Annotated in this window: 60 protein-coding genes and 1 other RNA gene (2 of these 61 only partly in view); 37 read left to right on the forward strand and 24 right to left on the reverse strand. The window is 75.4% G+C overall.

Going from position 1 to position 54,737, the window contains the following annotated elements:
• Positions 1-501, reverse strand: the beginning of a protein-coding gene (locus ACI8AD_RS06410) for an ArnT family glycosyltransferase (RefSeq protein ID WP_456869692.1). 1,500 nt of this gene lie to the left of the window's left edge; the window shows 501 of its 2,001 coding nt (coding positions 1-501); the start codon lies at positions 499-501; its stop codon lies off the left edge, out of view.
• Positions 498-1,778, reverse strand: coding sequence for a glycosyltransferase (locus ACI8AD_RS06415; protein WP_456869693.1), 1,281 nt, complete (start codon positions 1,776-1,778; stop codon positions 498-500). Before ACI8AD_RS06415 ends, ACI8AD_RS06410 begins: the two co-directional genes overlap by 4 nt.
• Before the next feature lie 151 nt (positions 1,779-1,929).
• On the opposite strand from ACI8AD_RS06415, the gene ACI8AD_RS06420 reads away from it, so the two are divergent.
• The 6 genes from ACI8AD_RS06420 (at position 1,930) to ACI8AD_RS06445 (ending at position 8,712) form a co-directional block, all read left to right on the forward strand.
• Positions 1,930-2,865 (forward strand): NADP-dependent oxidoreductase, encoded by a 936-nt coding sequence (locus ACI8AD_RS06420; protein WP_456869694.1) that lies wholly within the window; start codon positions 1,930-1,932, stop codon positions 2,863-2,865.
• A gap of 80 nt (positions 2,866-2,945) precedes the next feature.
• On the forward strand, positions 2,946-3,266 hold the full coding sequence (locus ACI8AD_RS06425) for an EthD family reductase (protein WP_456869695.1): 321 nt from the start codon (positions 2,946-2,948) through the stop codon (positions 3,264-3,266).
• Complete coding sequence (locus ACI8AD_RS06430) at positions 3,263-4,813, forward strand: acetolactate synthase large subunit (protein WP_456869696.1); 1,551 nt, start codon at positions 3,263-3,265, stop codon at positions 4,811-4,813. The genes ACI8AD_RS06425 and ACI8AD_RS06430 overlap by 4 nt, the downstream gene beginning before the upstream one ends.
• Positions 4,814-4,888: 75 nt before the next feature.
• Positions 4,889-7,603, forward strand: a complete 2,715-nt coding sequence (locus ACI8AD_RS06435) for a putative bifunctional diguanylate cyclase/phosphodiesterase (protein WP_456869697.1) — start codon at positions 4,889-4,891, stop codon at positions 7,601-7,603.
• A gap of 74 nt (positions 7,604-7,677) precedes the next feature.
• On the forward strand, positions 7,678-8,124 hold the full coding sequence (locus ACI8AD_RS06440) for a GtrA family protein (RefSeq protein ID WP_456869698.1): 447 nt from the start codon (positions 7,678-7,680) through the stop codon (positions 8,122-8,124).
• An 84-nt stretch (positions 8,125-8,208) separates the two neighbouring features.
• Entirely contained in the window at positions 8,209-8,712 is a 504-nt protein-coding gene (locus tag ACI8AD_RS06445) for an OsmC family protein (RefSeq protein WP_456869699.1), read from the forward strand.
• Between the two features lie 245 nt (positions 8,713-8,957).
• On the opposite strand, the gene ACI8AD_RS06450 is transcribed toward ACI8AD_RS06445, so the two are convergent.
• Together ACI8AD_RS06450 and ACI8AD_RS06455 are read right to left on the reverse strand one after the other, a co-directional pair.
• Positions 8,958-10,022 (reverse strand): carbon-nitrogen hydrolase family protein, encoded by a 1,065-nt coding sequence (locus ACI8AD_RS06450; protein ID WP_456869700.1) that lies wholly within the window; start codon positions 10,020-10,022, stop codon positions 8,958-8,960.
• A 119-nt stretch (positions 10,023-10,141) separates the two neighbouring features.
• Entirely contained in the window at positions 10,142-11,116 is a 975-nt protein-coding gene (locus ACI8AD_RS06455) for an AraC-like ligand-binding domain-containing protein (RefSeq protein WP_456869701.1), read from the reverse strand.
• A gap of 310 nt (positions 11,117-11,426) precedes the next feature.
• Here ACI8AD_RS06455 and ACI8AD_RS06460 point away from each other — a divergent pair, with 310 nt between their 5' ends.
• The 6 genes from ACI8AD_RS06460 to ACI8AD_RS06485 all read left to right on the forward strand — a co-directional run bounded on the left by ACI8AD_RS06460 (position 11,427) and on the right by ACI8AD_RS06485 (position 15,610).
• On the forward strand, positions 11,427-12,665 hold the full coding sequence (locus ACI8AD_RS06460) for a CpaF family protein (RefSeq protein ID WP_456869702.1): 1,239 nt from the start codon (positions 11,427-11,429) through the stop codon (positions 12,663-12,665).
• Entirely contained in the window at positions 12,662-13,519 is an 858-nt protein-coding gene (locus ACI8AD_RS06465; RefSeq protein WP_456869703.1) for a type II secretion system F family protein, read from the forward strand. The genes ACI8AD_RS06460 and ACI8AD_RS06465 overlap by 4 nt, the downstream gene beginning before the upstream one ends.
• Positions 13,516-14,457 carry a type II secretion system F family protein gene (locus ACI8AD_RS06470; RefSeq protein WP_456869704.1) on the forward strand — a complete coding sequence of 314 codons (942 nt, stop codon included), beginning with the start codon at positions 13,516-13,518 and terminating at the stop codon, positions 14,455-14,457. The genes ACI8AD_RS06465 and ACI8AD_RS06470 overlap by 4 nt, the downstream gene beginning before the upstream one ends.
• Positions 14,458-14,485: 28 nt before the next feature.
• On the forward strand, positions 14,486-14,692 hold the full coding sequence (locus tag ACI8AD_RS06475) for a hypothetical protein (protein WP_456869705.1): 207 nt from the start codon (positions 14,486-14,488) through the stop codon (positions 14,690-14,692).
• Between the two features lie 67 nt (positions 14,693-14,759).
• Positions 14,760-15,146, forward strand: a complete 387-nt coding sequence (locus tag ACI8AD_RS06480) for a TadE/TadG family type IV pilus assembly protein (protein ID WP_456869841.1) — start codon at positions 14,760-14,762, stop codon at positions 15,144-15,146.
• The gene (locus ACI8AD_RS06485; protein ID WP_456869706.1) at positions 15,143-15,610 is read left to right on the forward strand and encodes a hypothetical protein; all 468 of its coding nucleotides are present in this window, start codon (positions 15,143-15,145) and stop codon (positions 15,608-15,610) included. Before ACI8AD_RS06480 ends, ACI8AD_RS06485 begins: the two co-directional genes overlap by 4 nt.
• 9 nt (positions 15,611-15,619) lie before the next feature.
• On the opposite strand, the gene ACI8AD_RS06490 is transcribed toward ACI8AD_RS06485, so the two are convergent.
• From ACI8AD_RS06490 to ACI8AD_RS06505, 4 genes are all read right to left on the reverse strand, one after another.
• Positions 15,620-16,030: a type II toxin-antitoxin system VapC family toxin gene (locus ACI8AD_RS06490; protein ID WP_456869707.1), complete on the reverse strand. Its 411-nt coding sequence runs from the start codon at positions 16,028-16,030 to the stop codon at positions 15,620-15,622.
• Positions 16,027-16,269, reverse strand: coding sequence for a FitA-like ribbon-helix-helix domain-containing protein (locus tag ACI8AD_RS06495; protein ID WP_456869708.1), 243 nt, complete (start codon positions 16,267-16,269; stop codon positions 16,027-16,029). Before ACI8AD_RS06495 ends, ACI8AD_RS06490 begins: the two co-directional genes overlap by 4 nt.
• Positions 16,270-16,338: 69 nt before the next feature.
• Positions 16,339-16,860, reverse strand: coding sequence for a hypothetical protein (locus tag ACI8AD_RS06500; protein WP_456869709.1), 522 nt, complete (start codon positions 16,858-16,860; stop codon positions 16,339-16,341).
• Between the two features lie 303 nt (positions 16,861-17,163).
• Positions 17,164-17,676 carry a DinB family protein gene (locus ACI8AD_RS06505; protein ID WP_456869710.1) on the reverse strand — a complete coding sequence of 171 codons (513 nt, stop codon included), beginning with the start codon at positions 17,674-17,676 and terminating at the stop codon, positions 17,164-17,166.
• Between the two features lie 161 nt (positions 17,677-17,837).
• On the opposite strand from ACI8AD_RS06505, the gene ACI8AD_RS06510 reads away from it, so the two are divergent.
• The 4 genes from ACI8AD_RS06510 (at position 17,838) to ACI8AD_RS06525 (ending at position 23,402) form a co-directional block, all read left to right on the forward strand.
• Complete coding sequence (locus tag ACI8AD_RS06510; protein WP_456869711.1) at positions 17,838-18,020, forward strand: hypothetical protein; 183 nt, start codon at positions 17,838-17,840, stop codon at positions 18,018-18,020.
• Between the two features lie 533 nt (positions 18,021-18,553).
• Positions 18,554-20,338 (forward strand): glycosyltransferase family 2 protein, encoded by a 1,785-nt coding sequence (locus ACI8AD_RS06515; RefSeq protein WP_456869712.1) that lies wholly within the window; start codon positions 18,554-18,556, stop codon positions 20,336-20,338.
• Entirely contained in the window at positions 20,335-22,320 is a 1,986-nt protein-coding gene (locus ACI8AD_RS06520) for a galactose oxidase-like domain-containing protein (RefSeq protein WP_456869713.1), read from the forward strand. The genes ACI8AD_RS06515 and ACI8AD_RS06520 overlap by 4 nt, the downstream gene beginning before the upstream one ends.
• A complete protein-coding gene (locus ACI8AD_RS06525; RefSeq protein ID WP_456869714.1) occupies positions 22,317-23,402 on the forward strand; it encodes a glycoside hydrolase family 6 protein in 1,086 nt (361 codons plus the stop codon). The genes ACI8AD_RS06520 and ACI8AD_RS06525 overlap by 4 nt, the downstream gene beginning before the upstream one ends.
• A 16-nt stretch (positions 23,403-23,418) precedes the next feature.
• Here the strand turns inward: ACI8AD_RS06525 and ACI8AD_RS06530 are convergent, their stop codons facing one another.
• The 4 genes from ACI8AD_RS06530 to ACI8AD_RS06545 form a co-directional block, all read right to left on the reverse strand.
• Positions 23,419-23,646 (reverse strand): hypothetical protein, encoded by a 228-nt coding sequence (locus ACI8AD_RS06530; RefSeq protein WP_456869715.1) that lies wholly within the window; start codon positions 23,644-23,646, stop codon positions 23,419-23,421.
• A gap of 131 nt (positions 23,647-23,777) precedes the next feature.
• Entirely contained in the window at positions 23,778-24,374 is a 597-nt protein-coding gene (locus ACI8AD_RS06535) for a YdeI/OmpD-associated family protein (protein WP_456869716.1), read from the reverse strand.
• 2 nt (positions 24,375-24,376) lie between these two features.
• Positions 24,377-25,498, reverse strand: a complete 1,122-nt coding sequence (locus ACI8AD_RS06540) for an epoxide hydrolase family protein (protein WP_456869717.1) — start codon at positions 25,496-25,498, stop codon at positions 24,377-24,379.
• Between the two features lie 139 nt (positions 25,499-25,637).
• On the reverse strand, positions 25,638-25,874 hold the full coding sequence (locus ACI8AD_RS06545; protein ID WP_456869718.1) for a hypothetical protein: 237 nt from the start codon (positions 25,872-25,874) through the stop codon (positions 25,638-25,640).
• Positions 25,875-25,924: 50 nt separating this feature from the next.
• Between ACI8AD_RS06545 and cutA the strand changes: the two genes are divergently transcribed.
• Positions 25,925-26,251: a divalent-cation tolerance protein CutA gene (gene cutA, locus ACI8AD_RS06550; RefSeq protein WP_456869719.1), complete on the forward strand. Its 327-nt coding sequence runs from the start codon at positions 25,925-25,927 to the stop codon at positions 26,249-26,251.
• A gap of 25 nt (positions 26,252-26,276) precedes the next feature.
• Here cutA and ACI8AD_RS06555 read toward each other — a convergent pair whose 3' ends face one another.
• Positions 26,277-27,176, reverse strand: coding sequence for an NADP-dependent oxidoreductase (locus ACI8AD_RS06555; RefSeq protein WP_456869720.1), 900 nt, complete (start codon positions 27,174-27,176; stop codon positions 26,277-26,279).
• A 67-nt stretch (positions 27,177-27,243) separates the two neighbouring features.
• The gene (locus ACI8AD_RS06560) at positions 27,244-27,531 is read right to left on the reverse strand and encodes a DUF6343 family protein (RefSeq protein WP_456869721.1); all 288 of its coding nucleotides are present in this window, start codon (positions 27,529-27,531) and stop codon (positions 27,244-27,246) included.
• A 61-nt stretch (positions 27,532-27,592) separates the two neighbouring features.
• On the opposite strand from ACI8AD_RS06560, the gene ACI8AD_RS06565 reads away from it, so the two are divergent.
• From ACI8AD_RS06565 to ACI8AD_RS06605, 9 genes are all read left to right on the forward strand, one after another.
• Positions 27,593-28,012 (forward strand): hypothetical protein, encoded by a 420-nt coding sequence (locus ACI8AD_RS06565; protein WP_456869722.1) that lies wholly within the window; start codon positions 27,593-27,595, stop codon positions 28,010-28,012.
• A 50-nt stretch (positions 28,013-28,062) separates the two neighbouring features.
• The gene (prfB, locus tag ACI8AD_RS06570) at positions 28,063-29,175 is read left to right on the forward strand and encodes a peptide chain release factor 2 (RefSeq protein WP_456869723.1); all 1,113 of its coding nucleotides are present in this window, start codon (positions 28,063-28,065) and stop codon (positions 29,173-29,175) included.
• A gap of 136 nt (positions 29,176-29,311) precedes the next feature.
• Entirely contained in the window at positions 29,312-30,001 is a 690-nt protein-coding gene (gene ftsE, locus ACI8AD_RS06575) for a cell division ATP-binding protein FtsE (protein ID WP_089404684.1), read from the forward strand.
• Positions 30,002-30,047: 46 nt separating this feature from the next.
• Complete coding sequence (ftsX, locus tag ACI8AD_RS06580; RefSeq protein WP_456869724.1) at positions 30,048-30,932, forward strand: permease-like cell division protein FtsX; 885 nt, start codon at positions 30,048-30,050, stop codon at positions 30,930-30,932.
• Positions 30,933-30,999: 67 nt separating this feature from the next.
• Complete coding sequence (locus ACI8AD_RS06585) at positions 31,000-32,061, forward strand: hypothetical protein (RefSeq protein WP_456869725.1); 1,062 nt, start codon at positions 31,000-31,002, stop codon at positions 32,059-32,061.
• 9 nt (positions 32,062-32,070) lie between these two features.
• Positions 32,071-32,547 (forward strand): SsrA-binding protein SmpB, encoded by a 477-nt coding sequence (smpB, locus tag ACI8AD_RS06590; RefSeq protein WP_089404687.1) that lies wholly within the window; start codon positions 32,071-32,073, stop codon positions 32,545-32,547.
• A complete protein-coding gene (locus tag ACI8AD_RS06595; protein ID WP_456869726.1) occupies positions 32,547-33,470 on the forward strand; it encodes an NADP-dependent oxidoreductase in 924 nt (307 codons plus the stop codon). Before smpB ends, ACI8AD_RS06595 begins: the two co-directional genes overlap by 1 nt.
• Positions 33,467-34,360, forward strand: a complete 894-nt coding sequence (locus tag ACI8AD_RS06600; protein ID WP_456869727.1) for an amidohydrolase family protein — start codon at positions 33,467-33,469, stop codon at positions 34,358-34,360. The genes ACI8AD_RS06595 and ACI8AD_RS06600 overlap by 4 nt, the downstream gene beginning before the upstream one ends.
• Entirely contained in the window at positions 34,361-34,741 is a 381-nt protein-coding gene (locus tag ACI8AD_RS06605) for a VOC family protein (protein ID WP_456869728.1), read from the forward strand.
• Positions 34,742-34,748: 7 nt separating this feature from the next.
• On the opposite strand, the gene ACI8AD_RS06610 is transcribed toward ACI8AD_RS06605, so the two are convergent.
• A complete protein-coding gene (locus tag ACI8AD_RS06610; RefSeq protein ID WP_456869729.1) occupies positions 34,749-35,069 on the reverse strand; it encodes a GYD domain-containing protein in 321 nt (106 codons plus the stop codon).
• 166 nt (positions 35,070-35,235) lie between these two features.
• Here ACI8AD_RS06610 and ACI8AD_RS06615 point away from each other — a divergent pair, with 166 nt between their 5' ends.
• The 6 genes from ACI8AD_RS06615 to ssrA all read left to right on the forward strand — a co-directional run bounded on the left by ACI8AD_RS06615 (position 35,236) and on the right by ssrA (position 41,232).
• A complete protein-coding gene (locus tag ACI8AD_RS06615) occupies positions 35,236-36,243 on the forward strand; it encodes a GNAT family N-acetyltransferase (RefSeq protein ID WP_456869730.1) in 1,008 nt (335 codons plus the stop codon).
• Between the two features lie 10 nt (positions 36,244-36,253).
• Positions 36,254-37,138, forward strand: a complete 885-nt coding sequence (locus tag ACI8AD_RS06620; protein WP_456869731.1) for an SCO6745 family protein — start codon at positions 36,254-36,256, stop codon at positions 37,136-37,138.
• Positions 37,135-37,668 carry a carboxymuconolactone decarboxylase family protein gene (locus ACI8AD_RS06625; protein ID WP_456869732.1) on the forward strand — a complete coding sequence of 178 codons (534 nt, stop codon included), beginning with the start codon at positions 37,135-37,137 and terminating at the stop codon, positions 37,666-37,668. The genes ACI8AD_RS06620 and ACI8AD_RS06625 overlap by 4 nt, the downstream gene beginning before the upstream one ends.
• 45 nt (positions 37,669-37,713) lie before the next feature.
• A complete protein-coding gene (locus ACI8AD_RS06630) occupies positions 37,714-39,327 on the forward strand; it encodes an SLC13 family permease (protein ID WP_456869733.1) in 1,614 nt (537 codons plus the stop codon).
• A gap of 298 nt (positions 39,328-39,625) precedes the next feature.
• Positions 39,626-40,765: a magnesium and cobalt transport protein CorA gene (locus ACI8AD_RS06635; protein ID WP_456869734.1), complete on the forward strand. Its 1,140-nt coding sequence runs from the start codon at positions 39,626-39,628 to the stop codon at positions 40,763-40,765.
• A 91-nt stretch (positions 40,766-40,856) separates the two neighbouring features.
• Positions 40,857-41,232: a transfer-messenger RNA gene (gene ssrA / locus ACI8AD_RS06640) on the forward strand.
• 48 nt (positions 41,233-41,280) lie between these two features.
• Here ssrA and ACI8AD_RS06645 read toward each other — a convergent pair.
• Positions 41,281-41,892 (reverse strand): GNAT family N-acetyltransferase, encoded by a 612-nt coding sequence (locus ACI8AD_RS06645; protein WP_456869735.1) that lies wholly within the window; start codon positions 41,890-41,892, stop codon positions 41,281-41,283.
• A 152-nt stretch (positions 41,893-42,044) separates the two neighbouring features.
• Between ACI8AD_RS06645 and ACI8AD_RS06650 the strand changes: the two genes are divergently transcribed.
• The gene (locus tag ACI8AD_RS06650; protein ID WP_456869736.1) at positions 42,045-43,112 is read left to right on the forward strand and encodes an alpha/beta fold hydrolase; all 1,068 of its coding nucleotides are present in this window, start codon (positions 42,045-42,047) and stop codon (positions 43,110-43,112) included.
• A 39-nt stretch (positions 43,113-43,151) separates the two neighbouring features.
• Here ACI8AD_RS06650 and ACI8AD_RS06655 read toward each other — a convergent pair whose 3' ends face one another.
• Both ACI8AD_RS06655 and ACI8AD_RS06660 read right to left on the reverse strand, forming a co-directional pair.
• Positions 43,152-44,285: a hypothetical protein gene (locus tag ACI8AD_RS06655; RefSeq protein WP_456869737.1), complete on the reverse strand. Its 1,134-nt coding sequence runs from the start codon at positions 44,283-44,285 to the stop codon at positions 43,152-43,154.
• 169 nt (positions 44,286-44,454) lie between these two features.
• The gene (locus ACI8AD_RS06660) at positions 44,455-44,838 is read right to left on the reverse strand and encodes a YybH family protein (RefSeq protein WP_456869738.1); all 384 of its coding nucleotides are present in this window, start codon (positions 44,836-44,838) and stop codon (positions 44,455-44,457) included.
• A 147-nt stretch (positions 44,839-44,985) separates the two neighbouring features.
• Between ACI8AD_RS06660 and ACI8AD_RS06665 the strand changes: the two genes are divergently transcribed.
• Complete coding sequence (locus tag ACI8AD_RS06665; RefSeq protein ID WP_456869739.1) at positions 44,986-45,162, forward strand: hypothetical protein; 177 nt, start codon at positions 44,986-44,988, stop codon at positions 45,160-45,162.
• A 19-nt stretch (positions 45,163-45,181) separates the two neighbouring features.
• On the opposite strand, the gene ACI8AD_RS06670 is transcribed toward ACI8AD_RS06665, so the two are convergent.
• From ACI8AD_RS06670 to ACI8AD_RS06690, 5 genes are all read right to left on the reverse strand, one after another.
• Complete coding sequence (locus ACI8AD_RS06670) at positions 45,182-46,225, reverse strand: potassium channel family protein (RefSeq protein ID WP_456869740.1); 1,044 nt, start codon at positions 46,223-46,225, stop codon at positions 45,182-45,184.
• A gap of 83 nt (positions 46,226-46,308) precedes the next feature.
• Positions 46,309-48,051 carry a class I adenylate-forming enzyme family protein gene (locus ACI8AD_RS06675; protein WP_456869741.1) on the reverse strand — a complete coding sequence of 581 codons (1,743 nt, stop codon included), beginning with the start codon at positions 48,049-48,051 and terminating at the stop codon, positions 46,309-46,311.
• A 160-nt stretch (positions 48,052-48,211) separates the two neighbouring features.
• Positions 48,212-49,783, reverse strand: coding sequence for a long-chain-fatty-acid--CoA ligase (locus ACI8AD_RS06680; protein WP_456869742.1), 1,572 nt, complete (start codon positions 49,781-49,783; stop codon positions 48,212-48,214).
• Positions 49,784-49,853: 70 nt separating this feature from the next.
• Positions 49,854-50,687 carry a class I SAM-dependent methyltransferase gene (locus ACI8AD_RS06685; RefSeq protein WP_456869743.1) on the reverse strand — a complete coding sequence of 278 codons (834 nt, stop codon included), beginning with the start codon at positions 50,685-50,687 and terminating at the stop codon, positions 49,854-49,856.
• A gap of 34 nt (positions 50,688-50,721) precedes the next feature.
• Positions 50,722-51,366 carry a TetR/AcrR family transcriptional regulator gene (locus tag ACI8AD_RS06690; protein ID WP_456869744.1) on the reverse strand — a complete coding sequence of 215 codons (645 nt, stop codon included), beginning with the start codon at positions 51,364-51,366 and terminating at the stop codon, positions 50,722-50,724.
• Positions 51,367-51,474: 108 nt separating this feature from the next.
• On the opposite strand from ACI8AD_RS06690, the gene ACI8AD_RS06695 reads away from it, so the two are divergent.
• The 3 genes from ACI8AD_RS06695 to ACI8AD_RS06705 are packed head-to-tail and all read left to right on the forward strand — an operon-like array spanning position 51,475 to position 54,577.
• A complete protein-coding gene (locus ACI8AD_RS06695; RefSeq protein WP_456869745.1) occupies positions 51,475-52,695 on the forward strand; it encodes an acyl-CoA dehydrogenase family protein in 1,221 nt (406 codons plus the stop codon).
• Entirely contained in the window at positions 52,692-53,684 is a 993-nt protein-coding gene (locus ACI8AD_RS06700; RefSeq protein WP_456869746.1) for an acyl-CoA dehydrogenase family protein, read from the forward strand. The genes ACI8AD_RS06695 and ACI8AD_RS06700 overlap by 4 nt, the downstream gene beginning before the upstream one ends.
• Positions 53,681-54,577 (forward strand): enoyl-CoA hydratase-related protein, encoded by an 897-nt coding sequence (locus tag ACI8AD_RS06705; protein ID WP_456869747.1) that lies wholly within the window; start codon positions 53,681-53,683, stop codon positions 54,575-54,577. The genes ACI8AD_RS06700 and ACI8AD_RS06705 overlap by 4 nt, the downstream gene beginning before the upstream one ends.
• Positions 54,578-54,628: 51 nt before the next feature.
• Here the strand turns inward: ACI8AD_RS06705 and ACI8AD_RS06710 are convergent, their stop codons facing one another.
• Positions 54,629-54,737 carry the 3' end of an FtsX-like permease family protein gene (locus ACI8AD_RS06710; RefSeq protein WP_456869748.1) on the reverse strand. It continues 2,366 nt past the right edge of the window, so the window shows 109 of its 2,475 coding nt (coding positions 2,367-2,475); the start codon falls outside the window, past its right edge; it ends in the stop codon at positions 54,629-54,631.

The raw sequence follows: 54,737 nt of genomic DNA on the forward strand, positions 1-54,737 counted from the left end.
GAAGCGGAACATCAGCGCCGCCACCGGGGTGAGCGCGAACACGGCGCCCGCGACCAGCCCGGCGCCCGGGCCGGACACCCGGCGCACCGCCAGGTACAGCAGCCCGACGGTGGCCACGCCCATCAGCGCCTGCGGCACCAGCAGCGACCACGAGCTCAGCCCGAACAGGCGCACCGACAGCGCCATCACCCACAGCGAGGCGGGGGGCTTGTCCACGGTGATGGAGTTGGCCGCGTCGGAGGAGCCGTAGAAGAACGCCTCCCAGCTCTGCGAGCCGGCCTGCGCCGCGGCGGCGTAGAAGGCGTTGGCCCAGCCCGAGGCCGACAGGTCCCACAGGTAGAGGACGCCGGTGGCCGCCAGCAGGCCGAGCAGCGCCGGGCGGACCCAGCCCGGGTCGGCCGGTGCGCCGCGGAGGAGCCGGGCGGCCCGCCCGGCACGCGGGCGCGCCGGCGTCCCGGAGACGGCGGGCGGGGCCGGCACGGCCGGCAGGGTGGCGGTCATCGGGCGGTCTCCATCTCGGGCGCGGCGACGGCGCCGGCCGTGCCGGGGGTGCGGTCGGGGCGGAACACCCAGCCGCGCAGCAGCACGAAGCGCAGCAGCGTCGCGACGGCGTTGGCGCCGACGAGCACGGTCAGCTCCACGGCGCGGGCCGGCGCGGGGTCGGCGAGGTGCAGCAGGCCCAGGGACCCGCTGGTGAGGGCCAGGGCGAGGGCGAACACGGCCAGGCCCTGCAGCTGGTGCCGGGCGGCGCCGGGGCGGCCGCGGACGCCGAAGGTCACCCGCCGGTTGGCGGCGGTGTTGCCCACCGCGGTCACCAGCAGGGCGAGCAGGTTGGCCGGCTGGGCGGCGACGACCTCGCGCAGGACGACGAACAGCACCAGGTGGGCCAGCGTCGAGAGCACCCCGACGACGGCGAAGCGCACCAGCTGGGCGGCCAGCGAGCCGGGGACGCCGGGCAGCGGGTCGGGCAGCGGCTGCCGGCCGATGGTGGCGCGCAGCCGCGCCAGCGGCAGCCGCCCGGTGGCCAGGGCCCGCAGCACCCGGGCGATGCCGGCCAGGTCGGCCCGCGCGGTCCGCACGAGGTCGACCCGGCTGTCGGGGTCGTCGACCCAGTCGACGGGCACCTCGTGGATGCGCAGCCCGGCCCGCTCGGCCAGCACGAGCAGCTCGGTGTCGAAGAACCAGCCGGTGTCCTCGACCAGCGGCAGCAGCTGCGCGGCGACGTCGGCCCGGATGGCCTTGAAGCCGCACTGGGCGTCGGACAGCGAGGTGGCCAGCGTGCGGCGCAGGAGCAGGTTGTAGCCGCGGGAGACGACCTCGCGCTTGAGGCCGCGGACCACTCGCGAGGAGCGCGACAGCCGGGTGCCGATGGCCAGGTCGGAGTGGCCGCTGATGAGCGGGGCGACCAGCGGGAGGAGGGCGTCGAGGTCGGTGGAGAGGTCGACGTCGGTGTAGACGAGCACCGGCGCGTCCGACCCCAGCCAGGCGGTGCGCAGCGCGCCGCCGCGGCCGGGCTCCGGGATCGCCAGGACCTCGACGCCGGGCAGCTCGGCGGCGACGCGGTGCGCCACCTCCAGGGTGCGGTCGGTGCTGGCGTTCTCCGCGACCGTGATGCGGAACGGGTAGGGGAGGGACTCGGACAGGTGGGCGTGCAGGCGGCGCAGGCACGGCTCGAGGTCGGTCTCCTCGTCGTGCACCGGGACGACGACGTCGAGGACGGGCCGTCCGCGGCCGCCGGCACCGGCGCGGTCGTGCGCGCCGTGCAGGAGCGGTGGCATGCCTCGAACCGTCGGGCCCGCGGCTGGACCGCCCCGGGACGGGCGCTGCCGATCGGCTGTGAGAGGTGACGTGCTGGAACGGCCCTCCTGCAGGGTCCCGTCGCGAGCGAGCGAGCGGCGGGGGGCAGGAGGGTCCTTCTAGTCTGCGGTCGTGCGCGCCGTGGGAGTGACCCGGTTCGGAGGGCCCGAGACCCTCACCGTCCTCGACGTCCCCGACGAGCCCCTCGGTGCCGGTCAGGTGCGGGTCCGGGTGCGGGCCGCCGCCGTCAGCCCGACCGACACCCACCTGCGCGAGGGCGCCTACGCCGGCCGGGACCCGGTGAAGACCCCGCCGTGGGTGCCCGGCATGGACGCCGCCGGCGAGGTCGTCGAGGTCGGGCCGGACGTCGACCGGGTGGCGGTCGGCGACGTGGTGATGGGCATCGTCGTGCCCACCGGCGCGCACGGCGGCTACCGCGAGGACCTCGTGCTGCCGGCGGCGTCGGTGGCGCGGGTGCCGGCCGGCACCGACGCCGTCGCGGCGTCCACCCTGCCGATGAACGGCCTCACCGCGCGGCTCTCCCTCGACCACCTCGACCTCGCGCCCGGCGCGGTGCTGGCGGTGACCGGCGCGGCCGGTGCGTACGGCGGCTACGTCGTCCAACTGGCGAAGGCCGACGGGCTCACCGTGGTCGCCGACGCCGCCGAGGCCGACGAGCAGCTGGTGCGCGACCTGGGCGCCGACGTCGTCGTCCGGCGCGGCGACGACGTGGCCGCGCGGATCCGCGCGGAGTTCCCCGACGGCGTGGACGGGCTGGCCGACGGCTCGGTGCAGGACGCGCTGGTGCTGCCCGCGATCCGCGACGGCGGGCGGCTGGCCACCGTCCGCGGGTACCGCGGCGACGGCTCGGGCCGGGTCGAGGCCTTCCCGACGCGGGTGCGGCACTACGCGGAGAACGCCGATGCCCTCGACCGGCTGCGCGAGCAGGTGGAGTCCGGCGCGGTGACGCTGCGGGTGGCCCGAACCTTCGCCCCGGAGGAGGCGCCCGAGGCCCACCGGGTGCTCGCCGCCGGCGGGGTGCGGGGGCGGCTGGTGGTCACCTTCTGAGGTCGCGCCGACGGGGACCGGCCTGACAGGGTGGGGCGGACCCGGGCGGCGGTGCCCGGCCGACCCCAGGAGTGGCGCAGATGGTGCACAGGCTCGTCGTCAGCTACGGGCAGCCCGAGGACCCGGCGGCTTTCGACGCCCACTACCGGGACACCCACGTCCCGCTGACCGTGCAGCTGCCGGGCCTGGTGCGCTTCACCACCGGCCGGCCGCAGTCCCTGGACCCCTCGCACCCGGCGCCCCACCTCGTCGCCGAGCTCGACTTCGACTCCGAGGAGGCGATGGGTGCGGCCTTCGCCTCCGAGGCCGGCAAGGCCGGCGCGAAGGACGTCGCCTCCTTCGCCACCGGCGGCGCCACGATGACCCACTACGAGGTGACCGAGGTGCACGTCTCCCGGTGAACGGCGCACAGGCACTCATCCGCACGCTCGTCGACGCCGGGGTCGACGTCTGCTTCGCCAACCCCGGCACGTCGGAGATGCACTTCGTCGCCGCGCTCGACGACGTCCCGGAGATGCGCGGCGTGCTCACCCTCTTCGAGGGCGTGGCCACCGGCGCCGCCGACGGCTGGGCCCGCATGACCGGCCGGCCCGCCGCCACGCTGCTGCACCTCGGGCCGGGCATGGGCAACGGCCTGGCGAACCTGCACAACGCCCGCCGTGGCCGGACCCCGGTGGTCAACGTGGTCGGCGACCACGCCCGCTCGCACAAGCGCCTGGACGCGCCGCTGGAGTCGGACGTCGACGCGCTGGCCGGCACCGTGTCGGGCTGGGTGCGCCGCTCGCTGGCCCCCGGGGACGTCGCCGCCGACGCCGCCGACGCCGTCGCCGCGGCCGCCCGCGGGCAGATCGCCACGCTGGTCCTGCCGGCCGACGTCTCGTGGTCCGACGGCGCGGCCGTGGCCGACCCGCCGCCGGTCCGGCCCCGCCCGCGGGTGGCGTCCGCGGTGGTGGAGGAGGCGGCGTCGGTGCTGCGCTCGGGCGAGCCCACCGTGCTGTTCCTCGGCGACGACGTCGTGGCCTCGGAGGCCGGGCTGCTCGCCGCGGCACGGGTCGCCGCCGGCACCGGCGTGCGGCTGCTGGCCGAGACCTTCCCGGCGCGCATGGTGCGCGGCGCGGGCCTGCCCGGCGTCGGCAAGCTGCCCTACCCGCCGGAGGTGGCGATCAAGGCGCTGGCCGGCACCCGGCACCTGGTGCTGGCGGGGGCGACCTCGCCGGTGCACTTCTTCGGCTACCCCGGCGTGCCGGGCACGCCGGTCCCGGAGGACTGCACGGTGCACGTGCTGTCCGAGCCGGGGGAGGACGGCGTCGCGGCGCTCGAGGAGCTGGCCGGGCAGGTGGCCGACGGCGCCGAGCCGGAGCTGCTGGAGGCCTCCCGCCCGGAGCTGCCGGCCGGGCGGCTGGAGCCGCGGGCGGTGTCGGCGGTGGTCGGCGCGCTGCTGCCCGAGCGGGCCGTGGTGGTCGACGAGGCCATCACCTCCGGCATCGGGCTCGCCGAGCTGACGTCGGGGGCGCCGCGGCACGACTGGCTGGCGCTCACCGGCGGCGCGATCGGCGACGGGCTGCCGATGGCGGTCGGCGCGGCCGTGGCCTGCCCCGACCGGCCGGTGGTGGTCCTGCAGGCCGACGGCAGCGCCATGTACACGATCCAGGCGCTGTGGACGATGGCGCGCGAGCAGCTCGACGTCACCGTCGTCCTCTACGACAACGCCTCCTACGCGATCCTGCAGGGGGAGCTGTCCCGGGTCGGCGCCACCGGCGGCGGCGACCGGGCCGGGCAGCTGCTCGACCTCGGCGGCCCGGCGCTGGACTTCGTGGCGCTGGCCACCGGGATGGGGGTGCCGGCCACCCGCGCCGAGACCGCCGAGGACCTGGCCGAGCAGCTCGGGACCGCGCTGCGCGAGCCCGGGCCGCACGTGGTGGTGGCGGTGCTGCGCCCGGCGGGCTGATCGCGGCTCACCCCCGCGGGGGACCGGCGGGCGGAACGGTTCCAGACCGTTCCGTTCCGGGCCGATGCGCATCCCGTGTCCTCGACCAGCGTGCGTGCCGGCGGCCCCGCCGTCCCCCGTGCGGTCCTGGGCTGCGCCGGCGTCGCGCTGGTGGCGGCGGTGCTGTGGGCGCTGGCCGCGTGGTCGGGCACGACCGCCGGCACGGTCCTGTACTTCGCCGTCACCGGCCTGGCCGTGGTCGCCGCCTGGGCGGGTGCCGGCCGGGGGAGCCGCCGACCGGCGGCGCTGTGTGCCGCCGCCGGGGTGACCCTGTCCGCGGTCGGGGACGTGCTCCAGCAGCTGCAGACCGCCCTCACCGGGTCCGGCTCCGGTGCCGGCCCGGCCGACGCGGTCTACCTCGCTGGCTACGCGGCGATGGCCCTCGGGCTCGCGCTGCTGGCGCGCACGCACACCGAGGACCGCGACCAGCGGGTGGCCGGGTGGATCGACGCGCTCGTCGTCTTCGTCGCCGTCCTGCTGGTGGTGTGGGAGGTGTCGATCGCCGCGACCGTCGAGGACGCGTCGCTGGGCGTGCTCACCCGCTCCACCCTGGCCCTCTACCCGGCCATGGACGCCGCGCTGATCGGCCTGGTCGTGCGCCTGCTGGCCACCCGGCGGCAGGGCGAGCGGACGTCGCTGGTCGTGGCGGCCGCCTGCGCGTGCTGGCTGGTCTCCGACACCGCCTACCTGCTGCACGCCGACGCCGACAGCTTCGGCTCCCTCCTCGACGCCGGCTGGGTGCTCGGCAGCCTGCTGCTGGCCCTCGCCGCCTGGCCGCCGGCCTCCCCGCCGGCGCCGGCGGGCGTCCCCGCACCGTCGTCGCGGGCGGGCCTGGCGCGGCTGGCCGTGTGCCTCGGCGCGCTCCTGGTGCCGCCCACGACCGACCTCGTCGTCCACGCGACCGGCGGGGCGGGGAACCCGGTGTCGATCCTCACCGGCACGGTGGTGCTCGCCGTCCTGGTCTTCCTCCGCGCCGCGCTGCTGCTGCGCGGTGAGGCCGCGGCCCGGGCGCAGCTGCGCGCGCAGGAGCGCCACGCCGCGACGCTGGCCCGGTACTCCTCCGACGCGGTGCTGGTGGTCTCCCGCGGCGGCCGGCTGCTCGGCGACCCGGCGCCGGTGGCGGCGGTGCTGGGCACCGCCCCGCTGTCCGGCCGGAGCGCCGGGGAGGCGGTGCGGCTCGCCGGCGTCGACCCCGAGCAGGCGCAGCGGGTCTTCGACCGGGCGCTGGCCGCCCCCGGCACGGTGGTGGACGCCGAGCTGCCCGCCCGGTACCGCGGCGAGGACCGCTGGCTCGGCGTCCGGCTGGTCGACCTGGGCGAGGACCCCGACGTGGGCGGCGTCGTCGTCCACGTCACCGACGTGACCGGCCGCCGCCGGGCCGAGGAGGCCCTGGCGCACTCCGCGCTGCACGACGCGCTCACCGGCCTGGCCAACCGGGTGCTGTTCGCCGACCGCGTCGGCCAGGCGCTGCTGCGCACCGTGCGCGGCGGCGGCTCGGTCGCCGTCGTCAGCCTCGACGTCGACGGGTTCCAGGCGGTCAACGACGGTCTCGGGCACGCCGCCGGCGACGCGCTGCTGCGCGAGGTCGCCGCCCGCCTGCGCGGCGCCGTCCGCGCCGACGACACGGTGGCCCGGCTCGGCGGCGACGAGTTCGCCGTCCTGGTGGAGCAGTCCGGCAGCGGCGACGACGAGACCGTGGCCACCGCCGAGCGGGTGCGCGCGGCGCTGTCCCGCCCGGTGCTGCTCGCCGGCGGGCCGGTGGCGGTGTCGGCCAGCGTCGGGGTGGCCGTCGGCCGCGGGGCGACCGGCGCCGAGTCGCTCGTCGCCGACGCCGACCTCGCGCTGTACACCGCCAAGCTCGAGGGCCGGGGCCGCACGGTGCGCTTCGAGCCCGGCATGCGGGCGGCGGCGCGGGCCGCGCGGGAGCTGGAGGACGAGCTGCGCGGTGCGCTCGACCGCGGCGAGTTCCGGCTGGTGTACCAGCCGGTGGTGGCGCTGGCCGACCGCCGGGTGACCGGCTTCGAGGCCCTGCTGCGCTGGGACTCCCCGCGGCTGGGCGCGGTCGGCCCCGACCGGTTCGTGCCGGTGGCCGAGGCCGCGGGTCTCATGGACGAGATCGGCGCGTGGGTGCTGCGCGAGGCGTGCGCCACGGCCGCGGCCTGGCGGCGCGACCACCCGGCCGCGGGCGCGACGTCGATGGCGGTCAACGTGTCGGCCACCCAGCTGCGCTCGCCCGACCTGGCCGCCTCGGTCGCCGCGGCGCTGGCCGACAGCGGGCTGCCCGCCTGCGCGCTGGTGCTGGAGGTGACCGAGACCGCGCTGGTGGACGACCCGGAGCGGGCGGCGGCGTCGCTGGCGGCGCTGCGGGCGCTCGGCGTCCGGCTGGCGCTCGACGACTTCGGCACCGGCTACTCCTCGCTGGCGCACCTGCGGCAGTTCACCGTGGACGTGCTCAAGATCGACCGCTCGTTCGTCGGGGGCATCGCCGACGCCGAGCCGCTGCCGGCGATCGTCCGCGGCACCATCGACCTGGGCCGCACGCTGGGCCTGGAGGTGCTGGCCGAGGGCGTCGAGCACGAGCACCAGGCGCGGCTGCTGGCCGAGGGCTGCTGCGACACCGCGCAGGGCCACCTCTTCGCCCGGCCGCTCGAGCGCACCGACGCCGAGGCACTGCTGCTCGGGCGCACCGGCCGGCGCCGTCCGGCGAGGGTGCCGGCGCCGCGGGGTGCCCGGTCGGCCGCCCGCCGCTGAGGACGAACGGATCAGGGTCCGGTCCAGGGTCATCCCCGATGTGACCGGAGGGGCGTCTCGGCGAGCCTGCTGGCATGACCGCAGCGGTCCTCGACCAGCCCGCCTCCTGGCCGGGCTGGGTGGCGCAGGACCACGTGCCGGCGCAGTTCGCGCGGTTCGTGCTCGTCGGCGGCTCGGCCAACGTGGTGTACGTCGGGCTGTTCCTGCTGCTGGCCGGCCTCGGCGACCAGGCGGCCAACCTCGTCGGCGTCGTCGCCTCCACGGCCCTGGCCAACGAGCTGCACCGCCGGCTGACCTTCCGCGCCGGCGCGCGGGTCGGGTGGGCGGCCGCCCAGTGGGCCGGCGGCGGGCTCGCCCTCACCGGGCTGGCGGCCACCAGCTTCGCCCTGGCCGCGCTGGAGGGCTGGACCGCCGCCTCGGGACCGCTGGCGTCGGTGGCCGTCGTCGTCGCCGTGACCGGCGTGGTCGGGCTGGCGCGGTTCGTGGGGCTGCGGTGGGTGCTGACCGGCCGTCGCGCCTGAGCGTCCCCGGACGCGGCGGTCCCCGTCCGGCGCCTCGAACGCGCGGTGCGAGCATGAGGGTCCCCGAGGACACACGGAGGTCGGATGGACGCCGCCCAGCTGCGGGAGATGCAGGCTCCGCTGAAGCAGCGCTACCGGGAGGACCCGGGCACGGCCTGCGCGCAGATGCACGCCGAGGCCGACTTCTCCGACCCCGGGATCACCGCCACCGTGCAGACCTGGGCCGGGCCGGTCCGCGCCGGGCTGCACCCCTCGACCGGTGGCGACGGCAGCGACGCCTGCTCCGGCGACATGCTGCTGCAGGCGCTGCTGGCCTGCACCGGCGTCACCATGCGCAGCGTGGCCACGGCGATGGGGGTCGACGTCCGCTCGGCCCGGCTGACCGCGCGCGGCGACATGGACGCCCGGGGCACGCTCGGGGTGGCCCGGGACGTGCCGGTCGGGTTCGGCGCCATCGCCGTGGACGCCGTCCTGGACACCGACGCCGACGACGCCACGCTGGAGCGGCTGGCGCAGCTCACCGAGCGGTACTGCGTGGTGGCCCAGTCCCTGGCGCAGCCGCCTCGGCTCACCGTCCGGCGCGCCTGACCGCGGCCGGTCGGGCGGAGCGGGAGCGGGTCGTCCGGACCCGGCCGCGGCGGAGGGGGATCACGCCGCGGCCGGGCGGCCCGGAGGTCAGCGGGCGACCCGACGGCCGGCCTGCCCTCCTGTCCGTGCGCGCCGCCGCAGGACCCGGGGCCGGCCCACGCGGGGTGCGGGACCGGCGTCGATCCAGCAGGCGACCACCAGGACGAGGTCGGGAGAGGGCAGTGCCGGGACCGCCGGCTCGGGGGTCACGGCCGGCCCACCTGCTCGAGGGCCGACGCGTCGACGGGGACGAGGTCGCTGGGCTCGGGCAGCTCCACCGGCGGGCGTGCCGCGGCCTGGTCCGGCGTCACCACGACCCTGTTGGGCGCCCCGTTGAACAGCAGCCGGAAGACGTCGGGGCGCGAGTAGTGCCCGACCGGGTCGGCGGCGGACTTGGCGATCGCGATCAGGGCCGGGTCGAGGTCGGCGTAGAGGATGCCCTCGGCGTCCTCGGGCAGGGGCTCGGCGAGCTCGGTGCCCTCGGGGCCGTAGATCCGGGTGAACCCGCCGCCCTGCAGCAGCAGCTGCCGCTTGGTCTCGGTGTCGGCGAACAGGTCGTGGGCCGCCTGCCCCACCACCGAGCAGGGCGCGACGACGAACGTCTGCCCCTCCACCGCGTACACCCGGCTGGCCGCGGTGTTGACCTCCGGGCCCAGCGCCGTGGCCGCGCCGCGGTAGACCGAGAAGCTCGGCCACGAGGCGACGTGGATCTGCTCGCCCATGCTGTACATCGCGTACTTGGTCAGCGGCTGGAAGTGCTCCCAGCAGTTGAGCGCCCCGAGCCGGCCGAGCCTGGTGTCGTGCACCTGGACGTCGCTGCCGTCCCCCTCGCCGAAGACACTGCGCTCGACGTGGGTCGGCTTGAGCTTGCGGCGCACCGAGACCACGGTGCCGGTGTCATCGATGAAGGCCTGGGACATGTAGAGGCTGCCACCGGCCCGCTCGGCGAAGCCGAGGACGACGTGCACGCCGTGCCGCCCGGCCGCGGCGGCGATGCGGCGCATGTGCTCGCCGTCGCGGGTCATGGAGTTGGCGGCGTAGCGGGCGACGAACCGCATGCCCCAGGCGGGGGAGTCCAGCCAGATCCACCACGGGTAGCCGGGGACGAACGTCTCGCCGAACGCGACCAGCTGGGCGCCGTTGCCGGCCGCCTCCCCGACGAGGTCGACGACCTGCGCCACCCCGGCGTCGAGGTCGAGCCACCGTGGCTCGGCCTGGACGGCGGCGACGCGCACCGGGCCGCCGGGTCGGGTGCTGTCGGGCGCACTCATGCGGTCCTCCCGGGACGGGCCCGCCGTCGGCGGGACGTGCGACCACGGTGGGGCGGCCGGGAAGGGACGGACTCGCCGTCCGTGCCAGCTCCCTGTCGCTGCGTGCCAGCCCGGCCGGCTCAGGACCGCTCGCCCGCCGCCCGGCGCCAGGCGGCCGGGGTGGTGCCGGTGACGGTGCGGAAGGCGCGGTGGAAGGAGGCATCCCCGGCGAACCCGCAGCGGGCGGCGACCGAGGTCAGGGGCAGCGCCGGCTGCGCGCGCAGCAGCCGCTGGGCGGAGGTCACCCGCAGCCGGCGGAGCACGTCGCCGAGGCCCTCCGGCTCGGTCTCGAACAGCCGGAACAGCGTGCGCCGTGACAGGTGGCAGGCGTCGGCGACGGCGTCGGCGCCCAACCGGGGGTCGGTGTGGTGGGCGGCCAGGTGGGCCATGACCCGCTCGCGGTCCAGCGCCGCCGGGCTCGGCGCGGGCGGTCCGGAGGCCAGCGCGAGCGCGGAGGTCAGCAGCGCCACCGCGTGCGGGGCCAGCGCCGCGACGCCGGCCGGGTCGGTGGCCTGCTGCCGGGCCAGGCCGCGGAGGAAGTCGGCGACCAGCCGGGCGGTGGAGTCGGCGCCGAGGGTCACCGCGGTCGCCCCGGCCAGCGTGCAGGCCGGCAGCACGCGGCGCGGCACCTGCACCACGAGCTGCTCGAAGGCGCCGTCGAAGTGCAGCGTGTAGGGCCGGGTGCTGTCGTAGAACGCCATCGCGCCCGGGGTGAGCCGGGCCTCGCGCCCGTCCTGGGCGACGATGCCCTGCCCGGCGAGCTGGATGCTGGTGAGCACGAACTCCTCGCGGCTGCGGGCGATGAGCCGGGGCGTGCGCCGGACGTGCTGGCCGCCGGCCCGGACCGTGGTGAGCTCGACGTCGCCGACCACGCCGTGGGAGATCCGGCCGCGGAAGGGCAGCTCGGTGGTGGGCGAGGCCGACAACTGCACGAAGGTGTCGCAGATCAGGTCCTGCCAGAAGGCGAACGCCTCGGCGGGCCGCACGGAGTCCGTCGTGACCGTGACCGGACCCAGCCCGGGCCCGGCGCGCTCGGGTCCCGACCGCGTGGACACGCCGCGATCATGACCCCGGGGTGGGGGGAGGTCCATCCCGGCCGGCACCCGTGGCGCGGGGATGGGCGTGCCGGTCACCCGCTGCCGCCCCGGACCTCACCGTCCGAGCGTGTGCGCGCACGCCGGGTTCCAGGGTCCGCTGTGCGGCGCCGGCGCACCCGCTCGGGTGGCGGGTCGGCTCACCCGGGCGGGTGGCCGGCGTGCACGGGCGGGTCCCGGTTGTCCACAGATCGGCTGAGCGGGCTCCCGCGGACCGCCGTCGTCGACCTACGGTCCCTCCCGATCTGCAACGGGGTGTGACGGGGGTGCGGTGCCGACCGCGACGAGTGCGCTCGACGTCGTCGACGGCGAGGTCCGCGAGCTGATCCGCCGGCGGGGGCTGGACCCCTTCACCGACCCCGGGCCGGTGCGGGTGCTGGTGCGCGACGTGGTCGCCGACTACTCCGAGCGGTCGCTCACCTCGGCGCTGCCGCCGGTCGGCGACCCCGAGGCGGTGGTGCGCGACGTGCTCGACCGGGTGGCCGGCTTCGGGCCGCTGCAGCGCTGGCTCGACGACCCCGAGGTCGAGGAGATCTGGGTCAACGAGCCCGGCCGGGTGTTCGTCGCCCGCCGCGGCCGCAGCGAGCTGACCACCACCATCCTGGGCGCCGGCGAGCTGGCCGACCTGGTGGAGCGGATGCTGCGCACCTCGGGACGGCGCATCGACATGAGCCAGCCCTTCGTCGACGCGATGCTGCCCGACGGGTCGCGGCTGCACGTGGTCATCCCCGACATCACCCGCCGGCACATGGCGGTCAACATCCGCAAGTTCGTGCTGCAGGCGCACTCCCTCGACGAATTGGTCGCCACCGGCACCCTGACCGCCCAGGCCGCCCGGTTCCTCGAGGCCGCCGTCGCCTCGGGGCTGAACGTGCTGGTCTCCGGCGGCACCCAGGCCGGCAAGACGACGCTGCTCAACTGCCTGGTGGCCGCGGTCCCGGCGCGCGAGCGGGTCATCACCTGCGAGGAGGTCTTCGAGTTGCGGGTGCCGCTGCCCGACGTGGTGGCGATGCAGACCCGCCAGCCCAACCTCGAGGGCGCGGGGGAGATCCCGCTGCGCCGGCTGGTCAAGGAGGCGCTGCGGATGCGGCCCTCGCGGATCGTCGTCGGCGAGGTGCGGCAGGAGGAGTGCCTGGACCTGCTCATCGCGCTCAACAGCGGCCTGCCCGGCATGTGCACGCTGCACGCCAACAGCGCCCGCGAGGCCGTGGTGAAGATGTGCACCCTGCCGCTGCTGGCCGGCGACAACATCGGCCACGCCTTCGTCGTCCCGACCGTGGCCGCCAGCGTCGACCTCGTCGTGCACGTGGCCACCGAGGCCTCCGGGCAGCGGCGGGTGCGCGAGGTCGTGGCGGTGCCCGGCCGGGCGGAGGACGGCGTGGTGGAGCTGGCCGACGTCTTCACCACCCGCGAGGGCCGGCTGGTGCGCGCCGAGGGCTTCCCGCCGCACGCCGAGCGCTTCGCCGCGGCCGGGTTCGACCTGCCCGCGCTGCTGGAGGCCCGCTCGTGACCGGTGCCCTCCTCGGGCTGCTGCTCGGCGTCGGCCTGCTGCTGGTCTGGCGCAGCGGCCCGCGTGCGCCGCAGCGCCCCTCCGGTCCGCGCCCGCCCGGCCGCCGGGCGCGACTGCTGGCCGAGGCCGGTCTCACCGGCACCACCCCCGCCCAGCTGGTGGCCCTGCAGACCCTGCTCGGGCTGCTGGCCGCCGTCGTCGTCCTGCTGACCACCGGCACGGTCACCGTCAGCGTCGCGTTCGGCGTCTTCGGGTTCGTGCTGCCGCACGTGCAGGTGCGCCGGCTGGCCGCTCGCCGCCGCGCCGACCTGCGGGAGGTGTGGCCGGAGGTCGTCGACAACCTGGCCTCCGCGGTGCGTGCCGGGCTGTCGCTGCCCGAGGCGCTGGCGGCGCTGGCGGTGCGCGGGCCGGAGGTGCTGCGCCCGCCGTTCGCCCGGTTCGCCGCCGACCACCGCTCCAGCGGCCGCTTCGGCGACAGCCTCGACCGGCTCAAGGCCGACCTCGCCGACCCGGTCGGCGACCGCATCGTCGAGACCCTGCGCGTCGCCCGCGAGGTGGGCGGCTCCGACCTGGGCCGGGTGCTGCGGACGCTGGCCGGCTTCCTCCGCGAGGACGCCCGCGCCCGCGCCGAGCTCGAGACCCGGCAGGGCTGGGTGGTGCAGGCCGCACGGCTCGCCGTCGGCGCGCCGTGGGCGGTCCTGCTGCTGCTGGCCACCCAGTCGACGACGCTGGCCGCCTACGACTCCCCGCTGGGCAGCGCGATCCTGGGCGGCGGCGGCGTCGTCTGCCTGGTGGCCTACCGGCTCATGATGCGGATCGGGCGGCTGCCGCAGGACGTGCGGGTGCTCCAGTGAGCGCCTCGCTGGCGGGCATGCTGCTCGGGCTGGCGGCCGCCACCGGCCTGCTGCTGGTGGCCACCTTCGCGCCGCCGTTCCGCTCGGTGCGGCTGGTCGACCGGCTCGCGCCCTACGTCCACGACACCCCGCCGCCGTCGCGGCTGCTCGGCACGGCCACCGAGCCGGGCCTGCTGGTCGCCGTCCGCCGGGTGCTCGGCCCGCTGGTCGCCGACGGCGCCCGCCTCGTCGACCGCGTGCTCGGCGGGCGCGCGGCCGTCCGGCGCCGGCTCGACGCCCTCGGTGCGGAGCAGACCGTGGAGGACCTGCGCGTCGAGCAGGTCGTGTGGGGCGGCCTCGGGCTGCTCGGCGGAGCGCTGCTGGCCGGCGTCTCGTCGCTGGTCTCCGGCGGCGTCGACGTGCTGTCGGTCGCGCTGGTGTGCCTGGGCGGGCTGCTCGGCGGCGTGCTCGGCCGTGACTGGTGGCTGACCCAGCAGGTGCGCCGTCGGGAGGAGCTGCTGCTGGCGGAGTTCCCGGTGGTGGCCGAGCTGCTGGCGCTGGCCGTCACCGCCGGGGAGAGCCCGACGGCGGCCATCGCGCGGGTCTCCCGGCTGTCGGGCGGCGAGCTCGCCCGGGAGCTGGGCGGCGCGCTGGGCCGCGCCCGCGCGGGTGTGCCGCTGGTGGCGGCGCTGCAGCAGGTGGCCGACCGGACCTCGGTCGACGCGCTCGCCCGCTTCGTCGACGGCCTGCTCGTGGCCATCGAGCGCGGCACCCCGCTGGCCGAGGTGCTGCGCGCCCAGGCCGCCGACGCCCGGGAGGCCGGCAAACGCCGGCTGCTCGAGGCCGGCGGCCGGAAGGAGATCGCCATGATGGTGCCGGTCGTCTTCCTGGTGCTGCCGGTCACCGTCCTGTTCGCCCTGTTCCCGGGGCTGATCAGCATCGTCTCGCTGGCGCGCTGAGCGCCGGCACAACGGAGGAGGATGACGGATGCGGGCACTGGCCTGGCTTCTCACGCTCACGGCGGCGCTGGCCGCACGGCTGCGGGACGACGACCCCGAGCGGGGCGACGTGCCCGGCTGGGTCATGATCACGGTGATGACGGCGGCCCTGGTGCTGGCCATCCTGGTGCCGTTCCGCGAGGCGATCGTGGCGGCGGTGCAGAACGCGCTGGCCTCCGTCACGAATGGCGGGTGAAGGACCTCGCTGCCCCCCACCGCTCGCAGGCTCGCGGCGGGCCCCTGCAGCGAGGCCGTTCCATCACCTGACCGCCGAGAGGGGCGGTGCGGTCGTCGACTTCGTGCTGGTGTCGGTGCTGGTCGTGGTGCTGCTGCTGGCGGTGCTGCAGGTGGCCGTCTACGTGCACGTGCGCAACGTGGTCACCGCCGGCGCGCAGGAAGGCGCCCGGTACGCGGCCAACGCCGACGTGCCGACGTCGGCGGCCACCGGCCGGGCACTGACCACGGTGGCGCAGGCGACGTCGACCGGCACCGCCGAGGGTCTGGTGTGCACCGCCACCGAGGAGGTCGACCCGACCGGGCTGGTGCTGGTGACGGTGCGCTGCGTCGGCGCGGTGCCCACCCTGCTGGCCGGGCTGGGCGACCTGCTGCCGATGGACGTGACCGGCAGCGCGGTGGAGGAGGCCGCGTGAGGTGGCTGCGGGCCCGGCTCGGGCAGGTCCGGGGCGAGCGGGGGTCGGCGCTGGTGGAGTTCGTGTTCGTGGCGCTGGTGGTGTTCGTGCCGCTGGTCTACGTGGTGGCCGGGTTCTCCGCGGTGCAGCGTGGGGTGCTGGCGGCGACGGCGGCCGCGCGGGAGGCCGGCCGGGCGCTGGGCACCGCGCCGGACGCGGCCTCCGGGCTGGCCCGGGCCGAGCGGGCCGCGCAGCTGGCGGTGGCCGACCAGTCGGTGGAGGCCACCGACGTGCGGCTGGCCTTCGCCCCGGCCGGCGCCGACTGTGCCGCGGCGGGGAGCTACGCGCCGTCGCTGGCCCCGGGGGAGGAGTTCTCCGTGTGCGCCACCGTGACCGTGCGGATCCCGCTGCTGCCGGAGTTCGTCGACGCCAACACCGCCACCGGCCAGTTCGTCGTCGAGACCGACCGCTACGTCGACCGCTGACGAGGGCGGTCAGCGGTCGAGTGCCTCCTCGGGGCTGAGGACCGCGCAGCGCGGACCGTCGGCGCGGCACAGTCGCTCGTCCGCGGTCACCAGGGGCGCGCCCAGCGCCTCGGCCAGTGCGACGTACCAGGCGTCGTAGACGGTCACGTTCTCGCGCAGGTCCCACACCCGCTCGAGGAAGGGCTCGAACGGGTAGCGCCGCGCGCGCAGCCGTGATGCGCGCACCGCGGCGATGCGGGCGTCCCCGGCGCTCAGCCGGCCGCAGAGAGCCATGCTCCGCAGCGCCGAGGTGATCTCCGCTCCCGCCACCGCCGGCAGGTGCAGCCACGACTCGTCGCGGACGAGGCGGCGGGCGCGGTCTCCGGTGGGTCCGGCGACGGCCATGGCGTCGATGACGACGGACGCGTCGAGGACCCTCACCGGGAGTCGCGGTCGGCGCGGACGACGTCGACCGAGGACGACCCAGCGAAGCCCTGACCGGCACTCCGCTCCAGGTGCCGCTCGACCTCCGCCACGACCTCGGCCGGGGTCTGGGCGCGCGCGCCCTCGACCAACTCGCCGAGCAGGTACTCCTGCAGGCTCATGCCGGCTTCGGCAGCCCGCCGCCGGTAGGTCCGGTGGACGTCCTCAGGGACATCGCGGACCTGGATCGTCGCCATGCATGCACTCTAGCGCTGTCAGCGCTGGGTCGACGCCGACCGCCCGGGCACCGGCGGCGCCGTCCGACGTCAGCCCGCCAACTTCGCGCAGACATCCGTGGAGCGGCCGTTCAGCCAGTAGCTGGTCGTCTGACCGTTCTCGTCAACGGTCAACCGCACGCGCCCGGTGGTGTACGCGAGGGGCAGTACTCCGGCGGGTTCGGTGTTCTCCACGGTTGTCCAGAAGAGGTTCGGGCCGGCTGCGTCGATGGCGAAGGAGCCATCGGGGAAGACGGTCTGCGTTCCTGGGCCGCTGACGTTGTAGGTGATCGACTCGCCCGTGTCGGCGTTGGTCACGATCGCTTCCGCATGGCCGGTGAAGCGGAACGCCGTGGCACCGTCGGGCAGCGTGGTCGCCGTGACCTGTTGGTCGCTGAAGAACTCGATGGTCACCGGGAACGGGCAGTAGCCCGCGTCGCCATCGGTGTCGGTCCCCGGCAACTCGATGGTCTGGGGCTCCGTCGGTAGCGGATCGGCCTGCGCGGGTCCAGTCGCGGCCACCAGCCCGGCGGCGGCCGCGACGATGACCACGGACGTGCGCGTCGTCTTCATGACTCCCCCTCGAGGACGGTGACGAGGCAGTCGCGCAGCAACACGTTGCGGAACGGGATCGTCAGCCGCCAGAGGTTCTCGCCTCGTCGGTCGCAGGTCCGGGCCTGGACGACGCGTCCTCACCCGTCCTCGGTCACGTGCCCACGCTGGGTCAGTACGGCAGGCGTGCGGTCCAGTCGAGCACCTCGTGGGCTCAGGGGACGAGCGTGTGCGCAGGAGCCGGGTCCCGCGGCATCGTCTGCGGCGTCGGCGCACACGCTCGGGGGCGGGGTTGCTCGATCGGGGCGCGTGTCCGAACGGAGGTCAGCCCATCGTCTTCTGGCCGTCGATCGACTCCCGCAGGATGTCGGCGTGGCCGGCGTGCTGGGCGGTCTCGGCGATCACGTGCAGGAACACCCGTCGCACCGACCAGCAGGCGCCCGGCTCGAACCAGGGTGCCTCCGGCAGCGCGTGCTCGGCGTCGAGGTCGGGCACGGTGGCGACGAGCTCGTCGGTGTGCCGGGCGACCTCCTCGTAGTGCGCCAGCACGCCGGCCAGCGTCTCCCCGGGCGCGAGGTGCCAGTGCCGGTTCGCGGCGTCGGGGCCCCAGTTGCGGTTCATCGCCTCGGCGCCGCCCTCGGCGAACCGCACCCAGCCGGCCTCCGTGGCCGCCACGTGCTTGATCAGCCCGGCCAGGTTCAGGGCACTGGCGGTCGGCCGCCGCGTCGCCTGCTCGTCGGTCAGGTCGCGGACGGTGAACCGCAGGAACGCGCGGTGCCGCCGCAGCGACTCGATCAGGTCGGCGCGCTCGCGGGTGAGGGTGGTCGAGCCGGTCACGGGGTCCCCTTCGGTCGTCCTCCGGTGGGTCGGCGCCGACGCTAGGGGGAGGGAGTGCCGGACGGAACGGATCGGCACCTGCCGATGATCCCGACGTATCAGAACCGTCACACCTGCGTCCTAACGTGCAGCTCACAGGCACCGTTGGCCAGGAGGTCGTCATGGGTCCGACCATCACCAGCATCGACCGGCTCGACCTCGACATCGCGGTCGCCTACATCGCCCTCGGCGTCGCGCGCAGCGCGTGGGACCGGTGCCCGAGCCCGCAGAACGCCTCCGCCGTCGACGAGGCGGAGGGCTCGGTCAACCGCCTGCTCGAGGAGCGGTTCGCCGCTCAGCAGTGACGAGGCGACACCCGCCGTCGGCGGCCCGGTCCCGGTGGTCGATGCTGGAAGGGGTCTGAGGGGCCTCTCTCGTATCGGAAAGTGACGAGAGCCACTCTCGTGACCTCAGTGATGGTCACGGACAGTCATCACGGACCCGCGAGTCGTGCCCGACACACCGCGTCGTCGGCGCCATGGTGCAGGTTCCCCCGATCGGTACGACATCCGACGAGCGCGCGTGCTTACCGTGCGTCAGGCACCCGGCCGGGTGCTGACCGAGAGGACCCGATCGGCTCCCCCCGATCCCGCGCACCGGCGCGCGGGTGCGGGACCGGACCGCCGGAGCCTGCCGCGACGCCGGCAGCCCCGGACGGCCCCGTTCCCCGGGTCCTCCGTCCTCGCCTGTCCACCGGCGGCGCGCACCCGCGTGCGTGCCGTTCCGCTCGACTGTCGAATGGGTCCCGCCTTGCTCGTAACCGCTCTGCCCTGCCGCGCGCCGTCGGCCCCGTCGGTCGCCTCCCGGGAAGGAGGCAGCCTCCCGGTCACGTCCCGGTGTGGCTGACCGCACCCCGGCCGCGACCTACCCCTACGCCGACTTCAGCGAGCTCGCCGGTCCCCTGCAGGAGCCGACGACGGACGGCCGCGTCCAGTTCCGGCTGATCACCCGAGGCTGGGCCCGGTTCCGCGCGCGGCTGCTGGTCCTCGGCGCCTTCGGCTTCGAGCTCGGCTTCCTCGTCTGGCTGCTGCTGCCCTCCCACCACGCGCAGTACGTCGGCGACTGGCGCTCGGTGCTCGCGTACGTGCTGCTCGGCAGCGTCGCCGTGATCGGCCTGCTGCAGATGGTCAACGTGATCACCCTGGCGCTGGCCACCCTCAACGCCCGCGACCCCGTCCCCATGACGCCGCTGGCCGGCCAGCGGGTCGCCTTCATCACCACGATCGTCCCCGGCAAGGAGCCGCTGGAGATGGTCCGGGCCACCCTCGAGGCCGCCTGCCGCATGCACTACGACGGTCGGCTCGACGTCTGGTTGCTCGACGAGGGCGACGACGCGGCCGTCCGGACGATGTGCACCGAGCTCGGCGTCCGGCACTTCACCCGCAAGGGGATCGAGCGCTGGAACCAGCCGACCGGCGGCTTCAAGGCGCGCACCAAGCACGGGAACTACAACGCGTGGCTCGACGCACACGGCGACGACTACGACCTGTGGGTCTCGGTCGACACCGACCACGTGCCCCACGCGAACATGGTCGAGCGGCTCGTCGGCTACTTCCGCGACCCCGACGTCGCCTTCGTCGTCGGTCCGCAGGTGTACGGCAACTACGACAACGTCGTCACCAAGGGCGCGGAGTCGCAGCAGTACATGTTCCACAGCGTGCTGCAGCGGGCGGGCAACCGGCTCGCCTCGGCGATGTTCGTGGGCACGAACAACGCCGTCCGCATCACGGCCCTGCGCGCCATCGGCGGGCTGCAGGACTCCATCACCGAGGACGCCGCCACGAGTCTGGTGTGGCACTCCTCGCGCAACCCGGAGACCGGCGCCCGCTGGAAGTCGGTGTACACCCCCGACGTCCTGGCCGTCGGCGAGGGGCCGGGGACCTGGCGGGACTTCTTCACCCAGCAGCACCGGTGGGCCTGCGGCGCGGACCAGACGATCCTGCAGCAGTACCGGCGTCACTTCCGGCAGCTGTCCTGGGCCGGCCGGGCGCACTACACGATGCTGCTGGCCTACTACCCGTCCGCGGCGGTCAGCTGGGTGCTCGGCGCGCTGAACCTCAGTGCCTTCATGCTCACCGGCGTGGGTGGCCTGGTGGTCACCGCGCAGCTGTGGCTGATGCTCTACGTGAACTCCGCGGTGCTCCACCTCGGCGTCTACTTCTGGAACCGCCGGCACAACGTGAGCCCCCACGAGCAGGAGGGCTCCTCCGGCGTGGCCGGGATGGCGATGTCGGCGATGTCGGCGCCGGTCTACGTCCAGGCGCTGCGGCAGGCGGTGCTCCGGCAGGAGCCGGGCTTCGTCGTCACCCGCAAGGGCGCGGTGTCCGGTGACCACCTCGGCGTCTTCCGGCGTCACCTGGCCTGGGGCGGCCTGTTCGTCGGGGTGGTCGTCGCTTCCGTGCCGCTGGGCCACGTGCACCCCGCCGTCCACGCCTGGGCGGTGCTCAGCGCCCTCATGTGTCTCTTCCCCGTCGCCTGCTGGCTGACGACCACCGCCGCCCGTCGCCAGGCGGCGCCCGCCTACCGGATCGAGGACAACGTCATCCCCGACACGCCTGCCATCTCCTCCGCCGTCGTCGCCCCCGTGCAGCTCGCGCGCGTCCCGCAGGAGAGCCTCCGATGAGCCGTCGGGTGGCCGGACCGCTGCGCCGGCTGCGCAACGCGGCGCTGGTCAGTGCCGCCGCCACGGGTGTCGTCGCGGCGAACGGGCCGGTCGTGGTCGACGTCGCCGAGCGCCTCCACTACGAGTACCAGCGCAACCAGGAGGACTACCAGGCGCAGAACGGCTTCTGGGAGACCGTCGAGCTGCCGGAGGAGTACCGGGTCTCGGCGATCCACGCGGCGCTGCTGTCCACCGGCAAGGTGCTGCTCATCGCCGGCTCGGGGAACAACGCGGAGCGGTTCGAGGCGGGCTCCTTCCGCTCGATCGTCTGGGACCCGGTGACGGGCGACACCAAGGAGGTCCCCACCCCCGAGGACCTCTTCTGCGGCGGGCACGCCTACCTGCCCAACGGCAACCTCCTCATCGCCGGCGGCACCCGCCGGTACGAGCGGCTCGACGAGCAGGTCGACCGGGCCGCCGGCGTCCTCACGATCACCAACGACCACGAGGAGGCGATCACCCTGCCCGTGGGCACGGAGTTCACCTCCAGCGGCCTGACCTACACCTCCACCGAGGAGGTCACGGTGCCGGCCTGGCACCAGATGCCCGACGGCTCGCCGATGAGCGGCGTCGCCGACGTGTGGGTGGAGGCCGAGGGGACCGGCGACGAGTACGTCGCCGAGGAGGAGCGCTCCTACGGGGTGCAGGGCCTGCCGGCCGCCCAGCGGGCGGAGCTGTCCATCCGCGGCGCCGGCGTGACCAAGCAGAAGCAGAACTTCCAGGGGCTCGACGCCTCCTACGAGTTCGACGTCGCCACCGAGACCTACCGGCCGACCGGCCGGCTGGACGAGGCCCGCTGGTACCCCACCCTCATCGGCCTCGAGGGGGGCCGCGTCCTGGCCGTCTCCGGTCTGGACGAGTACGGCCGGATCCTGCCGGGCGACAACGAGATCTACGACCCGGCCACCCGAACCTGGACCGACCAGCCCGACCTCTTCCGGTACTTCCCGACCTACCCGGGGCTGTTCCGGCTGGCCGACGGCCGGCACGTCTTCTACAGCGGCTCCAACACCGGGTACGGCCCCGCCGAGGCCGGGCGCCAGCCCGGCATCTGGGACGTCACGGACAACTCCTGGCAGGACGTCCACGGCCTCGAGGACCCGGAGTACAACGAGACCAGTGCCTCGTTCTTCCTCGCCCCGGTGCAGGACCAGCGGGTCGGCATCGTCGGCGGCGGCCTGGTCGGCGACAGCCCGGAGTCGACCGACCGGTTCAACGTGGTCGACCTCGACGACGGGGTGGCCCCGCGCTACGAGCCGGCGCCGGAGTACCCGAGCCCCGTCCGCTACCTCAACGCGGTCACGCTGCCCGACGACACGACGCTGCTCACCGGCGGCTCCGTGGACTACCGCGGCAACGAGGAGAGCGACCTGAACCTGACGACCCTCTACGACCCGGCCACCGGCACGCTGCGGGAGGTGGCGCCGAACTTCATCGGCCGCAACTACCACGCGACCGCGCTGCTGCTGCCCGACGGGCGGGTCATGACGATGGGCTCGGACCCGCTGTTCGCCGACGCGGAGGAGACCCGCAGCGGCACCTTCGAGACGCGGATCGAGATCTACTCGCCGCCGTACCTCTTCGCGGGGGACCGGCCGGAGATCACCGACGCCCCGGAGGAGATCACCCGCGGGAGCAGCTTCGCCGTCACCACCGACGGCGCCGAGGTGGCCGGGGCCCGGCTGCTGCGGCCGAGTGCCGTCACGCACCAGACCGACACCGAGCAGCGGTCCGTCGCGCTCGAGGTCTCCCCGGGCAGCTGTCCCGAGGACGGCGGGGCGCACGCCGCGGCCGGGCACTGCCCGGACGGCTGCTGCGGGAGCGGGACCGTCGAGCTGACCGTCCCGGAGGAGGAGGGGCTGGCGCCGTCGGGCTGGTACATGTTGGTCGTGCTCGACGACCAGGGTGTGCCCTCTCCCGCCCGCTGGGTGCACGTCGGATGACCGCACCCACCCGCCGTCGGCGGTGGCTGCGCGGTGCGGTGCTGGGCACCGTCGCCGCCTCCACCGTCGCCTGCGGGGGTGGCGGGACGCCGGACACCGCCACCCCCGAGGAGAGCCGGGCCGGGAGCAGCGAGCCCACGACGGCGACGCCGACCGAGGACCCGAGCGACAGCCGGCTCGCGGGGCAGGAGCTGTGGCTCGACCCCGAGGGGCACGGTCCCGTCGCGGTGGAGCAGGCCCGGGCCGAGGGGCGCACCGAGGACGCCGAGGCGCTCACCGAACTGGCCGAGCAGCCGACCGCCGTCTGGATCGCCTCGCCGGAGAACCCGTTCCCGAGGGTGGAGCAGGTGTCACTGGCCGCCGCGGAGGAGGGCGAGCTGCCGGTGCTGGTGGCCTACAACGTGCCGGGGCGCGACTGCGGCCTGTACTCCAGCGGCGGCGCCTCCGACGCCGACGCCTACCTCTCCTGGATCGGCAGCTTCGCCGCGGCCCTCGGCGACCGCCCCGCCGTGGTCGTGCTGGAGCCCGACGCCGTTCCCCAGGCGCTGGTCGGCTGTCCGGGCGTGGACCCCGCGGCGCGTTACGAGGTCCTCTCCCAGGCGGTGGCCATCCTCGACCGGCAGCCCGGAGCGCGCGTCTACGTCGACGCCGGCAACGCCAGCTGGGTCCAGGACCTGCCGGCGCTCGCCGACGCGCTGCGCCGCAGCGGCATCGACGTGGCCGACGGGTTCGCCCTCAACGTCTCCAACTACGAGACGACCGAGGCCAGCACGGAGTACGGCACCGAGCTGTCCCGCGTGCTGGAGGACGGTGCCCCCGAGGGGGCACCGCCCGCCCACTTCGTCGTCGACACCAGCCGCAACGGTGCCGGCCCGCCGGAGGACAGCGGCAGCGAGGAGGGCCGCTGGTGCAACCCGCCGGGGCGGGCGCTCGGCGAGCCGCCGACGACCTCCACCGACGTCCCCCGGCTCGACGCGCTGCTGTGGGTCAAGCAGCCCGGCGACTCCGACGGCACCTGCGGTGGCGGGCCCCCGGCCGGTCAGTGGTGGCCCGAGGCGGCCCTGGAGCTGGTGGCCGGCTGACGCACCGGCCGGTGCGTCAGTCGCCCCAGGGGATGTAGTTCGACCCGCCGCCGAGGGCGGTGAGCACGAGCATGCCGGTGAAGGCGAGCACGATGAACGCCACCACGACGGCGAACAGCAGCCATCGGCGGTCCTCGATGCCGGGCTTGCTGCTCTCCTCCGGGGCGGCGGGTGCGTTCGTCGCCTCGGTGGGCGGTGGGGGTTCCTCGGCCGCGGCGGGCGGCCGGTCGACGGGAACGGTCATGACGACTCCCTGACGTGGGCGTCCCGGGCGCCGGGTGGTCGGCGTCCGGGGACGACGCTAGGACGGTCACGGGTCGCCGGAACGGGTCGGAGGTCCCTGCTCCGCGGGCCCGAGGACACGCCCCCGGCAGGTCAGCGGGCGGTGCCCGGCTGCCGCCACTGGTTGGCCCGCTCGCCGCGCGCGGCCCGCTCGACGGTCTCGGTGAGCCGGCGGTCGCGGGTGTCCTCGGTCCGGGCGGCGAGCAGCCACTCCAGGACGGCCCGCCGCGTGCTCCGCGGGAAGGCGTCCCAGGACCGGCGCGCCTCGGGGACCGCGTCGAGCCGGGCGGCGAGGTCCGCGGGCTCGACCAGCTCCTCGACCTCGTCGAGCGCGCTCCAGCTGCCGTCGGCCTGCGCGGCGCGCACCGCGGCCAGGCCGGCGTCGGCCATGAGCCCGGCGTCGGTGAGCCGCGCCACCCGCTCCTTGTTCTTCCGCGACCAGTTGCTGCCGGGCCGGCGCGGGGTGAGCAGCAGCTGGCTGCGCCGGTCGTCCAGCGACCGCGGCCGGCTGTCCACCCAGCCGAAGGCCAGCGCCTCCTCGACGACGGCGTCGTAGTCGACGTGCGGCTCCCCGGAGCCCGTCTTCCACGTCACCAGCCAGATGCCGGGGGAGGTGGCGGAGTGCTCGGCGAGCCACGCCCGCCACTGCGCCCGGCTGGTGACCAGGACCTGCTCCCGCTGCGGCGCCACGGTCAGCGCAGCGGCTCGAAGAAGGCCCGGATGTCGGCGGCGAGCAGGTCGGGGACCTCGTGCTCGGCGAAGTGCCCGCCGCGCGGCAGCTCGGTCCAGGAGTCGACCCGGCCGGTGCGCTCGACCCAGGAGCGCGGGGTGCGGAAGAAGTCCGCCGGGAGCATCGCGTAGCCGGTGGGGACGTCGATGGTGCCCCAGCCGCCGGCCGCGTGGAGGTTCTCGTAGTAGAGCCGCATCGACGAGCCGATCGTCCCGGTCACCCAGTAGACGGTCAGCTCGGCGAGGATCTCGTCACGGGTGAACGCGTCCTCGACCGACCCGTCGTTGTCGCTCCAGGCGCGGTACTTCTCCACCAGCCAGGCGGCCAGGCCCGCGGGGGAGTCGTTGAGCGCGACGGCCGGGGTCTGCGGGGTCGTCCCCTGCAGGAGCGCGTAGGCGAAGTGCCGGTCCCGGAACGCGCGGGCGTCGTCGACCATCTGCCGCTCCTCGGCGGTGAGGTCGGCGGGCAGGGAGTCCAGGTCGGTCCACGGGTTGCTCCCGCTCACGTGCAGCCCGACGACCGCCTCGGGGTGGGCCATGGCCATCGCCGCGGCGACCCCAGCGCCGATGTCGCTCGCCCGCACGCCGTAGCGGGCGTGGCCGAGCTCCTCGGTCATCAGCCGGTGCAGCGCCTCGGCGACCGGCCCGTTGCTCACCCCCGGCGCGGTGGGCCGCGCGGAGAACCCGTAGCCGGGCAGGGACGGGACGACGACGTCGAAGCCCTCGGCGGCCAGCAGCGGGGTGATCTTGCGCATCTGCAGCGAGGTCATCGGCCAGCCGTGGAGCAGGAGCAGCGGCAGGCCCGGGGCGGTGGCGCTGCGCCCCCGCACGATGTGCAGCCCGAACCGCCCGGCGGGGGTGTCGACGTCGGCCCACAGCTGGTCGGCGTCGTTGAGCGCCTTCTCCTCGGCCCGCCAGTCGTAGCCGTCCCGCCAGTACGCCACGAGGTCCTGCAGGTAGCCGACGTCGGCGCCCCGGTCCCAACCGGGGGCCACGCTGTCGGTCCACCGCGTGCGGGCCAGGCGGTCGCGGAGGTCGGCGAGGACGGCGTCGTCGACCGCGACGGTGTAGGGACGCGTCGGCACCGTCGACCTCCGTCCGGGACGTCGGAGTGGCGTCCCCAGGGGGGCGACTGGGGACGCCGTGCCGGAGCGTCGCAGGCCCGCGGCGGGTGAGGCCAATGCCGACGGTGATGCGCAGCCGGCATGGCCCGTGCCCCCCGGGTCAGCCGCCGCGCTCGACCTCGGCCTGCACGATGCCGCCGATCGCCGTCTGCAGGGCGGGGTTGGCCGTGTCGCCCTCGGCGAGCGCGGCGCGGGCGTCCTCCGGCAGCAGGGCCGGGTCGACCTCGTCGAGCCACCTCACCTCGCCGCCCACGCGGCGGCCGACCTGCAGCCCCTCGGTGCTCTGGCGGAGGACGTACTGGTCGCCGTCGATGTCGATCGTCAGGTCGTCGGTCATGGGCGGCCCCTACCCCGCGCGCCCCCGCGCACGCCCCGCAGGATGGCGGCGTGGACACCGAGGTGGTCGAGGTCGTCGTCACCGGGCCGGACGCCGGCTGGCTGGCCGGCTACACGCGGACGCTGGTGGAGGAGCGGCTGGCCGCCTGCGGGCACCAGCTCACCGCGATCCGCTCGGTGTACCGGTGGGAGGGGGCGGTGCACGACGAGCCGGAGGCCCGCGTGGCGCTGCACACCCGCCGCTCGCTGGTCCCGGCGCTGGTCGCCCGCACCCGCGAGCTGCACCCCTACGACGTGCCGTGCGTCCTCGCCGTGCCGGTGGCCGGCGGTGACCCCGACTACCTGCGCTGGGTGCTCGCCGAGACGCGCGAGCCCTAGACCTGCGAGCGCTGGACCCGCAGCGCTAGGGGGTCAGCACCAGCTTGCCGCGCACGTGCCCTTCGCGGCTGCGCCGCAGCGCCTCGGCGGCCCGCTCCAGGGGGTAGGTGTCGGCGACCGGCAGCCGCAGCCGGCCGTCGGCCGCCAGCCGCGCGACCTCGGCCAGCCGGGGCGCGGCGCCCTCGCTGCTGGTGGTCACGTGCACGCCGAGGTCGCCGGCACCGAAGTCGGCGACGGTGACGACCCTGCCGGGGTCGCCGGTCAGCGTCACCAGGTCGCGCACCGAGCCGCGGCCCGCGGTGTCGACGGCGCCGTCCACCCCGTCCGGGACGAGTCCGCGCACCCGGTCGGGCAGGCCCTCGCCGTAGGGGGTGTGCAGCGCGCCGAGGGACCGGACGTAGTCGGCGTTGGCCGGCGAGGAGGTGCCGACGACCCGCAACCCCCGGCTGACGGCGACCTGCACGGTGGCCCCGCCCACGCCGCCGCTGGCGCCGTCGACGACGACGGTGGCGCCCTCCGGCAGCCCGAGCAGGTCGAGCACGCGGACGGCGGTCTCCCCGGCGACGCCGAGCCCGGCGGCCTCCTCCAGGCCGGTGCCCGCCGGGACGGGCGCCCAGGCGGTGAGGACGGCGTGCTCGGCGGCCGTGGCGCGGCCCAGCCCGAACACCGCGTCGCCGACCCGCACGCCGGTCACGCCCTCGCCGACCTCGTCGACCACCCCGGCCGCGTCGACGCCGGGCACGGCCGGCCCGTCCGGCGCGGCGCCGCGGGCCATCAGGCCGGTGACCTGCTTCCAGTCGATCGGGTTGACGCTCGCGGCGCGCACGGCCACGCGGACCCGGCCCGGTCCGGCGTGCGGCTCGTCGACCTCCCCGACGCCCACGACCTCGGGATCCCCGTACTCCGTGTAGACGACGGCGCGCATGGACGGCTCCTCCCGGACGGCGGTGACGTGCGGCTGCAACCGCCGTGACCGCCGACACCTTCCGGCCCTAGCCGGGTTCTCCGCGCAGCTTGCGCCGGGCCACCACGACGAGGTCGACCAGCGCCACCGCGGCCAGGACGAACAGGAGCACCGCGGGCCAGGCCGGCAGGTCGGTGCCCAGCCACAGGATCCCGAACACCGTGCAGGTGACCAGCCCGAAGGCGGCCAGCACCAGCCGGAGGGTGAGCGCCGACTGCGCCGGCGCCGCGCCGCCGATGCCCGCCGTCGGGTCGTGGTGGTCGGGCAGGCCGCGCTCGTAGTCCGCGCGGGTGCGCTTCCGCCGGGGCTCGCTCATGCCACCGGCGGTACCCGGCGCCGCCCCGGCCACCCGGCGGGGCGCTGCGAGGATGGCGGGCGTGACCCCGGCTGCCCGCGACACCCCCGCCGTCCTGCGCGACCTCGGCGCCGCCCTGCTGGGTGCGCTGCCGGCCGGCGCGGCGCGCGTCCGGTACCGCGCCACGGTGGTCGGGGACGTCCGCCGCGACGAGCCCGTCGCCGACCCCGGCGACGGGCGGCCTGCGCCGGTGGCGGTGCCCGACGCCGTCCGCGCCGCCGTCGAGGAGCTCAAGCGGGTCATGTGGACGCCGGAGCGCGGCACCTGGCTGCAGACCGAGATGGTCCTCGACCGGTCCACCGGCCGGCTGCTGCCGCTGTTCAACGGCGACGCCGAGCCCGCCGGCCCGCCGCTGCCGCGCGAGGCGCTGCTCGCGGAGCTGCGCGACTTCCCCCGCCCGCCCGGCGCCGTCCCCGGGTGGATGGCCGAGCGGACCGGCTGACCGCGCCGCCCCGCCCCCCCCGGCGCGCGGGCGCACTACCCTGGATCGACGTGGCCGCAGACTTCTCCGTCGTCCTCGACGAACTCGACACGACCCTCAGGAGCATCGAGTCCGTCCTCGACGTCGACCGGCTGCGCCGGGAGGTCGCCGACCTCGAGCAGCAGGCCGCCGCGCCCGACCTCTGGAACGACGTCGAGGCCGCGCAGGCGCTGACCTCCCGGCTGTCCTACCTGCAGGGCGACCTGCGGCGGGTCGAGGAGCTGCGCAGCCGGCTCGACGACGTCGGCCTGCTGCACGAGATGGCCGCGGAGGAGGACGACGCGGACACCGCGGCCGAGGCCGAGCGGGAGCTGGAGAGCCTGCGCAAGGCGATCGACGAGCTCGAGGTCCGCACGCTGCTCAACGGCGAGTACGACTCCCGCGAGGCGCTGGTGACCATCCGCTCGGAGGCCGGCGGGGTCGACGCCGCGGACTTCGCCGAGATGCTCATGCGCATGTACCTGCGCTGGGCCGAGCGGCACCGGTACGCCGTCGAGGTCTACGACACCAGCTACGCGGAGGAGGCCGGCATCAAGTCGGCCACCTTCGCCGTGAAGCAGCCCTACGCCTACGGCACGCTGTCGGTCGAGCAGGGCACCCACCGGCTGGTGCGCATCTCGCCGTTCGACAACCAGGGCCGCCGGCAGACGTCGTTCGCCGGCGTGGAGGTGCTGCCCGTCGTCGAGCAGACCGACCACGTCGACATCCCGGAGAACGAGATCCGCATCGACGTCTTCCGGTCGAGCGGGCCCGGCGGGCAGAGCGTCAACACCACCGACTCCGCCGTCCGGATCACCCACCTGCCCACCGGCATCGTCGTCTCCTGCCAGAACGAGAAGAGCCAGATCCAGAACCGGGCCGCGGCGATGCGCGTGCTGCAGGCGCGGCTGCTGGCCAAGCGGCAGGAGGAGCAGCGGGCGGCCATGGACGCGCTCAAGGGCGAGGGCTCCAGCTGGGGCAACCAGATGCGCTCCTACGTGCTGCACCCGTACCAGATGGTCAAGGACCTGCGCACCGAGCAGGAGACCGGCAACACCGCCGCCGTGCTCGACGGCGACATCGACTCCTTCATCGAGGCCGGCATCCGGTGGCGCCGGCAGCAGGAGAGCGTGCCGGCCGGCTGAGCGTCGCCTCGGTCACACCGCGGCGCGGGTGGGAGGGCGATCCCGCTGGGTAGCGGGGGAGGTCGCAGAACCGCTCCCGGTGCGTCTCGGTGCGAACCGACCAGGGTGCGGCTCCGGACAGGTACCGTGGCCCCTCGTGATCGAATTGCAACACGTCACCAAGCTCTACCCGGCCAGCCCCCGGCCGGCCCTCGATGACGTGACGACGGAGATCGACAAGGGGGAGTTCGTCTTCCTCATCGGCTCCTCGGGCTCCGGCAAGTCGACGTTCCTCCGCCTGCTGCTCAAGGAGGACGACCCGACCCGCGGCACGATCACCGTCAACGGCAAGACGCTCAACGGCATGAGCAAGTGGCAGGTGCCCAAGCTCCGCCGCACCATGGGCTGCGTCTTCCAGGACTTCCGCCTGCTGCGCAACCGCACGGTGGCGGAGAACGTGGCCTTCGCCCTCGAGGTCATCAACAAGCCGCACCGCACCATCAAGCGCGTCGTCCCCGAGGTGCTGGAGATGGTCGGCCTCGACGGCAAGGCCAACCGGCTGCCGCACGAGCTCTCCGGCGGGGAGCAGCAGCGGGTGGCCATCGCCCGCGCCTTCGTCAACCGGCCGCTGGTGCTGCTCGCCGACGAGCCCACCGGCAACCTCGACCCGGAGACCAGCGAGGGGATCATGCTGCTGCTGGAGCGGATCAACCGCACCGGCACCACCGTGATCATGGCGACGCACGACTACCACATCGTCGACTCCATGCGCCGCCGCGTCATCGAGCTCAACGGGGGCCAGATCACCCGCGACCAGTCGCGCGGCGTCTACGGCGTCGGCCGCTGACCGCTGGTCGCCCCCGCCACCTCCTGCACCTCACGACAGGGAACCCATGCGCGTCAACTTCGTCCTCTCCGAGGTGGCCACCGGGCTGCGTCGCAACCTGACCATGACGGTCGCGATGATCCTGACCACGGCCATCTCGCTCGGTCTCATGGGGACCGGCCTGCTCATCGCCGGGATGATCTCCGACATGAAGGAGATCTACTACGACAAGGTGCAGGTCTCCATCTTCCTGGCCGACGACGTCACCGACGAGCAGCGCAGCGCCATCGAGACCCAGCTCGCCGACTCGCCGGAGGTGGCCACCTACCTCTACGAGTCCAAGGACGAGGCCTACGAGCGCTTCCGGCAGCAGTTCTCCCAGCAGCCCGAGCTGGTCGAGAACACCCCGCCGGACGCGCTGCCGGAGAGCTTCCGCGTGGAGCTGGTCAACCCCGAGCGCTACGAGGTCATCGCCGCGGAGTTCCCCAACGGGCAGGACGGCGTCGACCAGGTGCGCGACGAGGGTGACTTCCTCGACCGGCTGTTCAGCCTGCTCAACGGCGCCCGCAACGCGACGATCGCCGTGGCGGTGGTGCAGGCGCTGGCGGCCCTGCTGCTGATCTCCAACACGATCCAGCTCGCGGCGTTCAACCGGCGCAACGAGACCAACATCATGCGGCTGGTCGGCGCCTCCCGCTGGTACACCCAGCTGCCGTTCATCCTCGAGGCGGCGCTGGCCGGGCTCATCGGCGCGATGCTCGCCGTCGGCGGCCTGGTGCTGACCAAGGTGCTCTTCGTCGACAAGACGCTGGCCGGGCCGATCAAGGCCGGGATCATCCCGCCGGTCGACTGGAGCGCGATCGCCACGATCAGCCCGATCATCGCCGCCGCCGGCGTGGGCCTGGCCGCCGTCGCCGCGTACGTCACGCTGCGGCTCTACGTCCGGCTCTAGTCCGTCCGGTGGCCGGGGTCCCGCGCCTCCCGTCGCGGCCGGAGCCGGAGGCGGGTAGGAAGCGGGCATGACGACGGCCGACGTCAGCGGGATCCACGAGCAGGCGGCAGCGGGGGCGGGGGACGTCGACGCCGGGCGCGCCGACGTCCGCCTGCACCTGCGGCGGCTGGGCGGCGTCGGTGCCTTCGGCACGGACGACGACGACCCGACCGAGGGGCTGCTGACCGCGGTGCGGATGGTGCGCCGGCTGGCGTCGGTGTCGCTGGCCACCGCCTTCGCCGCGTGGTCGCAGCGGATGGTGCTGGAGTACCTGCGCACCTCCCCGCCGGCCGCGCCGCTCGACGGCCTGGTCGACGGCCTGGTCGACGGCCTGCGCGCCGGCACCGTCCCCGGCGCGAGCGCGATGGCCCCGGCGCTGGCCGACCTCGCCGGCACCGGCACGCTGCCGGTCACCGCCACCCGCGACGGCGACGGCTGGCGGCTGTCGGGCACGGTCACCTGGGCGTCGAACCTCTTCGACGACGCCGTCGTGGTCACCCCGGTGCGGACCTCCGAGGAGGGGCGGCTGGTGGTGTGCCTGCGCCGCACCGACGACGGCGTGACCCCCACCGAGCCCTACGACCTGCTCGGACTCAACGGCACCGGCACCGGCGGGCTGGAGCTCGACGGGGTCGCCGTCGGCGCGGGGCACGTGCTCAGCGACGACCTCGCCTCCTTCGTGGCCGTCTGCCGCCCGGCGATGGTGCTGCTGCAGACCGCGATGGCCGTCGGCGTCACCGACGCGGCGCTGACCGCCTCCACCGAGCACCGGCCCGCCGTCCTGCGCCCCGACGGCGACGCGCTGGGCGAGCGGCGCGACGACGTCGTCCGCCGGCTGGAGGACCTCGCCGGCGACCGGGTCGGCGTGCACCCCGGCGACCTCGCCCGGCTGCGGCTGACCGCCCTCGACCTCGCCGCCGAGGCGGTCCGGTTCGAGTCGGCGGTGGCCGGGGGAGCGGGTTACCTGGCCGGCAGCGACACCGCCCGCCGGGTGCGCGAGGTGGCGTTCCTGCCGGTGCAGGCCCCCACGTACGCCCAGCTGCGCCGGGAGGTCGCGGCGGCCGAGGGCGGGCGGGCACCGGCCCGGTAACCTGGGAGGATGCCGCGGGAACAGGGGCGCAAGCTCATCGCCCAGAACAAGAAGGCGCGGCACGACTACTCGATCCTCGACACCTACGAGGTCGGTCTGGTGCTCACCGGCACCGAGGTGAAGAGCCTGCGCGCCGGCCGGGCGTCGCTGGTCGACGGTTTCGCCACCGTCGACGGCGGCGAGGTGTGGCTGCAGCACGTCCACATCCCCGAGTACACGCAGGGGACCTGGACCAACCACGCCCCGCGCCGCAAGCGCAAGGTGCTCATGCACCGCGAGGAGATCGACAAGCTGATCGGCAAGACCCGCGAGGGCGGCCTGACGCTCGTGCCGCTGGACCTGTACTTCAAGGACGGCAAGGTCAAGGCCACCCTGGCGCTGGCCAAGGGCAAGAAGTCCTACGACAAGCGGCACGACCTGGCCGAGCGGGACTCCCGCCGGGAGATCCAGAAGGCGTTCGGCCGGTACGTCAAGGGCCGCCGCTGATGCGGGGCGTCGCCTACGACCGGTTCGGCTCCTCCGACGTCCTGGCGCTGCGCGACGACCTGCCCGACCCGCCGGTCGGGCCCGACACCGTGCTGGTGCGGGCGCACGCCGCCGGGGTCAACCCGGTCGACGTCGGCATCCGCGAGGGACACCTGGCCGGGGCCTTCCCGCACCACTTCCCGATCGTGCCGGGCTGGGACCTCGCCGGCACCGTCGAGGCGGTCGGGCCGGCGGTCCACGACCTCGCCACCGGTGACGAGGTGTTCGGCTACCTGCGCCGCGACGACGTCCAGTGGGGCACCACCGCCGAGCTGGTGCCCGCCCCGCAGCGCTGCGTGGCGCGCAAGCCGGGCTCGCTGTCCTTCGCCGAGGCCGGCGCCCTGCCGCTGGCCGGGCTGACCGCCTACCAGGCGCTCACCGAGGCGCTCGACGTCGGTGAGGGCGACCGGGTCCTGGTGCACCGGGCCGCCGGCGGGGTCGGGTTCTTCGCCGTGCAGATCGCCGTCGCGCTCGGCGCGCACGTCATCGGCACCGCGAGCTCCCGCAACCACGGCTTCCTGCGCGACGCCGGCGCCGCCGAGGTGTTCGACCACGCGGCCGGCCCGGTCAGCGGGCAGCTGTCCGAGCCGGTCGACGCCGTCCTCGACCTCGTCGGCGGCGACACGCTGGCCGACGCGCCCCGGCAGGTCCGCGACGTCTCCCGCGTCGCCAGCGTCGTCGACCCGGCGGTCAACGGGATGGGCGGGCGCTACGTGTTCGTCCGGCCCGAGCGGCACGACCTCGAGGAGCTCGGCCGGATGGCCGACGCCGGGCAGCTGCGGGTGTCGATCGCGCGGGCGTTCCCGCTGGAGCGCACCGCCGAGGCCCACGACCTCGTGGCCGGCGGCCGGGTGCGCGGCAAGGTCGTCGTCACGCTGCGATGAGCGTGCCCCCGCCGGTCGACGACGCCGACGTCCCGCGGTTCTGGCGCGAGCTGGGCCTGCCCGGCCTGGTCGACGTGCACGTGCACTTCCTGCCGCCCCGGGTGCAGGCCAAGGTGTGGGGCTACTTCGAGGCGGCGCGGGAGCACTACGGCACCGACTGGCCGGTGCACTACGCGCTGCCGGAGGACGAGCGGCTGGCCGTGCTCGGCCGGCTCGGCGTGCGGGCGTTCCCCACGCTGCCCTACCCGCACAAGGCGGGGATGGCCGCCTGGCTCAACGACTGGTCGGCCGCCTTCGCCGACGCCCACCCGCAGGTGCTGTCCTCGGCCACGTTCTTCCCCGAGCCCGAGGCGCCGTACTACGTGGCCGAGGCGCTGCACCGCGGGGCCCGGGTGTTCAAGGTGCACGTGCAGGTGGGCGGCTTCGACCCGCGCCACCCGCTGCTGGAGCCGGTGTGGTCGCGGCTGGAGGAGACCGGGACACCGGTGGTCGTCCACTGCGGCTCGGGTCCGCTGCGCGGCGAGCACACCGGCCCCGGGCCGGCGGCCGGCCTGCTCGAGCGCCACCCCGGGCTGCGGCTGGTGGTCGCCCACCTCGGGATGCCCGAGTACCGCGAGTTCCTCGACCTCGCCGAGCGGTACGAGCACGTGCACCTGGACACCACCATGTTCGCCACCGGGTTCACCGAGCGGCTCATGCCCTTCGACCGGGCGCTGCGGCCGCGGCTGGGCGCGCTGCGCGACAAGGTGCTGCTCGGCAGCGACTTCCCGTCCATCCCGTACCCCTACGCCGAGCAGCTGGCGGCCCTCGCCGGGCTCGACCTCGGCGAGGACTGGCTGCGCGCGGTGCTGCACGACAACGGCGCCCGGCTGTTCGCCCTGGAGGACTGAGTGCCCACGTCCCGCCTCACCGCCGCCGTCCTCGGCACCCCGGACCCGCGCGGCCTAGCCCGCTTCTACCAGCGGCTGCTCGGCTGGCCGATCCGCGACGACGAGCCGGAGTGGGCGACGCTGCGCCCCGCCGACGGCAGCACCGGGCTGTCCTTCCAGCTCGAGGCCGACCACGTGCCGCCGGTGTGGCCGCCGGAGCCCGGCACCCAGCAGATGCAGCTGCACCTCGACGTCGAGGTCGACGACCTCGAGGCCGCCTGTGCCCTGGCCGAGGAGGCCGGTGCCTCCCCGCTCGGCGGGCACGAGGACGAGCACGAGGTGGTGCGCGTCTACGCCGACCCCGCCGGGCACCCCTTCTGCCTGTTCACCCGGCGGGCCTGACCCTCGCTCAGCCGGTCGGCGGCTGGTAGGTCGGCTGCAGCCGGACCGCCTCGTCGACCTCCTCGGGGGTCATGAGGACCACGGTCCGCACGCGGGCCACCCCGCTGCTGTTCACCGTGAGCGCCATGGCGGCCGCGGTCCGCGCGTCCGGTAGTTCGGCGATCGCGTAGACGTCGTCGGTGCCGAAGGCGAAGTGGAAGGTCTCCAACCGGCCGCCGACCTCGGTGGCCATCCTCTCGATGGCCGCACGTCGCGCTGTGCCTCCCGCGGCGATGATGGCCTTCGTCGCCTGCGGTGTGTACTCGCCGATGAAGAGGAAGCGGGGCATGTCGACCTCCCGGGCTGACCCCCGTGCGCAGCGCATGCTCCGACGTCCGCTCCCTGGGGACAACGACCCTCCGCGCGGCCGGCCCCGCGGCGGCGTGGCGGCGACGTACCGTCGGCGCCCGGAACTCGCTCGCGCCCCCACCCCGCCCCACCTACCCTCCCGTCCCGTGGCCGCTCTCCCTGCTGACGTGACCGGCCTGCCCGAGGGCCTCACCGCCCGACCGCTCACCCTCGACGACGCCGACGCCGCCGCCGGGCTGCTCGCGGCCGCCGAGGTGCTCGACGGCACCGGGGAGCACGAGGACGCCGACGACCTCACCGAGTGGTGGGGCAACGAGATGGTGGACCTGCGGCGCGACGGGCGCGCGGTGGTGACGGCGGAGGGCCGGCTGGCCGGCTGGGCGACGTCGATCGCCTCCCGGGGCGGCCGGGACGCCCTGCGCGTCTGGTCCGAGGGCCGGGTGCACCCGGAGTTCCGCGGCCGCGGCATCGGGCGGGCGCTGGTCGACTGGCAGGTGCGCCGCGGCACCGAGCAGCACGCCGACCTCGCGCCCGCGGGGCTGCCCGGCCGGCTGGTCGCCTCGGTGTGGCCCGCCATGACGTCGCTGGAGTCGCTGCTGCGGCGCAGCGGCTTCGAGGTCGAGCGGCTCTTCGCCGCCATGGAGCGGCCGCTGACCGACCTGCCCGCCGTGTCCGCGCCGCCCGGGGTGGAGATCGTCCCCTTCGACCCGGACCGCGACGACGAGGTCCGCCGGGCGCACAACGCCTCCTTCACCGCCCACCACGGCTCCAGCGAGCGCGACGAGGAGGCCTGGCGGACCTGGTTCACCGGGCAGAGGGCGTTCCGCCCGGAGCTGTCGGTGCTGGCCCTCGCCGACGGCGCGGTCACCGGCTACGCGCTGGTCTACGTCTACGACGCCGACACCCGCGCGACCGGCGTCCGCACCGCCCACCTCGGCCAGATCGGCGTCCTCCCCGCGGCCCGCGGGCGGGGCGTCGCCTCGGCGGCCATCGCCGCCGCGCTGGCCGCAGCCGCGGCCGGCGGCTGCGGGCGGGCGGCGCTCGACGTCGACACGGAGAACACCACCGGCGCCTTCGCGCTCTACGAGCGCCTCGGCTTCCGCGTCGCCCGCACCTACCACTCCTGGGCCCACCCGGTGCCGCCGCTGGCCTAGGGTCGCCGGCATGGTCAGCGCCGATCCCACCGTGCCCGCCCTCGACCCGGCGGTGGTGGGCCGGGCGTACCGCTCCCTCGCGCCGCTGCACGACCACGTGTACTTCGTGCCCGAGACCGAGCAGCACCTGACGGCGGTCGGCCTGCGCCCGGGCCGGATGGTCTACTTCGCCGGTCGCGCGGCCCCGATGGGCGCCGTCGGCCCCGGGGTGGTGACGGCGACGTTCTCCAACTTCTCCCCGGCGATCGTGGCCCGGCACGTGCCGCGGGCGTGGACGCTGGCCACCCCGGAGCAGGTCGTCGCGGCCCGGCGCACCGCCGCCCGCGCCTCGCTGACCCGGCTGCTCGGCGGGGAGGAGGCCGCGGCCGCGCCGGAGGTCGCCGAGCTCGCCGGCCTGCTGACCGAGGCGTGCGAGGGGCTTCCCGCCGAGGGCCGGCCGCTCTACGCCGGCCACGCCGACCTGCCCTGGCCGGAGGACCCGGTCGGCCGCCTCTGGCACGGCGCGACGCTGCTGCGCGAGTGGCGCGGCGACGGGCACGTGGCGGTCCTGGTGCGCGCCGGCCTGTCCGGGCTGGAGGCGCTGCTCACCCACACCGCCACCGGCCGCGGCTTCGCACCCGCCGCCGCGCAGGCCACGCGCGGCTGGACCGACGAGGAGTGGGCCGCGGGCCTGGCCCGCCTCACCGCCCGGGGCCTGCTCGACGGCGAGCAGCTCACCGACGCCGGACGCCGGCTGCGGGCCGACGTCGAGGCCGAGACCGACGCGCTGTCGACCGCGCCGTGGGCGCACCTGGGCCCCGAGCGGACCGCCCGGGTGATCGAGCTGGGCAAGCGGTTGTCGACCACCGTCGTCGGCAACGGCGCCTATCCCTCCGGCATGTTCGCCGGCCGGTGAGCCCCCGTCTCCCCGAGGCCGCGGACGACGGGCCGACCGCCGAGCTGCTGCGCGGCCGCCGGGAGGGCGTGCTGACCACCCTCGACCGGCTGCTGCTGCACAGCCCGCCGGTGGCCGAGGGCTGGAACGCGCTGCTCGGCGCGCTGCGCCGCGGCACCACGCTCGCCGACGACCTGCGCGAGCTGGTGGTGCTGCGGGTCGCCGCGCTCGCCGGCGCGGCGTTCGCGTGGGCCGCGCACGAGCCCATCGCCCGCCGCGCGGGGCTCACCGACGAGCAGCTCGAGGCACTGTGGGCCGAGGACGCCGCCGCCGAGCCGGGGTGGACGCCCGTGCAGGCCGCCGTCCTGGCCTTCACCGACGCCTCGGCCCGCGCCGTCACCGTGCCCGACGACGTCTTCGACGCCGTGCGCGCGCACCTCGACGACCGGCAGGTGGTGGAGCTCGCCGTGCTGGTCGGCGGGTACGGGATGGTCGCCCGCTTCCTCGTGGCGTTCGACGTGCCACTGCCCGGCGGCGAGGTGCCCGGCTGACCGGTCCTCCCTATGGTGTGGTTCACACCATCCGGGGGAGGCGTCATGGCCACGATCGAGCGCCCGGGCCAGCCGGGACAGCGCACCGACGTCGACGCCGCGTTCCGCGGCTCGGCCACCTACCGCAGCCTGGGGGAGCAGCGGCTCAGCCCGGCCGAGGAGCGCTTCGAGAAGGGCCGGCGCACGGTCGGGCTCTTCCTCGCCCCGGTCGTGACGATCGTCTTCGCCCTGCTGCCGCTGGACCTGCCGCGCGACCAGCACCTGCTCGCCGCGATCCTGCTCGGCGTCATCGTCCTGTGGATCACCGAGCCGGTGCCGATCCCGGTCGGCGGTCTCATCGGCGTCGGGGCGATCGTCGTCCTCGGGGTGGTGCCGGCCGACGACGCCGTCGCCCCCTTCGGGTCGACGACGGTGTTCACGTTCATCGGCGCGTTCATCCTCGCCGCGGCGATGCTCAAGCACGGCGTCGCCCGGCGCTTCGCGATGGCCATCCTGTCCATGAGGTGGGTCGGCGGCTCGACCGCGCGGGTGGTCATCGCCTTCGGGCTGATCACCGCCCTGCTGTCGGCGTTCGTCTCCAACACCGCCACCGTCGCGATGCTGCTGCCCACCGCGATCGGCATCCTGTCGGTGATCGCCAAGCTGCTGCAGGACAAGGGGCTCGTCGCCCCCGACTTCGACCCGCTGCGGCTGCGGGTGGGCGTCGCGCTGATGCTCATGCTGGCCTACGGCGCCAGCGTCGGCGGGCTGATCACCCCGGTCGGCACCCCGCCGAACCTCATCGGCCGCGGGCTGATCGAGGAGGCGACGGGGGAGCGCATCGGGTTCCTGCAGTGGATGCTCATGGCCCTGCCGATCTGCGCGCTGATGTTCGTGGCGCTGGCCGCCGTCCTGCTGCTGCTCAACCGGCCCGAGATCAAGCGGATCGAGGGCGTGCACGAGTACGTGCAGGCCGAGCGCGCCGAGCTCGGCCCGGTCTCCCGCGCGGAGAAGAACACGCTGGTCGCCTTCGGCATCACCGTGGCGCTGTGGATCTTCCCCGGCGTCATCGCGCTGACCGCCGGCACCGAGTCCGACCTGTACACGACGATCAGCGACCGGATCGACGAGGGCATCGTCGCCGTCCTCGGGGCCTCGCTGCTGTTCCTGCTGCCCACCGACTGGAAGAGCCGGGAGTTCACCCTCAACTGGTCCGACGCCGCGAAGATCGACTGGGGCACGATCCTGCTGTTCGGCACCGGGATCATCTTCGGGTCGCTGCTGGCCGACACCGGCCTGGCCGAGACCATCGGCAACGCCTCGGCCGACACCCTCGGGCTGACGAGCACCTTCGCGATCACGGTCTTCGCGGTGGTCCTGGCGATCATCATCTCGGAGACCACGTCGAACACCGCGTCCGCGGCGGTGGTGGTGCCGATCATCATCCCGGTGGCGGTGGCCGCGGGGATCAACCCGTTCGTGCCGGCGCTCGCCGCGACGTTCGCGGCGTCCTTCGGGTTCATGCTGCCGGTGTCCACGCCGCAGAACGCCATCGTCTACGGGTCCGGCGTCGTGCCGATCACGAAGATGATCCGGTCCGGGATCTCCTTCGACGTCCTCGGCGCGCTGCTGATCGTCCTGCTGCTGCCGCTGATGGTGGGCCTGGTCCTGGACGTCTGAGCCGGCGGCCGACCCCCGGGTGAACGGAGGGGGAACTCACCCTCTCGGGGAGCCCGTGCCGACGCGGTCGTGTCACGATGGACGACGGCCCGCGCGACGGGCACCGGCCGACGGGGAGGGAGGGCGAGCGCGTGCGCAGCGAACCGCCCAGTCCCAGTCCCGAGGCCCTCCCCACCGCTTGCTGAAGGACCCCGCTGCCCCCCACCGCTCGCACGCTCGCGGCGGGCCCCTGCAGCGGGGCCGCGCACGGGAGGGCCTCCGCTGAGTCCTGCCACCAGCGTCCCCGGGAGCCCCCGCCATGGCCGACCGTCGCCTCGCGCCCCTCACCGCCCTGTCCACCCTGGGCCGCCGCCCGCGCCCGCCGGTGCTGCGCCCCGCGCCGCCCGTGCCGGCGCCGGTGCCGCCGGTGCGGCAGTCGCGGCTGGTCGACAACGCCGTCTACGCCGGGGGCCGGCGCATCGCCACGCCGTCGTCGGCGGAGGAGAGCCACGACTGGCTGACGGAGGGCTTCGACGACCGGCTGGTGTGGCTGGGCCTCTACCGGCCCGAGCCCGCCGAGCTGGGGGAGCTCGCCGAGCAGTACGGGCTGCCCGAGCTGGCCGTCGAGGACGCCATCCAGGCCCACCAGCGGCCGAAGTTCGAGCGCTACGGCGACACGCTGTTCGTCGTCCTCAAGGCCGCCCGGTACCTCGACGCGACCGAGGAGGTGGAGTTCGGCGAGCTGCACCTGTTCCTCGGGGAGCAGTTCGCGGTCACCGTCCGGCACGCCGAGTCACCCGACCTCGCCCGCGTGCGCCGGCGGCTGGAGAGCGAGCCGGCGCTGCTGGCCAAGGGCAGCGAGGCGGTGCTCTACGCGATCCTCGACGCCGTCGTCGACGGGTACTCCCCGGTGGTCGCGGGCCTGGCCAACGACATCGACGAGATCGAGACCGAGGTCTTCCGCGGCGACCCGGGCGTCTCCCGGCGCATCTACGAGCTGTCGCAGGAGGTGCTGGAGTTCCAGCGGGCCGCGCAGCCGCTGACCGGCATCCTCGCCGCGATCACCGCCGGGTTCGACAAGTACGGCGTCGACGAGGACCTGCGCAGCTACCTGCGCGACGTCGCCGACCACGTCACCCAGGTCACCGAGCGCATCGAGGCCTTCCGGTTGCAGCTGCGCGACATCCTCACCGTGAACGCGACCCTGGTGGCGCAGCGGCAGAACGACGAGATCCGCGAGCTGACCGAGGCCTCGATCGCGCAGGGCGAGGAGGTCAAGAAGATCTCCGCGTGGGCGGCCATCCTGTTCGCCCCGACGCTGGTGGGCACGGTGTACGGGATGAACTTCCGGGACATGCCCGAGCTGTCGTGGCACCTGGGCTACCCGTTCGCGCTGGTGCTGATGCTGGGCGTGAGCCTGACCCTGTACGCGGTGTTCAAGCGCCGCGACTGGATCTGAGGCGCTGCCGCTGTTGCCGCTACCGACGTGCCGGGACGCAGGGGGAACAACGCGGTGGCCGCCCCGGTTAGGATGGGTGCACAACTACACAGGGGGTGAATGGTCTCGACTGCGGTCGGGTGACCAGGGGAAGCGAGCCGAGGAAGCCGACGATGAGCTCGTTAACCACGCGTCGGGAACAACACAAGCGCCGACTCCAGTCGCGCTGACTTCGCTCTCGCTGCCTGAGTAGCTAGAGCGGGTCTGTCAGCCCGGGTTTCGTCATCGGCCCGGTGTCTGGCATCAGCTAGATGACTCACCGTGCGTGCCGGTCACGGGCGCACACGGGACACCTCACAGTGACTGGGCCCGTCATCCCGTCTCGTCCGTGAGATCGGGAGGGTCGAGCAGAGACGCAGCGGACTGCGCTCGGAGAAGCCCTGGTGATGCGTCGCAGGACGCGGGTTCGATTCCCGCCACCTCCACCCCTCGTCGAGAGCCCCGCCCGGACCCCGTCCGGGCGGGGCTCTCGCGCGTCAGGCGGGGTCCCGCCACATGGGGAACACCGGCGGCGCGGGGGCGGGCAGCGGCAGCGGCTCCCGGTCGGCGAAGCCCAGCCGGGCGTAGAGCCCGCGGCTGCGCTCGCACGTCGCCTCCAGGTAGGCGGGCAGTCCCTCGCGGTCGCACTCATCCAGCACCGGCCGCAGGAGCGCGCTGCCCCGCCCCTGACCCTGCCGGCCCGGGACGACGCCCACGTACAGCAGGTACCAGTGGTCCGGCAGCTCGCGGTGGTGCGCGTCCATGACGGTGCGGATCCGCACGCCCAGCGGGGCCTCCCGGGCGAAGGCGGCCACCGCGGCCGGCCCCTGCACGACGTCCTCCCAGGTGGTGCTCGCCCACCGGCCCGGCGGGAACCACACCACCCCTGCTGCCCCGTCGTCGGTCATCCACGTGCCGCCGCGCCGCTCACTGCGGGCCACCTCGAGACGGAACAGCAGCCGCATCCGGGCGTCCCGGGCCCGCCCCCCCGGAGGGAACGCGGCGGTGAAGACCGGGTCGTCGGAGAAGGCCGCGGCGAGCAGCGCCGCCAGCGGCCGGCGGTCGGCCCGCGTCGCCCGCCGGACAGCGGAGCGGGTGTCACCCGACATGGCCGGCATGCTCCCCACCCCCGGCCCGGCACGCCAGGTGCGGAGGTCCCGGGCGACGGAGCGGACGCACTCGTCCCCGCCCGGCTCTCGCGCGTCGGCCGTCGGGACGCCAGAGTGACCGGGGTCACCACCTGCCGAGACGAGGAGCCCCCGTGATCGAGAACCCGTTCTACACACCCGAGGTGCAGGGCGCCTACCACCTGCACTCGCTGGGCGGCTTCGACCTCGAGGAGGGCGGCCACATCCCCGACCTGCAGATGGCCTACGCCACCTACGGGGAGCTCAACGAGGCCAAGGACAACGCCGTCCTGATCCCCACCTGGTTCAGCGGCACCCACGCCACCTGGGAGCAGGTCTACATCGGCCCCGGCCGCGCCCTGGACCCCTCCCGCTGGTTCATCGTGGTGATCAACCAGATCGGCAACGGGCTGTGCACCTCCCCGCACAACGCCGACGGCGACATCGCGATGTCGGGGTTCCCGCACGTCCGCATCGGCGACGACGTCCGCGCGCAGCAGCAGCTGGCCGCGGAGCTGTTCGGCATCGAGCGGTGGGCGCTGGTCGTCGGCGGCTCCATGGGCGCCCAGCAGACCTACGAGTGGGCGGTGCGCTTCCCCGAGCGGGTGCTGCGCGCCGCGCCCATCGCCGGCACCGCGCAGAACACCCCGCACGACTTCCTGTTCACCCAGACGCTGATGGACGCCATCACCTCCGACCCCGGCTGGAACGGCGGGGAGTACCGCTCGCACACCGACGTCGCCGACGGGCTGCGCCGGCACGCCGACATCTGGGCGGTGCTGGGGCTGTCGACCGAGTTCTGGAAGACGGAGTTCTGGCGAACCATCGAGCTGCCCGACGTCACGTGGTCGACCTTCGAGGAGTTCCAGGAGCGGTTCGTCCGCGCGGTCTTCCTCGCGATGGACCCCAACGCGCTGCTGAGCATGGCCTGGAAGTGGCAGCGCGGCGACGTCGCCCGGCACACCGGCGGCGACCTCGCGGCGGCGCTGGGCCGGATCACCGCGAGGACCTTCGTCATGCCGATCGACGAGGACATGTTCTTCCCCGTCCGCGACTGCGCCGCCGAGCAGGCCCTGGTCCCCGGCAGCGAGCTGCGGGTGCTGCCGAGCATCGCCGGCCACTTCGGGCTCTTCGGCTTCGAGAAGACCTACCTCGACGAGGTCGACCGCAACCTCGGCGAGCTCCTCGAGACCCCGGTCTGACACGGGGGGCGGCTCCCCGGCCGGGAGCCGCCCCCGCCGTCAGTCCCGCGGCGGGACCAGCCGCCGCGGCACGCAGGAGTTGGTCAGCTCCTCCCCGGTGAGCTGCGGGTAGGTGGCGGCGCACCACGCCTCGACGTCGGCCCGGCTGCCGGCGCCCACGTCGACCACGGTCATCCAGAACGGGTCGCCGTCGGCGGTGCGGGCGTTCCGGCCGAAGTCGGTGCCGTGCAGCGTGAGGACGGCGGCCGGGTCGCCCACCGTGGCCAGCGCCGCCCGGTTCTCGGCCAGGATGTCGACGGCGCGGAAGGTGTGCGTGCCGTTCTGCGCGACCTGCAGCGGGTCGACGATCCCGACGTCCTTCGACGCCAGCTGGGCCACCCACCGGCCGTCGGTGGACAGCCGCGCGAGCGACTCCTGCCGCAGCGCGGCGAGCTCGGCCAGCGCCCGCTCCTCGGCGCCGGCCGCCGGGGTGTCGGGCTGCTCCTGCGGCTGGGCCGCCGTGCCGGGACCGGGCGCCGGCTGCTCCTGGCCCGGGCCGCACGCGGGCGCGCCGGCCGGCCCGGGGTCGGGCGTGCACGGCCCCTGGTCCACCCGTGCCGCCGTGCCGGTCCACCACGAGGTCAGCCCCAGCGCGCCGGCCCACGACAGCGAGACGTGCACGTGGTCGGTGTGCGGGTCCGGCCCGGTGTAGGGCTGCCACCCGTCCCGGGACGGCGACCAGATCTCGCGGTCCCAGATGACGTACATGACGCCGAGTCGCCGGGCGGCGGAGGCGGGTTCGCCGTCCGGCCCGGGTGCGGCCAGCCAGCCGACGAAGGCCCGCGCCACCGCGGCGTCGTCGGGGTCGGTCGCGTCGAGCATCCAGTCGAGGGCGCGGCCCTCCTTGTGCTCGCTGGTCCCGCCGGCCGCGCAGTCGCGCGAGATGCCGACGCTGCCGGTGGCGTAGTGGTCGAGCAGCGCGTCGGCGAGCGCGCGGGTGCCCGGCTTGGCGGCGGGGTCGCAGACGGCCTGGGCGACGTAGGGAGCCGGCGCCTCGACGGGGACCGGGGCCGGTGCCGGGGCGGCCGGGCCGTCGACGGCGGCGGAGGCGGGCGCGGGCAGCAGCAGCGCGCCGGCCAGGACGAGGGGGAGGGTGAGGAGGGCGCGGCGGCGGGGGAGCGGGGTCGGACGCACGGCGTCCTCCACGGGTCGGAGCGGCCGGGGCGCCCATCCCACGGCGCCGGTGCCGCGGCGGTCCACCCCCTCCGCACCACCGGCGTTCCGGCACCGGCGTGTCCGGCGGCCGGACGGCGTGGCGGCGACCGAGCGGGTGGGGTCGGCAGCGCGCCGTCCGCGCCGGGGCTCAGGCCGGGTCCGACGGCAGCGAGTGGTGCTCGTGGGTGATCAGCCAGCGCCCGTCCACCCGCCGCAGGCCCACGGTGAGCCGCACGTCGAACCCCTCACCGCCGGCCGGTCCCACCCGCAGCAGCCCGTGCGCGTAGGCGACGTCCTCCCCGGCGACGACGGTCAGCCCGGAGACGTCGAACTGCCCCTGACCCTGCGCGTCCCAGAACGGCCGCCACTGGTCGAGGTAGTCGGCCGTCCCGCTCACCGTCATCGGCGGCACGACGTCGAAGAGCACGACGTCGCCGGTGTGCACGGCCACCACCGCGTCGACGTCGGCCACGCGGACCGCGCGGGCCCAGGCCTCGAGCACCTGGCGCACGGTGAGCTCGGCGGCGGTCATGGGTTCCCCTCTCCTCGGCTACCCGGGGCCGACCGCAGCACGCCGCGGTCGGCGTCGCACCCCCTCGGAGGGGTGAGGGCACCCGTCCGGCTGCACTCCCGGGCCGCCGGTGCCGATCTCCTGGTCACGGACGACAGGAGGATCCCCGTGAACCCCATCGCGTGCCGCGCCGTGGCGCAGGCCGGTCTCGTCGCGGCCACCGCCTCCGCCGACGACGAGCGACCCTGGCCGCTGCTGCTGGTCGCCGGCTGGCACACCACCGCCGCCGACCTCGTGTTGGCCGACGCCCGGCTGGCCGCGGAGGTCGCCGCGCTGCCGGTCTGACGGCCCCGGCGCGGCCCGGCTACGGGGTGCGTGCGTAGTGGCCGGTGGGCCCGTGCGAGCGGACCACGACCAGCACGTCCTCGCTCTGCAGCGTGCCGATGAGGGGGTCGTCGAAGCGCAGGGTCCGCCCGCCGCGGGTCACCGACAGCACGATGTCGCGCAGGTCGCGGGGGCCCAGGCCCACCTCCCCGGCGGTGACCTCCCGCTGCGACAGGTCCAGCCCCTGCCCGCCGGTGAGCAGGTCCTCGACCACCGACACCACCCGCGGGCTGTCGGTGGACAGGCCCAGCAGCCGGCCCGACGTCGCCGAGGTGGTGATGACGGTGTCGGCGCCGGACTGCCGCAGCAGCTGGGCGTTCTCCTCCTCGCGGACGCTGGTGGTGATCGGCACGCTGTGGTTGAGCTGGCGCACGGTCAGGGTGATGAGCACCGAGGCGTCGTCACGGTTGGCCGCCACGATGACCGCCCGCGCGCGCTCCACGTGGGCCCGGCGCAGCACCTCGGTGCGCCCGGCGTCGCCGACGATCCCGGTCAGGCCGATGGAGTTGGCCTCGTCGATGGCCCGCTGGTCGGAGTCGACGACGACGATGTTCTCCAGCGGCGTGCCGGTGGCCTGCAACGAGCGGATGGCGCTGCGGCCCTTGGTGCCGTAGCCGCACACGATGACGTGCTGGCGCACGCGGGACCTCCAACGACGGATCCGGAACTCCTCGCGCGAGCGCGTGGTGAGCGCCTCGAGCGTGGTGCCGATGAGGACGATCAGGAACAGCACGCGCAGCGGCGTGATGACCAGGAAGTTGACCAGGCGCGCCTGGTCGGTGACCGGGGTGATGTCGCCGTACCCGGTGGTCGAGAGGGTGACGGTCGCGTAGTAGGCCGCGTCGAGCAGCGAGACGCCGCCGGTCGAGTCCAGGTCGCGGTAGCCGTCGCGGTCGACGTAGACCAGCACGACGGTCAGCACGAAGACGACCAGCGCGAACAGCAGCCGCTGGCTCACCTGCCGCGTGGGGGACGGCTCGACGTGCGCCAGCCGCACGCCCGCGTGGTCGGTGTCGCCGTTCACCCGCCGGACGATAGTGAGCCGACGGCCCCGGCGCGTGGCGCCGCACCCCTCGGGGGTGAGGCCGGGGGTGCGGCGCTCCCGGGTCAGCCGCCGGTGGCCTCCCGCTCCCGCGCGGCCAGCTCCCGCTTGAGGACCTTGCCCGCCGCCGACACCGGGATGGCGTCGATGAACACGACGTCGCGCAGCCGCTTGTAGGGGGTGACCCGGTCGTTGACCGCGGCCATCACCGACTCGGGCGTCAGTCCCCGCCCGGCGTCGTCGTCGCGGCGGACGACGTAGGCCACCGGCAGCTCACCGGCCGTCTCGTCGGGCCGGCCGACGACGGCGGCGCCGGCCACCCCCGGGACGCCGAAGAGGATCTCCTCCAGCTCCCGCGGGAACACGTTGTAGCCCTTGTAGAGCAGCATGTCCTTGGTGCGGTCGACGATCGACAGGTAGCCGTCCTCGTCGAGCACCCCGACGTCGCCGCTGTGGAACCAGCCGTCGGCGTCGATGGACTCCGCGGTCGCCTCGGGCCGGTGGGCGTAGCCGCGCATGACCTGCGGGCCGCGGATGCACACCTCGCCGCGCTCGCCGGCCGGCAGCGCGTCGCCGCCGCCGAGCGGGCGGATGGAGATCTCGGTGTCGAAGATCGGCACCCCGACCGTGCCGGCCTTGCGGGTGCCCGAGCGGAACGACGGGTTGCCGGTGGCCATCATGGTGACCTCGGTCAGCCCGTAGCCCTCGCCGATGACGGCGTCGGGCAGCAGCGCCTGCAGCCGCTCGATCAGCGGGACCGGCAGCGGTGCGGCGCCGCTGGAGATCCCGCGCACGGAGGAGAGGTCGGCGTCGTCGATGCCGGGCACCTGCAGCAGCGCCACGAACACCGGCGGGGCACCGCCGATGCTGGTCACCCGGTACCGGACGGCGTCCTCGACGTACCTCACCGGGTCGAAGCGCATGTGGATGACCGTCGTCGTCCCGGCCATGACCATGCCGTTGAGGTAGCCGATCGCCCCCATGGCGTGGAACCACGGGGTGAGGTTGACCAGGCGGGCCCCGCCGAGCCGGATCGGGTACTCGTCCTCGCCGAGCACCTGCCGGAGGGTGACGTCGCCGGCCTCGTCGAGCTCGGGCACCGACCCGGAGGTCCAGCACGCCGACTGCAGCACGTTGGTGACGACGTTGCGGTGCGGCAGCTCCACGCCCTTGCTCACGCCGGTGGTGCCACCGGTGTAGGCCAGGTGCGCGAGGTCGGCGGCCGGGTCGACGCCGGCGTCGAGGTGGCGGTCGGTGGGGTCGGCGGCCAGCAGGTCGGCGAGGTCGACGTCGCCGTCGTCGAGGCCCGGCAGCCGGGCGCCGAAGTCGAGGGTGTGCGCCTCGCCGGTCACGACGACGGTCCGCACCGGCGTGGCCGCCAGCGCGGAGCGCACGAAGGGCAGCACCTGGTCCCAGGTGACGAGCACCGTGGCGCCGGCGTCGGTGAGCTGCGCGGCGAGGTCGGCGGCCGGCAGCAGCGGGTTGGTGGGGGAGAAGACCGCGCCGGCCATGACCACGCCGTAGTAGACGGCCGGGTACTGGCGGCAGTTCGGGATGTGCACCGCCACCACGTCCCCGCGGCCCACGCCGTGCTCGGCCAGCCAGTTGGCGACCGCGGCGGCCCGCGCGCCGAGCTCGTCGAAGGAGAGCTCGACGTCGTGGTCGACGAACGCCGTCCGGCTGCCCCAGCGGCGCACCGCCGCGCGCAGGATCGACCCGACCGGCACCGCCGGGTACTCCAGCGAGCGCGGCAGCCCGGGCGGCCAGCTCGCGGCGGTGGGAGCAGTCGCGGGCTGGGTGGCGGTCATGCGGGTCCTCTCGGTCCGGTTTCCGGGTGGCGACAGCGTGGCCCAGGTCACAAGCGGCTGTCGAGGTGCCGGCGGCCCCGTCGTGGCGCCGGGCCGGTGTGCGCCGCGCACACCCGCGGGAGCGCCGGGCACCTCCGCGGAAGTGCCCGGGGGTCCTTCCTCAGACGGCGGGGTCGCTGACCAGCGAGCCGGCCCGGTGCTCGGTGCGCAGCGAGGTCTTGAGCACCTTGCCGCTGGGGTTGCGGGGCAGCGCCGGCACGAACGCGTACTCACGGGGGTGCTTGTAGCGGGCCAGCCGCTCCCGGCACCACGCGGTCAGCTCCTCGGGCGTGGGCGGGGCCTCGGCGTCGCGCGGGGCGACGACGGCCAGCGGCGCCTCGCCGTAGCGGGCGTCGGGCACGCCGATCAGCGCCACCTCGGCCACGCCGGGGTGGGCGGCCAGGACGTCCTCGACCTCGGCGCAGTACACGTTCTCGCCGCCGGTGATGATCATGTCCTTCTTGCGGTCGACGACGTAGTAGTAGCCCTCCTCGTCCTGCCGGACCAGGTCGCCGGAGTGGAACCACCCGCCGGCGAACGCCTCCGCCGTCGCCTCGAGCTTGCCCCAGTACTCCGCCATCACCATCGGGCTGCGGTAGACGATCTCCCCGACCTCGCCCTGCGGCACGTCGTCCATCGCGTCGTCGACGACGCGGACCTCGACGTTGAGCATCGGGGTGCCGACCGAGCCGATCTTGCGCACCGAGTCCTCACCGCGCAGGAAGCAGGTGACCGGGCTGCACTCGGTCTGGCCGAAGGCGGTCACCACCTCGGCCTGCGGAAAGGTGTCGATCATGGCGCGCAGCAGCGTCGTCGACGCCGGGGCCGCGCCCCAGGAGATGCGCCGCAGGCTGGACAGGTCGCGGTCGGCGATGCCGGGGACGGCCACCACGGCGGCCCACATCGCCGGCACCAGGAAGATGCTGCTGACCCGCTCCCGCTCGATGAGGTCGAGGGTGGCCACCGGGTCGAAGCCGCCCGAGCGCAGGATCACGTGGGTGCCGCCGAGCAGCAGCGGCGGCAGCCCGCCGGCCAGCCCGGCGATGTGGAAGAGCGGCGCGCCCGGGACGGCGACCCGGTCGTCGGGGTCCCAGCCGAGGTGGGTGACCTGGCTGAACACGTGCATGAGCAGGTTGCGGTGGGTGAGCACGGCGCCCTTGGGCCGGCCGGTCGTGCCCGAGGTGTACATGATGAACGCCGGCGCGGACTCGTCGACCACGACGTCGAGCGGCTCGGCCGACGCGGCGGCGAGGGCGTCCTCGAGGTCCTCGCCGATCGTCAGCACGGTGGTCACGCCGGGCGCCTGCTCGCGGGCCTTGGTGGCCACCTCGGCCAGCGCGGCGTCGACCACGAGGGCGGTGGCGCCGGAGTCGGCGAGCACGTAGGCCACCTCGTCGGCGACCAGCCGGAAGTTGACCGGGACGACGACCGCGCCCAGCCGCACGCCCGCCAGGTAGGCCTCCCAGACCTCCATCGAGTTGAGCCCCAGCACCGCGACGCGGTCACCGGTGCCGACGCCGCGGTCGGCCAGCGCCCGGGCGAGCCGGGTGACCCGCTCGTCGACCTCGGCGTAGGTGCGCCCGCCGCCGTCGAAGCGCAGCGCCCACGCGTCCGGGGTCCGGCGGGCCCAGCGGGCGAGCTGGTCGGCGGCGGTCATGCCGCGGCCCTGCAGCACGGGGATCGGGGCGCTCACGGGTCCTCCTCGGTCGGGGTGTGACCTGCGTCATGCTGTCGGCGCCCCGGGAGGCGGTCAACCCTGACCGTCAGGGCAGCCGGGCCACCGCGCCGACGAGCAGCGGGTTGACCAGCACCGCGCCGGCGGCGGCCGCCTGCGCCCGCAGCCGCTGCTCGAGGTCCTCCGGTCCGACCTCGGCGGCGGTGGCCACGCCGGTGCGCTCCAGGGCGGGCAGCAGGCTGACCGCGTCGCCGGCCACGACGGACCAGCCGGTCGCCGCGCCGCCCCGCTCCAGCGGCTGCCCGGCGGTGAGCACGGGGTCGGGCAGCCCGGCGGCCCGGTAGACGGCGGTCAGCCGCAGGCCGGCGTCGACCGGCACACCGAGCCGGTCGAGGACCGTGAGCAGCCAGCCGTTGAACGTCGTCAGCAGCGGCAGCGCCGGCTGCGCGGCCCGGGTGGTGAGGACGACCTCCTGGAAGGCGACCACCCCGCCGGGGCGCACCAGCCCGGCCATCCGGGCGACGAGCGCGACCGGGTCGGGGAGGTGCATCAGGACGAGCCGGCCGAGCACCGCGTCCACCGGCCCGGGCGGGCGCCAGGTGGTGACGTCGGCCTGCGCGAAGTCGACCGTGCGGTGCCCGGCCGCCGCCGCCCGCCGCCGGGCCACCGCCAGCGGGCGCTCGGCGGCGTCGACCCCGGTCACCCGGCCGCCGGGCCCGACCCGCTCCGCGGCGGCCAGCGTCACCGCACCGAGCCCGCAGCCGAGGTCGACGACGCTCGACCCGGGAGTCAGGCCGGCGCTGTCGAGCCAGGCCGCGGTGGCCGGCGCGTAGAGGCGGGACAGCGCGTCCAGCCGGGCCAGCGCCGGGTCCTCGTCGCCGAGCACGTACTCCGTTCCCGGCCCGCCCGCGGTGCCCGCCATGCCGGTACATGCTGGCCCGGCGGCGGCCGCGGCGTCAGCCCCCGCGAGGCGCGAAGAGCAGCCGCGCGGCGAGCCGCTTCCACAGCGCCAGGTGCGGGTCGGTGGCGGCGGGGCGGTCGGCGAAGGCGTACACGCAGGCCACCCCGCGCATGCTGGTGAACAGCAGCTCGCACAGCTCGGCGTAGAGCGGCGCGGCGGCGATCTCCGGGCCCCAGATGCCGTCGGCCACCCGCCGGATCGCCGCGCGCAGCCGCCGCTCCTCCACCTGCAGCGCGGTGCGCAGCCCGGGGTCGGTGCGGGCCGCGGTCCACAGCTCCATGGCGGCCCAGAACGGCGGCTCGTGGAACGTCGCCCACATCAGGTCGATGGCGCGGTCGACCCGCTCGGGGCCGGGCGGCTGGTCGGCCATGACCGCCGCGGCCCGCTCCTCGACCTCGGCCAGCAGGGTGGTCGACAGGTGGCCGGCGGCGGCCACCAGCAGCTCGGCGCGGGAGGGGAAGTGGTGCAGCAGCCGGCCCCGCGACACCCCCGCACGGGCCTGCACGGCGAGGGTGGAGGCCCCGGCGTAGCCGTCCTCGACCAGGCAGGCGACGGCGGCGTCGAGGATGAGCGCCCGGCTGCCCTCCGACCGGGCCGAGCGCGCCGGGGGTCCGCCGGGCGGGGCGGGGGCAGCGGTCACCCGGCGCAGGGTAGGCGCCGGGCGCCGCGCCGAACAGTCACCGTTGACCGTCGCAGGTGACCGGTGTCACGCTGCGGCGCGACCGGCCCGACGAGCAGGGGGTAGCGCGTGGACTTCGACGACACACCCGAGGAGGCGTCCTACCGGGCGCACGTGCGGTCGGTGCTCACCGACCGCGCCGCCGACCTGCTGCACGTGGCCCCCGGCGAGCCGGTGGACGCGCGGTCGCGGGAGGCCGAGCTGCGCGCCACGCAGCGGGTGCTGGCCGAGGCCGGGCTGGTCGGCGTCACCTGGCCGCGCGAGTACGGCGGGCAGGGCGGCACGCTGGTGCAGCAGGCGATCGTGGCGCAGGAGCTGGCGCGGGCCCGGGTGCCCACGCTGATCAACCACATCGGCATCGGCATGTGCGGGCCCACCGTCATCGCCCACGGCAGCGACGACCAGCGCGCCCGCTACCTGGCCCGGCTGCTGCGCGCCGAGGACGTCTGGTGCCAGCTGTTCAGCGAGCCGGCGTCGGGCTCGGACCTCGCCGCGCTGCGCACCTCGGCGGTGCGCGACGGCGAGGACTGGGTGGTCAACGGCCAGAAGGTGTGGACGACGCTGGCGCACGTCAGCGACTTCGGCATCCTGCTCACCCGCACCGACCCGGACAGGCCCAAGCACGCCGGGCTGACGATGTTCGTCGTCGACATGCACGCCCCCGGCGTCACCGTGCGGCCGCTGCGGCAGATGAGCGGCGGGTCGGACTTCAACGAGGTCTTCTTCGACGACGTCCGCATCCCCGACACCGAGCGGCTCGGCGAGCCCGGCGAGGGCTGGCGGGTGGCGCTGACCACGCTCATGAACGAGCGGGTGGCCATCGGCGGCGCCGGCAGCGACATCGGGCAGTCCGCCGAGGCGCTGGCCGCGCACGCCCGCGAGCGGCTGCCCGCCCTCGACCCGGAGCGGCAGGTGCTGGCCCGCCAGGCGGTCGGCCGGGCGCTGGTCGCCTCGCTGGCCACCCGCTACACCGGCTACCGGCGGTTCACCACGCTCTCGCAGGGCGGCGTCCCCGGGCCCGAGGCCAGCGCCGGCAAGCTCGGCGGCACCGCGGCGGCCCGGCTGGTGGCCGACGCCGGCGTCCGGCTGCTCGGCGACGACGCCGTCCTCGGCGCCACCGCCGGCGGCGACGACACCTGGCAGCGCGCGCAGGCCTACGTCCCCGGGATCGCCATCGCCGGCGGCACCGACCAGGTGCTGCGCAACATCCTCGGCGAGCGGGTGCTGGGCCTGCCGCCGGAACCGCGCACCGACAAGACCGCACCCTTCTCCTCCGGAGGACGACGGTGAACTTCGACCTCTCCGACGACCAGCGGGCCGCGGCGGCCGGCGCGCGCGAGTTCTTCACCGGCTCGGTGCCGCTGTCGGCCGCGCGCGCCGCGCTCGACGGCGACGGCGTCCCGGCGCCCGGCCGCAAGGCGCTGGCCGACATCGGGTTCCTCGGGATCACCGTGCCCGAGTTGGCCGGCGGTGCGGGCGGCAGCGTGCTCGACCTCGCCGTCGTCGCCGAGCAGGCCGGCGCGGTGTTGGCCGGCCCCTCGCTGGTCACCGCCGCGCGCGCCGCGGTGCTGCTCGAGGGCGCGCCCGACCTCGCCGCGCAGCTGGCCGACGGGTCGGCGGCGATCGCCGTCCTCGACGGCCCGGTCACCGGCTCGGCGCCGTCCATCGACGCCGCCGACGCCACGCTCTTCCTCGGCCTCGACGGCGGCGCGCTGGTGGTCGGCGAGGGCGAGGTCACCCCCGGCCGGCCGCTGGACGCCACCCGCGGCCTGGCCCGGGTCCGGCTCACCTCCCGCCGGGTGCTGGCCGAGGACGCCGGCGCGCTGTGGGGGCGGGCGCGGCAGGTGGCCGCGGTGGTGCTGGCCGCCGAGGACCTCGGTGCCGCCGACCGCGCCGTCCTGCTGGGCGTCGAGTACGCGCAGCAGCGGGAGGCGTTCGGCCGGCTGATCGGCTCCTACCAGGCGGTCAAGCACATGCTCGTCGACGCGTGGGTCGGCGTGGACCAGCTGCGCTCGCTGGTGTGGTGGGCGGCGTGGGCGGCCGACGCCGCGCCCGACGAGCTGCCGCTGGCCGCCGCCGCGGCGAAGGCCTACGCCGCGGAGGTGACCGAGCGCGCGGCCGAGACGGTCGTGCAGGTGCACGGCGGCATCGGCTTCACCTGGGAGCACGACGCCCACCTGTACTGGCGCCGCGCCAAGACCGACCGGCTGCTGCTCGGCGACGCCGCCGAGCACCTGGACGCCGTCGCCCGGCTGGCCGTGGCCGGCGCCCTGGGATGACGTCGACCCAGCTGCGCTACGAGGTCGCCGACGGCGTCGCCACGATCACCCTCGACCGGCCCGGCCGGCTCAACGCGTTCACCCCGGTGATGGCCGCCGAGCTCGCGCGGGCCGCGGCGGCCGCCGACACCGACGACGCGGTGCGGGCCGTCGTCGTCACCGGGGCCGGTCGGGCGTTCTGCGCCGGCGCCGACCTCGCCGCGGGTCCCGGCGGGCTCGGCGACCGCGCGAGCGGGGGCACCGCCGGCGGTGGCGAGCCCGGCCGCGGCCGCATCGACGGCGTCCCGCGTGACTGGGGCGGCATCGCCTCGCTGCCCTTCGCCGCGCTGCGCAAGCCGGTGATCGCCGCCGTCAACGGCCCGGCCGTGGGCATCGGCGCCACGATGCTGCTGCCGATGGACGTCCGCATCGCCGCGGAGTCGGCGCGGTTCGGCTTCGTCTTCGTCCGCCGCGGCATCACGCCGGAGGCGGCGTCGTCGTGGTTCCTGCCGCGGCTGGTCGGGATCAGCCAGGCGATGGAGTGGGTGGCCACCGGCCGGGTGTTCGACGCGGCCGAGGCGCTGCGCGGCCGGCTGGTGTCGCGGGTGGTGCCCGACGCCGAGCTGCTGCCCACCGCGCTGGGCCTGGCCCGCGAGATCGCCGACAACACCTCCGGGGTCGCCGTCGCCGCCGCCCGGCAGCTGCTGTGGTCGATGCTCGGGGAGGCCTCGCCGTGGGACGCGCACCGCGCCGAGTCCCGCGCGCTGGCCGAGCTGACCGCCGGTCCCGACGTCGCCGAGGGGGTGGCCGCCTTCCTCGCCAAGCGGCCCCCGGAGTTCACCGCCCCGCTCGGCGACGGCCCGGTGGCCGGCATCCCGCCCTGGCCCTCACCTCCGGACGACGTCGGTCCCTGACCGTGCACGTCCGCGGATGTGCACGCGTGCACATCCGCGGAAGTGCACGGCTCACACCGCCGCGATGGCGGCCACCGGGGCCGTGCGGGCCGCGCGGCGGGCCGGCAGCACCGAGGCGAGCAGCCCGGCGACGGTGGCGACGACGACGATCGCGGCCACC

The sequence above is a fragment of the Geodermatophilus sp. SYSU D00766 genome (assembly GCF_054049915.1).

What these genes read in the sequence shown, in the direction of transcription:
- ACI8AD_RS06415 (WP_456869693.1), bottom strand. Translation starts at nt 1,778, where the DNA reads ATGCCACCGCTCCTGCACGGCGCGCACGACCGCGCCGGTGCCGGCGGC.
- ACI8AD_RS06425 (WP_456869695.1), top strand. Translation starts at nt 2,946, where the DNA reads ATGGTGCACAGGCTCGTCGTCAGCTACGGGCAGCCCGAGGACCCGGCG.
- ACI8AD_RS06440 (WP_456869698.1), top strand. Translation starts at nt 7,678, where the DNA reads ATGACCGCAGCGGTCCTCGACCAGCCCGCCTCCTGGCCGGGCTGGGTG.
- ACI8AD_RS06445 (WP_456869699.1), top strand. Translation starts at nt 8,209, where the DNA reads ATGGACGCCGCCCAGCTGCGGGAGATGCAGGCTCCGCTGAAGCAGCGC.
- ACI8AD_RS06450 (WP_456869700.1), bottom strand. Translation starts at nt 10,022, where the DNA reads ATGAGTGCGCCCGACAGCACCCGACCCGGCGGCCCGGTGCGCGTCGCC.
- ACI8AD_RS06475 (WP_456869705.1), top strand. Translation starts at nt 14,486, where the DNA reads ATGCGGGCACTGGCCTGGCTTCTCACGCTCACGGCGGCGCTGGCCGCA.
- ACI8AD_RS06495 (WP_456869708.1), bottom strand. Translation starts at nt 16,269, where the DNA reads ATGGCGACGATCCAGGTCCGCGATGTCCCTGAGGACGTCCACCGGACC.
- ACI8AD_RS06500 (WP_456869709.1), bottom strand. Translation starts at nt 16,860, where the DNA reads ATGAAGACGACGCGCACGTCCGTGGTCATCGTCGCGGCCGCCGCCGGG.
- ACI8AD_RS06510 (WP_456869711.1), top strand. Translation starts at nt 17,838, where the DNA reads ATGGGTCCGACCATCACCAGCATCGACCGGCTCGACCTCGACATCGCG.
- ACI8AD_RS06520 (WP_456869713.1), top strand. Translation starts at nt 20,335, where the DNA reads ATGAGCCGTCGGGTGGCCGGACCGCTGCGCCGGCTGCGCAACGCGGCG.
- ACI8AD_RS06525 (WP_456869714.1), top strand. Translation starts at nt 22,317, where the DNA reads ATGACCGCACCCACCCGCCGTCGGCGGTGGCTGCGCGGTGCGGTGCTG.
- ACI8AD_RS06530 (WP_456869715.1), bottom strand. Translation starts at nt 23,646, where the DNA reads ATGACCGTTCCCGTCGACCGGCCGCCCGCCGCGGCCGAGGAACCCCCA.
- ACI8AD_RS06545 (WP_456869718.1), bottom strand. Translation starts at nt 25,874, where the DNA reads ATGACCGACGACCTGACGATCGACATCGACGGCGACCAGTACGTCCTC.
- ACI8AD_RS06555 (WP_456869720.1), bottom strand. Translation starts at nt 27,176, where the DNA reads ATGCGCGCCGTCGTCTACACGGAGTACGGGGATCCCGAGGTCGTGGGC.
- ACI8AD_RS06560 (WP_456869721.1), bottom strand. Translation starts at nt 27,531, where the DNA reads ATGAGCGAGCCCCGGCGGAAGCGCACCCGCGCGGACTACGAGCGCGGC.
- ftsX (WP_456869724.1), top strand. Translation starts at nt 30,048, where the DNA reads ATGCGCGTCAACTTCGTCCTCTCCGAGGTGGCCACCGGGCTGCGTCGC.
- ACI8AD_RS06585 (WP_456869725.1), top strand. Translation starts at nt 31,000, where the DNA reads ATGACGACGGCCGACGTCAGCGGGATCCACGAGCAGGCGGCAGCGGGG.
- smpB (WP_089404687.1), top strand. Translation starts at nt 32,071, where the DNA reads ATGCCGCGGGAACAGGGGCGCAAGCTCATCGCCCAGAACAAGAAGGCG.
- ACI8AD_RS06595 (WP_456869726.1), top strand. Translation starts at nt 32,547, where the DNA reads ATGCGGGGCGTCGCCTACGACCGGTTCGGCTCCTCCGACGTCCTGGCG.
- ACI8AD_RS06600 (WP_456869727.1), top strand. Translation starts at nt 33,467, where the DNA reads ATGAGCGTGCCCCCGCCGGTCGACGACGCCGACGTCCCGCGGTTCTGG.
- ACI8AD_RS06610 (WP_456869729.1), bottom strand. Translation starts at nt 35,069, where the DNA reads ATGCCCCGCTTCCTCTTCATCGGCGAGTACACACCGCAGGCGACGAAG.
- ACI8AD_RS06620 (WP_456869731.1), top strand. Translation starts at nt 36,254, where the DNA reads ATGGTCAGCGCCGATCCCACCGTGCCCGCCCTCGACCCGGCGGTGGTG.
- ACI8AD_RS06630 (WP_456869733.1), top strand. Translation starts at nt 37,714, where the DNA reads ATGGCCACGATCGAGCGCCCGGGCCAGCCGGGACAGCGCACCGACGTC.
- ACI8AD_RS06635 (WP_456869734.1), top strand. Translation starts at nt 39,626, where the DNA reads ATGGCCGACCGTCGCCTCGCGCCCCTCACCGCCCTGTCCACCCTGGGC.
- ACI8AD_RS06645 (WP_456869735.1), bottom strand. Translation starts at nt 41,892, where the DNA reads ATGTCGGGTGACACCCGCTCCGCTGTCCGGCGGGCGACGCGGGCCGAC.
- ACI8AD_RS06660 (WP_456869738.1), bottom strand. Translation starts at nt 44,838, where the DNA reads ATGACCGCCGCCGAGCTCACCGTGCGCCAGGTGCTCGAGGCCTGGGCC.
- ACI8AD_RS06675 (WP_456869741.1), bottom strand. Translation starts at nt 48,051, where the DNA reads ATGACCGCCACCCAGCCCGCGACTGCTCCCACCGCCGCGAGCTGGCCG.
- ACI8AD_RS06685 (WP_456869743.1), bottom strand. Translation starts at nt 50,687, where the DNA reads ATGGCGGGCACCGCGGGCGGGCCGGGAACGGAGTACGTGCTCGGCGAC.
- ACI8AD_RS06705 (WP_456869747.1), top strand. Translation starts at nt 53,681, where the DNA reads ATGACGTCGACCCAGCTGCGCTACGAGGTCGCCGACGGCGTCGCCACG.